The sequence below is a fragment of the Variovorax sp. YR634 genome (assembly GCF_900106655.1).
In the GTDB taxonomy this organism is placed as follows: Bacteria; Pseudomonadota; Gammaproteobacteria; order Burkholderiales; family Burkholderiaceae_C; genus Variovorax.
The window spans coordinates 1-49623 of record NZ_FNOL01000035.1 but is presented as its reverse complement, the minus strand read 5'-3'; the positions used below and the strand labels follow the sequence as shown (position 1 = coordinate 49623).

Here is a 49623-nt window from a genome sequence, read left to right as displayed (position 1 = left end):
TAGCTGTCGCCGAGGTTGCCGGTGAGCAGGCCGCCGATCCAGTGCCAGTAGCGTGTCCACGCCGGCAAGTCGAGGCCCAGCTTGGTGGCCAGCGCCGCGACGGCTTCGGGTGAGGCGTCGGGGCCCATGAGCATCTGCGCGGCGTTGCCGGGCAGGATCTCGAGGACGAGGAAAACGATGACCGAGGCGCCGATCAACGTGCCGATCAGCGTGGCGAGGCGCTTGAATAGAAACAGACTCATGGGGCGGGGCGCAGCATAACTGACTCCTGCAACAAGTGTGCCGTGAATGTGGCCTTTGTCATTCACAGGCGGCCCGCTTGGCCGAGCCCGCGATAATCGGGGGATGGCCCTCATGATCACCGACGAATGCATCAACTGCGATGTCTGCGAGCCCGAGTGCCCGAACGATGCGATTTACATGGGCGCGGAGTTCTACGAGATCGATCCGCACAAATGCACCGAGTGCGTCGGCCATTTCGACGAGCCGCAGTGCGTGCAGATCTGCCCGGTGGCCTGCATTCCCCTGAATCCAGAGCACGTGGAAAGCCGCGAGACGCTGATGCAGAAGTACCAGCGCCTCACGGCGATCAAGGTGACGGCTGCTTCGACCGGCGCTTAGTCGGCCGACTTCCGCTTCTTTTTCTTGCGCTCAGGCGCGTCGCCGGTTGCCTTCGCGTTCTGACCGCCGCTGAAGCTCATGCTGGATTTCCGCGGCTCGCTGGCCGCCTTGCGTGCGCGGTCTCGCTCCCTTTGCTCGGACATGGCGAGCCGTCTTTCCGCAAGGGCTGCGCTCCTGGCCTCCCGCGCAGCCCGCTGGTCGCGGTCGTAGGCTGCTTTCTCCAGCGACAGCCGGCTGCGTTCGAGGCGATCGGCCTGAGTCTGGGTGCTGCGTGTGCCGGCGTCGGCGGCCCGGCGGTCCTCGTCACTGCGGTGGTCGTTCACCTTCACCGTCTTGCCGCCTTCACAGGGCTGGTCGGAATAGGTGCTTCCGCAACGCCAGGTTTGAGCGGCGTTCTGGGCTGAGGCTCCCATGGATGCGGTGCAAATTGCTATTGAAAAGATAGCAATTGCCGTCGTTCCGCTTCTTTTTCTTCTTTTCTTCTCTTCGCTCATTTTTTATTTCTCTCCCTCCTGCACTGCGATGGCCGGCTAAGTGGCGGCAGGCGTGCCCCCGTCGCCGGGCTCCCGCCGCGGCGGTTTGGGCCGGGGCGGTTTGCTCGTGTGAATGACCAGGGTCGCCTTCTCCATCTCGCCCGCCACAAGCGCGGGGATCGCGTGCAGGGTGCGAGTGATGGCGTCCTCTATGGCTTCACGTTGTTCTTTCAGCGGCTTCTTGAGCACCCAGTTGACGACCTCCGACTTCACGCCGGGGTGTCCGATGCCCAGGCGCAGCCGCCAGTAGTCGCCGGTGCCCAACTGCGCGTGGATGTCGCGCAGTCCGTTGTGGCCGGCATGGCTGCCGCCGAACTTGAGCTTGACCTGGCCCGGGACCACGTCGAGCTCGTCGTGCGCCACGAGGATTTCCTCGGGCGCGATCTTGAAGAAACGGGCGAGGGCGGCCACCGACTTGCCAGACAGGTTCATGAAGGTCTGCGGCTCCAGCAGCCAGATGCTCTGGCCGCCAATGTTGGCGCGTGCCGCAAGGCCGTGGTAGCTGCGCTCGGGCACAAGATTGAGTTTCCACTCGCGCGCAAGGGCATCGATCCACCAGAAGCCGGCGTTGTGCCGCGTGGCTTCGTACTCGGGGCCCGGGTTTCCGAGGCCGACAAACAGCTTGATCATGGTCGTGGATTATCCCGTCGCCGGAAAAGCAGAAGGCCCGCACGGGGCGGGCCTTCTGCAGCAACGAATGCGAAAAAGCGAATTACTTCTTGGCAGGCGTCTTGGCAGCGGGGGTCTTGGCTGCAGGAGCGGCCTTGCCACCCTTGCCGGCCGGCGCTGCTGCGGCGGCTGCATCGGCAGCGCCTTCAGCGGGGGCGTCGACTTCTTCAGCCGCCGGCGACACGGCCGAAGCCAGCACCGGGTTGACCTTGCCGTGGCTGACCCACTTCACGCCCTTGGGCAGCTTGATGTCCTTCAGCGTGACGGTGCCGTTCTTCTTCAGGCCCGACAGGTCGACTTCGATGAACTCCGGCAGGTCGGTCGGCAGGCAGTTCAGTTCGAGTTCGGTCGTCACGTGATTGACCAGGTTCAGGTCGATCTTGACGGCTTCGGATTCTTCTTCACCCTTGAAGTGCAGCGGCACCTTCAGGGTCATGCGGGTCTTGGCATCGACGCGCTGGAAGTCGATGTGTTGCACCAGCTGGCGGAACGGGTGGTATTGCACGTCGCGCAGCAGAACCTTGCTGACGTTGCCGCCCAGTTCCATTTCGAGCACGCTCGAATGGAAGGCTTCCTTCTTCAGGGCGTGCCACAGCGCGTTGTGATCGATTTCGATCAGTTGCGGCTGGGTGTCACCACCGTAGACGATGCCAGGGGTCTTGCCCGAGATGCGGAGACGGCGGCTCGCACCCGTGCCCTGCTTTGCGCGCTCAAAAGCGACGAATTTCATAACTAGCTCCTGTGAGAGTCCACCGCGACCAGTGCGACTCCGGTTCAAAAAGGCTTCAGAAAAGAAGCCCGCTCTTTGGCTCGGGTCAGAACAGGTTGTCCTGGTCCGAGAACAAACTCATCACCGACTCGCCCTTGGCAATGCGCTGGATCGTTTCGGCGATCAGCGGTGCCACGGAGAGCTGGCGGATCTTTCCGCAGGCATTGGCGCCGTCGGAAAGGGGAATGGTGTTGGTCACGACCACTTCGTCCAGGGCCGAGCCCTGCGTGATGCGCTCGATGGCCGGGCCCGAGAAGATCGGGTGCGTGCAGTAGGCGTAGACGCTCTTGGCGCCGCGCTCTTTCAGCACTTCGGCTGCTTTGACCAGCGTGCCGGCCGTGTCGATCATGTCGTCCATGATCACGCAGTTGCGGCCGTCGATCTCGCCGATCACGTTCATGACTTCGCTGACGTTGGCCTTCGGACGGCGCTTGTCGATGATGGCGAGGTCGCAGTTCAGCTGCTTGGCCAGCGCACGGGCACGAACCACGCCGCCGACGTCGGGCGAGACCACGATCAGGTCTTCGTAGTTCTTGGCGCGCAGGTCGCCGAGCAGCACCGGCGAGGCGTAGATGTTGTCGACGGGAATGTCGAAGAAGCCCTGGATCTGGTCGGCGTGCAGGTCCATCGTGAGCACGCGCTCGACACCGACGGTTTCCAGCAGGTTGGCCACGACCTTGGCCGAGATCGGCACGCGGCTCGAACGCGGGCGGCGGTCCTGGCGGGCATAGCCGAAATAGGGAATCACGGCGCTGATGCGTTCGGCCGAAGCGCGCTTGAGCGCGTCGACCATGATCAGCAGTTCCATCAGGTTTTCGTTGGTCGGTGCGCAGGTCGACTGCACCACAAACACATCGCGCGCCCGGACGTTCTGGTTGATCTCGACGGTGACTTCACCATCGGAGAAGCGACCGACGCGAGCGGCGCCCAGCGAGGTGCCGAGGTTGTGCGCGATTTCTGCAGCAAGGCCCGGATTGGCGTTGCCGGTGAAAACCATGAAATCAGGGTGATTAGCCTGCATGAGCGCGTCCCGGCAGTGCAAATTGGCTTAGGAAGCCGCCAAAAGGTTTGTGATGCGTGGCGGCCGGTGAGCCGCCGATTATTGCAGCGGGTGGGCTGCAAAAGAAGACTGCGGCCGTTGGGCCGCAGTCGTTGAAGATTTGGCAGGGGAGAAAGGATTCGAACCTTTGCATGCTGGAATCAAAATCCAGTGCCTTAACCAGCTTGGCGACTCCCCTACACGGGTCGATGGTTTTCACCATCAACCGATATATGTCGCATCGAACCGAATGAACGGTCCGATTATCTTCAGGTTGCCCATCCCAAGAGCGGATGGACTTCCAGGTTGCTGCATTGACGAACCTGCCAGCCTTCGGGGGCTTCGAGCAGTTCCGCTTCCTGCGGCGCTTGCGGCATCTTCGCGAACACCGAACTTCCGGAGCCGGTCATCCGGGCCTTCAACCCTTGGGCACCGAGCCATTCGATGGCGTCGGTGACGGCGGGGCAAAGTCGCTGGGCAACCGGCTGCAGGTCGTTGTGGCCGAAGTCGAAAACCGGGTTTCCCAGGTTCGTCGCTTCCAGCGATTCGCTATCTGCAGCAAAGCCCGAGATTATAGCAACAGGTGTGGCGCGTTGAAGATCGGAAGCCGAAAAAATTAATCGGGTATCGAGTCCCTCGGGTGGTTTGACCACCGCGAAACGCGCCGACGGCAGTGTAACCGGTGTGATTTCCTCGCCGATGCCCTCGACCCACGCATTGCGGCCGCCGAGGAAGAAGGGCACGTCCGCGCCCAGCTTCAGGCCGATGTGCGCCAGCCGCGACAGAGGCAGATTCAGTCCCCACAGGCGGTTCAGCGCGAGCAGGCAGGTGGCGGCATCCGAAGAGCCGCCGCCCATGCCCGCCTGTGCCGGCACGTGCTTGGCCACGCTGATATGCGCGCCCTGGCCGGGCGCGGCGAAAGCCTGCAGGGCGCGTGCCGCGCGCAGGATCAGGTCGTCCGCGGGCAGCTCGGTCGTCAGGTCTTCGCGGCTCAGCTGCCCATCGCGCCGCAGTTCGACATGCAGCATGTCGCACCAGTCGATCAGCATGAAGACCGACTGCAGCAGGTGGTAGCCGTCGTCGCGCTGGCCGGTGATGTGGAGGAAGAGATTGAGCTTGGCCGGCGCGGGAAGGTCGTAGATCGCCTTCATGACCGTTCGAACACGATGCGCAGGTCGGCCCGGGGGCTCGGCGATTCGCGCACGGCCTGCAGCCGTCCGTTGCCGAGCTGCGCAAGATCGGGCTTCCAGCCGGGAACGGGGTCGTTGCGGCCCGCGAGCCAGCCGAACAAGGCGCCGACCGGAATTGCAGCGCCGGTAGCGGCCTCGATCAGTTCATCGACGGAGTCGAAGCGACGTGTCTTGCTGCCGTCTTTCAGCAGGGCCTCGCCCGGTGCCCAGTGCAGTTGCGCCAGCGTGCTGCCGATAGGTGTCGTGAGTGTGAGGTCGCCCGAGTCGGCGGAGCCGCGCAGCTCGAACAGCGCAGCGAAGGTCTGCACCGGTTCGCTCTCGATGCGCAGCGACATCCGGCCGCTCCAGCTGTCCGAAGTCTTCGGTGCGGAAGAGCCGCCAGACAGCTGCGCGCAGCCTGCCATCAGGAGAAAGGCGGCTCCACCTGCCGCCAAAAGGGTACGGCGGCCGTGGCCGGCCTGCGTTGGCACGAATGCCCCAGCGTGAGCCATGCTACGGCTTCACTCGCAGGCGCTTCAGCGTTTCCTGCAGCGTCTCGTTTTCGGCGTCGCTCAGCAGGGCCTCCTTCCAGATCGTGACCGCACGGTCTTTCTGGCCGGTGCTCCACAGGACTTCGCCGAAATGCGCGCCGATCTCGGGGTCGGGCCGCGTCTTGTAGGCCGCTTCGAGGATGCGGATCGCCTCGGCCGTATTGCCGAGCCGGAACTCGACCCAGCCCAGGCTGTCGGCAATGAACGGATCTTCCGGCGCCAGCTGCACAGCCTTCTGGATCAGCGTGCGCGCCTCGTCGAGCCGGATCTTGCGATCGGCGAACGAATAGCCCAGCGCGTTGTATGCGTTCTGGCTCTCGGGCTTGAGCTGGATGAGCCGGCGCAGCAGGCGCTCCATGTCGTCGAGGCGGTTGAGCTTCTCGGCGACCATGGCCTGGTCATAGACGAGGTCGCCGTCGTCCGGCGCCGCCGCCGAGGCCTGGGCGAGCATGTCGTAGGCCGCCTGGTATTGCTTCGCGTCGCGCAGCAGTTGCACTTCGGCAAGGAATTTCTGCTTCTTGTCGTCTGGCGTGCGCTCGGGCAGGCCGCGGATGATTTCGCGCGCCTGGGGCAGCTTGCCCTGGCGGGCCAGCAGCGCTGCGCGACGGGTTTGCGCGGCCACCAGTTCGTCCGGGCCGTCGACGCGCGCGAGCCAGCGCTCGGCCGCCGTGAAGTCCTTGCGCCGTTCCGCCAGTTGCGACAGCGCGAAGTACGCCTGCGATACACCGCGCTTGCGGTCGGCGGCGTCATTGGCATCGCCATCGGCGTCCTTGTTGGCGCTGCGGCTGCCCGACAGTTCGATGAAGCGTTTGATCGAAGTCTCGGCTGCGGCGTCCTGTTTGGCCTGCATCTGGAGGCTGCCGAGCAGCAGCCATGGCTCGGCCAGCTCGGGCCGCGAGGTGGTCACTGCCTGGAGTTGCGTGGTGGCATCGTTGAAGCGCCGGTCCTCGACGAGCGCGCGGGCGTAGGCAATGCGCAGGTCGGGCGTGGCCTTCGGGTTGTTGTTCAGGTAGCGCGTGACGATTGGCTCGGCGAGCGGCTGGCCGGGGTCGATCATTTCGAGCGCCAATGCAGCGGGGGCATCGGAGCTTGGGTCGATCTCCTGGCCCTTGCGCGCGGCTTCCAGTGCGCCGGAAGCATCGCCTGCATTCAGGCGCAGCCGGCCGACGGTGGCCCAGGCCAGTCCGCCGGTGGTCGGGTTCTTCAGCTCGTCGACCAGGGCCTGCTCGACCACCGAGGCGGCCAGCTTCTTGTCGGCGGCGCGCGAGTAATTGCGCACGATCACGGCCATCAGCAGCGGACGTTCGATCTGCGACGTGGCCGCCACTTCGGCGCGCAGCGGCTCGACGGTTTCGCTGATGCGGTTCAGCGCAATGAGGATCTGCAGTTCGATGCGGCGTGCGTCGCGCGAAGTCGGCAGGGCTTCCTGCCATGCGCGTGCGGCGGCGAGAGCCGCGTCGCCGGAGCGCGATTGCAGGGCGATCTCGACCGCGCGCTGGAACAGCTTGCCGTCGCGCAGCCGGCGGGCGGCATCGAGCACCAGCGCGTAGCCGGAGCCGGGATCTCCGGAGCGGGCGGTCATCTCGCCCATCAGGATCTCGTAGAACAGGTCGGCCGTCAGCGCGGAGGGCTGCGGCGCGGGTTCGCTGGCGGCCTTGGCTGTGATGGGCTTGGGCCTTGTCGAGGGCTTCGGCTGTGCCGATTGTTCGATGGTCAGCGCGGGGCCGTTGGGGGTTGCAGGGGCGGAAGATTGTGCGTGAACCGCACAAGCCAGCAAGGCGAGAGACGCGGCCGCCGCAAGGCGGTGTCGGCGGGGCGAAAGATTCATCCGACCATAATAATCCAGGCTTTTGAACGAACCTTGCGTGGGGCTTAGTCAACGCCGCATTTGCCGGAGATTTACTTTTCATGCCTGAGCTTCCCGAAGTCGAAGTCACCCGTCGCGGCTTTGCCGACCGCATCGCGGGCGCACGCATCGACGCGGTGCGCATCGGCAAGCCCCTGCGCTGGGCCCTGATGGTGCTGCCCGAGGCGCTGGTCGGGCGGCAGGTGCGCGAGGTGCGGCGGCGCGGCAAGTACCTGCTGATCGATCTCGATCGCGGCATCCTGCTGCTGCATCTGGGCATGTCGGGCAGCCTGCGTTTCGACGCGGCATTGCCGTCGCCCGGGTCGCACGACCATTTCGACCTGGTCACCGATCGGGGCACGCTGCGGCTCAACGATCCGCGCCGCTTCGGCGCCGTGGTCTACGTGGAAGACGAGGCAGCCCCATGGGCCATCAAGCTGCTTGGTGGCCTTGGCATGGAGCCGCTGGGCGATGCCTTCGACCTCGACGCCTTCCACGCCGGCCTGAAGAAGCGCAAGAGCGCCGTCAAGCAGGTGCTGCTGGCGGGCGACGTGGTGGTGGGCGTGGGCAACATCTATGCGTCGGAGGCGTTGTTCCAGGCGGGCATCCGGCCGACGCTGTCGGCGGCGCGCATCAGCCGTCCGAGGGCGGCCAAGCTTCACGCAGCCGTACGCGAAATCCTGGCCCGGGCGGTGGAGAAGGGCGGCAGCACGCTACGAGATTTCTCCAATGTGGACGGACAGAATGGCTATTTCCAGCTCGAAGCGACCGTTTATGGCCGTGCCGGCGAGCCCTGTCGGGTTTGTGCAACGCCGATCCGGCAGCTGCGCCAGGGGCAGCGCTCCACCTACTATTGCCCCAATTGCCAGAAGTAGGCGCCTGGTCCGGATGTCGGATTCAGACGTGGATCTCAGGAGAAACAATTTGGAGACGTTGGTTGTTCGCCTCCCGATGCTATATTTGTAAATTGTTTCTTACATATTTCCCTTGAGCCGCTCCTTCAACCAACAACTCGATCAGCACGGTGCGTGGCGGAGCAATTTCGCCCACCGGCTGCAGTGGCTGTCCCGCTGGCTGACCGAGAACGAGCTGCTCGACCAGGCAGTGGCGGAGCGCCTGCGCGGGCTCGAAACGCAGATCCGTACCAGCAAGGTCATGGTCGCCTTCGTGGCCGAGTTCTCGCGCGGCAAGTCGGAGCTGATCAACGCGATCTTCTTTGCCGGCTACGGGCGGCGCATCATGCCCGCGAGCGCCGGCCGCACCACGATGTGCCCGACCGAGCTGGGCTACGACGCCGCGCTCGCGCCCAAGTTGCGCCTGCTGCCCATCGAGACCCGGCTGGAGCCGCATTCGCTGGCCCATTGGCGCGAAAAGCCAACGCGCTGGACCGAGATAGCTATCGACGTCGGCAACGCCGAGCATCTGGCGCAGGCCATGAGCAAGGTGGCCGAGGTGCGCTGGGTCGCCAAGGATGAAGCGCGCACGCTGGGCTTCTGGAACGACGACACCCCCGACGACAACCCGGTGCAGGACGCCGAAGGCCGCGTCGAAATTCCGCGCTGGCGCCATGCGGTGCTGAACATGCCGCACCCGCTGCTGGAGCAGGGGCTGGTGATTCTCGACACCCCGGGCCTGAACGCAATTGGCGCCGAGCCCGAACTCACGGTGAGCCTGATTCCGCAGGCGCACGCCGTGGTCTTCATCCTGGGCGCCGAAACCGGCGTGACGCGCTCCGATCTCTCGATCTGGCGCGAGCACCTGATCACCGAGGACGAAGGCAACGACACGCGCTTCGTGGTGCTCAACAAGATCGACACGATGTGGGACACGCTGAGCACGCCCTCGCACATCGAGCAGCAGATCGAACGCCAGCGCGAAGGCGCGGCCCGTTTGCTCGAAGTGCCGCTGGCGCAGGTGCTGCCGGTGTCCGCGCAAAAGGGGCTGCAGGCCAAGATCCAGCACGACGGCCAGTTGCTGCAGGCCAGCCGCCTGCCGGCGCTTGAATCGTTGCTGGCCGAAGGCGTGCTCGGCAAGCGCGAAACCATGCTGCGGCTCGCGGTCGATGCGGGCATGACCGCGCTGCGCGCCGAGGCCGAGCGCATCCTGAAAGTGCGCCAGCGCGACCTGGCCGAGCAGGCGCTCGAACTGCAGGGGCTGCGCGGCAAGAACGTATCGGTGATCCGCCACATGCGTGCGCGCATCGATCAGGAACATGCCGAGTTCGAAGGCAGCAACACGCGCATCCTGGCGCTGCGCTCGGTGCAGGGCAAGCTGCTGCGCGAGGTGTATGCCGTGCTCGGCCGTACTGCGCTCAAGGCCGACATGGTGCGGCTGTCGGCCGCGCTCAAGCGCCCGGGCGTCAAGTTCAATGTCCGCAAGGTGTACGGCGAGACTTTCGATTCGCTGCGCAACAACCTGCGCGAGGTGCAGGCGACCACGGCCGAGATCCAGTCGATGCTGCATGCCACCTTCCGCCAGCTGAATGCCGAGCAGGGCTTCACCCTGCAGGCGCCGGCCGAGCCCGACCTGACGGGCTTCGAGCAGGAGCTGGGACAGATCGAACGCAGCCACATCCACTACCTGGGCGTGGGCAACCTGCTGAAGCTCGCGCAGGCCGATTTCTGCGACAAGCTGGTTCGCGCGCTGGCCAGCCGGCTGCGGCTCGTCAACGAAGCAGCCATGACCGAGGTCGAGCGCTGGAGCAAGGGCGCGAGCGCGCAGATCGACGCGCAGCTCAAGGAGCGCCGCCGCAACTTCAGCAAGCGCATCGAGGCGATCGAGCGCATCCAGAGCGCGGCGGGCAATCTCGACGAACGGCTGATCGAACTGGCCGCGCAGGAGAGCAATCTCGCCGAGCTTCATGTGCAGCTGCGCGAGTTCACTTCGCTGATCGCGCAGCACGGAAAGCCGCAGGTCGCGGCGACTGTCGGCGAGCTGCGTGCGGCCTGAAGCTTCCGCCTCCACGGCGGTTGCTGGCTTGCAATTGCCCCCGGATTTCGCAGCGCAGATCGTGAGCTGGCAGCGCAGCCACGGGCGCAGCCAGTTGCCTTGGCAGAACACCCGCGACCCGTACCGCGTGTGGCTGTCGGAGGTGATGCTCCAGCAGACGCAGGTGACGACGGTGCTCGGCTACTTCGCGCGCTTTCTCGAACGCTTTCCCGATGTCAAGGCGCTGGCCGCCGGCACCGAGGACGAGGTCTTCGGGCTCTGGAGCGGGCTGGGCTACTACAGCCGCGCGCGCAACATGCATCGCTGCGCGCAGGAAGTCGTCGCGCGCTTCGGCGGCGAGTTTCCGCGCACCGCCGCCGAACTCGTCACCTTGCCCGGCATCGGCCGCTCGACCTCCGCGGCCATTGCCGCCTTCTGCTTCGGCGAGCGCGTGGCGATCCTCGACGGCAACGTGAAGCGCGTGCTGACGCGCGTGCTTGGCTTTGCGGGCGACATGTCTTCGGCGGCGCAGGAGCGTGCGCTGTGGGACCTGGCAACGCAATTGCTGCCGCCGGCAGAGCAGAAGGAAGCCATCGCGAGCTACACGCAAGGCGTGATGGACCTGGGCGCCACGGTGTGCCTTCCGCGCAAGCCGAGCTGCATGATCTGCCCGGTCCACAAGACCTGCGCGGCCCTGCGGGAAGGCGCGCCGGAGCGCTACCCCGTCAAGACCCGCAAGCTCAAGCGCAGTGCACAGTCGCTCTGGGTGCTGCTGGCGCGCGATGCGCAAGGCCGCGTGTGGCTGGAGAAGCGGCCGTCGAAGGGCATCTGGGCCGGGCTCTATTGCCTGCCCGTGTTCGACAGCCGTGAAGATCTTCTGGCTGCACTGCCGACGGCCGCGCGACGCGGCGTGCAGGACCTGCCGGCCTTCGTGCATGTGTTGACCCACAAGGACCTGCATCTGCATCCGGTGCAGCTTCAGGGCGGCCAGCCGCAAGGCGATGGCGCGCGCTGGGTCGAGGCCGAGGAGTGGGGCCGGTTGGGCCTGCCGGCGCCGATGCGCAAGCTGCTGGAAGGCAGCGAGGCTTAGTCAGCCGATCTTTAGTCGGCGGATCAGTCAGGCCGCGTCGAGTTCGCGGTGCCGCTTGAGCGCACCCCAGCGCGCACCGAACGACCGCGCCAGCTGCTCGACCAGGAACACCGAGCGGTGTTGCCCGCCCGTGCACCCGATGGCCACCGTCACATAGCTGCGATGGTCGCGCGCCAGTGCGTCGAGCCAATGCGTGAGGAACTGTTCGATGTCGTTGTACATGCGCGCTACGTCGTCGTGCTCGCGCAGCCATTCGATCACCGGCTCGTCGCGGCCCGTGAGCGGGCGCAGCGCGGGCACGTAGTGCGGGTTGGGCAGCATGCGCACGTCGAACACGTAGTCCGCGTCAAGCGGCACGCCGCGCTTGAAGGCGAACGATTCGAACACCAGCGTCAGCGCGCTTTGCGGTGCCGAGATCAGCGACTTGATGTAGCTCTGCAGCTGCGCCGGCCGGATCAGGCTGGTGTCGATCACGTCGGCGCCGTCGCGCAGGTCGGCCAGCAACTCGCGTTCGAGCTCGATGGCCTGCATCAGCACGCGGTGCTGTTCGGGCACGTCGGTACGGCCTTCCTGGCGCGAGAGCGGGTGGCGGCGGCGGGTTTCCGAATAGCGGCGCAGCAGGGCATCGGTGGTCGCGTCGAGGAACAGCGAACGCAGCGAGATCTCGCCGTCGCGCCGCAGCGCTTCGAGCTGCTGTGGAACGATTGGTAGCGAGACGCCGCTGCGCACGTCCATGGCAATGGCCACGCGCGGCGTCTGCTGTTCGTGCTGCAAGGCGATGAAGGACGTCAGCAGTTCGGGCGGCAGGTTGTCGACGCAGTAGTAGCCAGCGTCTTCCAGTGCATGCAGGGCCACCGACTTGCCGGAGCCCGACATACCCGTGATGAGCACGAGGTCGAGGTTCATGGCGCGGTCACCGAGGTCTTGTGGCCGAGCATTTCGCGTGCGTGCGCGAGCGAAGTCTGCGAGACCTTCTCGCCGCCCAGCATGCGGGCGATTTCCTTGGCGCGATTGTCGTCGTCGAGGCGCGACACGCCGCTCTCGGTGCGCGGGCCGTCCTTGCCGGCTGCTGCCGTCTGGCGCTTGGCAACAACGAGGTGATGGTCGGCGCAGGCGGCCACCTGGGGCAGGTGGGTCACGGCGAGAACCTGGCGGTCGCGGCCGAGCTGCTTCATGAGGCGGCCGACGGTCTCGGCGACCGCACCGCCGACACCGGCATCGACCTCGTCGAAGATCAGCGTCTGCGCCGCGCCGAGCTGGCTGGTGGTGACGGCGATGGCCAGCGCAATGCGCGATAGTTCGCCGCCCGAAGCCACCTTGCCGATGGCGCGCGGCGTGCTGCCGGTGTGGCCGGCCACGAGAAAGGCCACGTCTTCGAGGCCGGCACGGCTGGGCTGCGCCAGCGGCTGCAGTTCGACCTCGAAGCGCCCGCCCTGCATGCCGAGACCCTGCATCGCATCGGTGACGGCCTGGGCGAGGCGCGGCGCAGCCTGCTTGCGGACCTTGCTGAGCGCCCTGGCTTCTTTCATGTAGGCCTGCTGTGCGTTTTGCTCGGCGCGTTCAAGGCCTTCGAGATCGCTTTGCGCGTCGAGCGCCTGCAGCTCAGCCTGCCAACCGGCCAGCAGCGCCGGCAGTTCGGCGGGCGGGCGCTTGTAGCGGCGCGCGAGCGACATCCACAGGCCCATGCGCTCGTCCAGCTCGGCCAGGGTTTGCGGATCGGTGTCGGCATCGCGCAGGTAGCCGTGCAGCGTGTGGGCAGCGTCGGAGGCCTGGGCCACGCATGAGGCGAGCACTTCGCCCAGCGCGCGGAACTCGGGCTCGATGTGCTCGCAGTTCTGCAGCAGCGTGAGCGCGCGCGTAAGCGCGGGGAGGGCGCCGTTGTCGTCGTCTTCCAGTGCCTGGCTGGCACCCTGGGCCGCGTCGATCAGGGCCTGCGCGTTGGAGATGCGCGAGTGGTTGGTCGACAGCTCTTCCCACTCGTCGACGCCCGGTGCGAGCTTGGCGACTTCGGAGATCTGCCATTGCAGTCGCTCGCGCTCGCGCTGCAGCGAGTCTTGCGCCGAGCGCGCGTGTTCGAGTGCGGAAAGTGCCTGCCGCCAGCTTTGCCACGCGGCGTCGAGCGTATCGGTGCGCACACCTGCGTAGGCGTCGAGCAGGCCGCGCACTGCCTCAGGCCGCGTCAGGCTTTGCCAGGCGTGCTGGCCGTGGATGTCGAGCAGGCGGTCGCCGAGCTCGCGCAACTGCGTGGCCGTGGCTGGGCTGCCGTTGATCCAGCCGCGGCTGCGGCCCTGCAGGTCGACGGTGCGGCGCAGCAGCAGCGCGTCGCCGGCTTCGAAGCCGCCTTCGTCGAGCCAGGTGTCCAGGGCGGGGTCGGCGTCGAATTCGGCACTCACGTCGAGCCGTTCGGCCCCTTCGCGCACCGCGCCAGCGTCGGCGCGGTTGCCCAGCGCCAGTTGCAGCGCGTCGATCAGGATGGATTTGCCCGCGCCGGTTTCGCCGGTCAATACCGTGAAGCCGCCGGACAGGTCGAGTTCGAGTGATCGCACGATCACGAAGTCGCGCAGTGCGATGCGTCGCAGCGCCATTTCAGGAGCCCCCTTCGTTCCAGTGAAGTTTCTTGCGCAAGGTGTCGAAATAGCTCCAGCCGCGCGGGTGCAAAAAGCGCACGCGGAAATCGGAGCGGCGCACCACCACGCGGTCGCCGATTGCGAGCGAGGCCAGCGACTGCATGTCGAAATTGGCGCTGGCATCGCGCCCGCCCACCAGCTCGATCACGATCTCGTCGGCGTCGGGCAGCAGCACGGGGCGGTTCGACAGCGTGTGCGGTGCGATCGGCACCAGCACCCAGCCTGGCACGGCCGGATGCAGCAGCGGCCCACCGGCCGACAGCGCGTAGGCGGTCGAACCCGTGGGCGTGGCGATGATCAGGCCGTCGGCGCGCTGGTTGGCCACGAAATGGCGGCCCACCGATACGCGCAACTCGACCATGCCGGAGGTGGCGCCGCGATTGACGACCACGTCGTTCATGGCGAGCGCGTCAAACACCGAGGCGCCATCGCGCACGACCTGCGCATGCATCAGGCTGCGGTGGTCTTCCTCGTACTCGCCGGCCAGCATCGGGATCAGCGTGGCCTGGTAGTTGTCGAGCGGGATGTCGGTGATGAAGCCGAGCCGGCCGCGGTTGATGCCGATCAGCGGGATGCCATAGCTGGCGAGCTGCCGGCCGATGCCGAGCATGGTGCCGTCGCCGCCGACCACCAGGCCGAGGTCGCAGCGCTGGCCGATTTCCTCGACGCTCAGGGCTTCGTAGCGTGGATGGGCAGGGGCGCCGTCATCGTCTTCCTCGCAGGTCGAGCGCTCGACGAACACCGTGCAGCCTTGCGATTCGAGGAAGGCGCCAATGCCTTCCATGACGCCGTCGCGCGAGTCCGCCTGCGCCCGGGCGCCGGAAGCCTGGTATTTGCCGATCAGGGCGACGTGACGAAAGCGAGAGGTCATATCTCACAAATTACAACACTAAAATCTTGCAATGCTGGACGACCGTGCCAAGTTGCTGCTCAAGACGCTCGTCGAGCGCTACATCGCCGACGGGCAACCCGTCGGCTCGCGCACGCTGTCGCGTTCCTCGGGGCTCGATCTGTCGCCGGCGACCATCCGCAACGTCATGTCCGACCTCGAGGCGCTGGGGCTGATTGCCAGCCCGCACACCTCGGCCGGCCGCATTCCGACGCACCGTGGCTACCGCCTCTTCGTCGACACCATGCTGACCGCGCAGCGCGAACAGATGAGCACGCCGAGCCTCGCGCCCGACCAGCCGCAGAAAGTGATCGCCAATGCAGCGCATCTGCTGTCGAACCTGTCGCAGTTCGTTGGCGTGGTGATGGCGCCGCGGCGCGCTTCGGTGTTCAAGCAGATCGAGTTCCTGAAGCTCTCCGACCGGCGCCTGCTGGTGATCATCGTCTCGCCCGACGGGGACGTGCAGAACAGGGTGATCTTTCCGGAGGCCGACTATTCGCAGTCGCAGCTGGTCGAAGCCTCGAACTACATCAACGCGCACTATGCGGGGCTGACTATCGAGCAGGTGCGTGATCGTCTCCAGTCCGAGGTCGAAAAGCTGCGTGGCGAGATCGCTGCGCTGATGCAGGCCGCGGTGCAGGTCAGTTCCGAAGTGCTGAACGAGGCGCAGGAAGACGACGTCGTGATCTCCGGTGAGCGCAACCTGCTGGCGGTGAGCGATTTTTCCAGCGACATGGGGCAGTTGCGCCGTGCCTTCGAACTCTTCGAGCAGAAGGCCCAGTTGATGCGCCTACTCGACGTGTCGAGCAAGGCCGAAGGCGTGCGCATCTTCATCGGCGGCGAAAGCCAGGTGGTGCCCTTCGAGGAGCTCTCCATCGTCAGCGCCAACTACGAGGTTGACGGACAGGTCGTGGGTACGCTGGGCGTGATCGGGCCGACGCGCATGCCCTACGAACGCATGATCCAGATCGTCGACATCACATCGCGCCTGGTGAGCAATGCGCTGAGCCATCGCAAGTAGGCGCCGCAGCGCGAATAGAATCGTGCCGCGTGGGCCGTTAGCTCAGTTGGTTAGAGCAGCGGACTCATAATCCGTTGGTCGATGGTTCAAGCCCATCACGGCCTACCACCGCTTCTTGTTTTGCCCGTTTTCGGAACGAGCCTCAGAACAGGCTATAATCGAAGGCTCAGCGGCTGTAGCTCAGTTGGATAGAGTACTTGGCTACGAACCAAGGGGTCGTGGGTTCAATTCCTGCCAGCCGCACCATCTCCAGAAATGCCCGGAAGATTCATCTTCCGGGCATTTTTCTTTTGTGCCTTCGCGTGGATTCGGCCGGGCAAATGCAAAAAGGGTCGAAGAAAGCGGGCTATAATTGCAAGCTGTGCGGCTGTAGCTCAGTTGGATAGAGTACTTGGCTACGAACCAAGGGGTCGTGGGTTCAATTCCTGCCAGCCGCACCATTACAAGAAAAGCTCGCAACGAAAGTTGCGGGCTTTTTTCATTTGGAGGATTCTGCTTTGAGCAAGGCATTCACCAAGGAAACAGACTCTGACGGGGATGACGACGGCGCTGATGGCGCTTTGCCTCCGTTGCCCGCAGGCAGCAAGAACTACATCACCCCCGAAGGCTACGCGCGCCTGCGCGACGAACTGTTGCAGCTGATGGACGAGGAGCGGCCGAAGATCGTCGAAACCGTGCATTGGGCGGCCAAGAACGGTGACCGCTCCGAGAATGGCGACTACCTCTACGGCAAGAAGCGCCTGCGCGAGATTGATCGCCGCATCCGTTTTCTCACCAAGCGCCTCGAAATCGCGGAGGTCACCGATCCTTCGGTGCACCACGGTCGCGATCAGATCTTCTTCGGTGCCACCGTTCGCTATGCCGACGAGATGGGTGACGAGCGCAGCGTCACGATCCTCGGCATCGACGAAGCGGAGAGTGCGAAGTCGCAGGTCAGCTGGATTTCGCCGATTGCGCGGGCGCTGCTCAAGTCGCGCGAGGGCGACGTGGTGAAGCTCGTCACGCCGGGCGGGGCGCACGAGGTCGAGATTCTGTCCGTGAGCTATCCGGCGCCGCGCCCAGCCGCGGCGTAACGGCGCCTCAGGGGGCGGGAACCGTCCTCGACGCGGTCAGCACCGACGCGGTACGTCGGGCGGCGCGCAACACGGCATCCAGATGCGCGCGGTCGCGCACGGCGATCACGAAGCGCAGGTCGGTCGAATCCTGCGGGGTCTCGTCGGCCATTTCCACATGTGTGATGTCTGCTTCCGCATCGGCCAGCGTGGCTGCGACCCGCGCCAGCACGCCCTTGTCGTTGCGCACGGTGATGACCACGCCGGTCTCGAAGGCTCGTGTGGGTTCATCTGCCCATTCGACGGCGAAGAAGCGCTCGCTGTCTTTATGGCGCAGCCGCTGGCCGACACCGCAGTCTTCCGTGTGTACCACCAGACCTTCGCCATGGCCGAGGTAGCCGACGATCTGGTCGCCCGGAATCGGCCTGCAGCACAGCGCAAAGCGCACCGACGAGTTTTCGCTTCCATCCAGCGTGACCGCCCCCTGCGACACGGTCTCGTGCGAGATGAAGCGCTCGCGGCTCAGCAGTAGTGCGTCAGGTCGTTCGCCCAGCTCGGAGAGCATTGCCACCAGCCGCTTCGCGACGATGCTGGCAATGCGCTTGCCCAGGCCAATGTCGGTCAGCAGTTCGGAGCGGGTGCGGTTGCCGGTGAAGCGCAGCAGCTTTTCCCACAGCGCCTGGTGTTCCTCGTCTTCCTCGGGCAGCTTGCTCAGGCCTTCGGCGCGCAGCGCCTGCGCGAGCAGCTTTTCGCCCAGGCCTTCGGACTCAGCGTGCGCCAGGGTCTTCAGATAGTGGCGGATCTTGGAGCGCGCCCGGCCGGTTCGCACGAAGCCCAGCCAGGCCGGGTTGGGTGTCGACACCGGCGCTGTGATCACCTCGACCACGTCGCCGTTCTTGAGCTCGGTGCGCAGCGGCACCTGGTCGCCATTGATGCGCGCGGCCGAGGTGTGGTCGCCGATGTTGCTGTGGATGGCGTAGGCAAAGTCGACCACCGTGGCGCCTCGGGGCAGCGCCATGATCTGGCTCTTGGGCGTGAACACATACACCGCATCCGGAAACAGGTCGACCTTGACGTGGTCCCAGAACTCGGCGGCGTCGCGTGTTTCGTCCTGAATGTCGAGCAGCGACTGCAGCCACTTGGTGCCCAGCCGGTCGTTGCTGGCCGCGTTTGGTTCAGCGGCCTTGTACAGCCAGTGTGCAGCCACGCCTGACTCGGCCACCACGTGCATCGCCTCGGTCCGAAGCTGGAACTCGACGCTCACGCCGGCCGGGCCGACGAGCGTGGTGTGCAGCGACTGGTAGCCGTTGAGCTTGGCGATCGCGATGTGGTCCTTGAACTTGCCCGGCAGGGGCTTGTACATCTGGTGCAGGATGCCCAGGCCGGTGTAGCAGGCGATCACGTTCGGCACGATCAGGCGGAAGCCGTAGATGTCGGTCACCTGGGCGAAGCTCAGGTGCTTTTCTTCCATCTTGCGATAGATCGAATAGAGCGTTTTCTCGCGCCCCGCGATGCGCAGCGTCATGTTCGCTGCGGCAAAGGCGGTTTCGACCTCGCGCTGCACCTTCTGGATCAGGTCGCGGCGTCGGCCCCGCGCCTTGGCCACGGCCTTCGACAGCGTGGCATAGCGCCACGGTTTCAGATGCCGGAACGACAGCTCCTGCAGCTCGCGGTAGGTCTGGTTCAGCCCGAGGCGATGCGCGATGGGCGCGTAGATCTCCAGCGTTTCGCGCGAGATGCGACCCCACTTCTCGCGCGGCGCATCGGCCAGCGTGCGCATGTTGTGCGTGCGGTCCGCCAGCTTGACCAGGATCACGCGCACGTCGCGCGCCATGGCCAGCAGCATCTTGCGGAACGACTCGGCCTGGTTTTCTTCGCGGGTGTTGAACTGCAGCTTGTCGAGCTTGGTCAGCCCGTCGACCAGTTCGGCCACCGGGGCGCCAAAGCGCTCGATGAGTTCGGGCTTGGTGACGCCGCAGTCTTCGATGGCGTCGTGGAGCAGGGCCGCCATCAGCGCCTGAGCATCGAGCTTCCACTCGGCGCATTGCGCCGCCACGGCGATGGGGTGGGTGATGTACGGCTCGCCGCTGTTGCGCAGCTGTCCGAGGTGGGCCTCGTCGGCGAAGCGGTAGGCTCGGCGGACCAGCTCGGTGTCTTCGGGGCTCAGGTAGTCAAGGCGCGCGGTCAGTGCGGCAAAGCTTGCGGCGGCCGCGTTCAGCGCAGCCGGACTCGGCTTCGGCGTGCCCTTGGGGGCATGGGACTGAGATTTGGCTACCGCGCTCATGGCTACCACTTTAGCGTGACCGCTGTATGGACGCGTTCAGGCATAAAAAAAGCACCGCTTTGCGGTGCCTTTTCGTTGCAGGGCTGCGTCAGATCAGCCCGGCACCTTCTTGAGCATTTCGAGGCCGATCTTGCCTTCGGCGATTTCGCGCAGGGCGGTCACGGCGGGCTTGTTCTTGCTCTCGATCTTGGGGGCATGGCCCTGGCTCAGCATGCGCGCACGGTACGTGGCGGCCAGGACGAGCTGGAAACGGTTCGGAATATTGACGAGACAGTCTTCGACGGTGATGCGGGCCATGATGAGAATCTTTCTGTCTGTGAGCGGATGAACTCGGATGTCAGGGGATGTTCAGTGCGGCGAATGTGTCGGCACGTGCACGGCGCTGTGCGGAATACCGGAGCCGCTGAGCGTGGACGATCGCCTTGAGATCGAAAAGCGCGCGCTCAAATAACTCGTTGATTATAACGAAGTCGAATTCCCCCGCCCTGGCCATCTCTTCGGCGGCGTTCTTCAGGCGCAATTCGATGACCGAGGCGCTGTCTTCGCCGCGCCGTTCGAGGCGGGAGCGCAGTTCTTCCCAGCTGGGCGGCAGGATGAAGATCATGACCGCGTTGGCAAAGGTCTTGCGGATCTGCAGCGCGCCCTGGAAGTCGATTTCGAGGATGACGTCGGCCCCCTGGGCGATCCGCTCCTCGATGGCCCTCTTGGAGGTGCCGTACCGGTGCCCGTGCACATGGGCCCATTCCACGAAGCCGTCCGCCGCGATCAGGGCGTCGAACTCCGTCGGCGAGGCAAAAAAGTACTCGCGGCCGTGCTTTTCCTGCCCGCGCGGCGACCGGGTCGTGTGCGAAACCGAGGGCTGCACGGCCGAATCGAGCTCCATGAGCGCCTTGACCAGGCTCGATTTGCCGGCCCCGCTGGGCGCGGCCACCACGAAGATATTGCCGGGGTAATCCATTCTTTCGCTCGTCGTCATTCGATGTTCTGCACCTGCTCGCGCATCTGCTCGATCAGGACCTTCATGTCCACGCCGATGCGCGTGAGCTCCAGCGCCGCCGACTTCGAGCCCAGGGTGTTGGCCTCGCGGTGCAGCTCCTGGATCAGGAAGTCGAGGCGCTTACCGATTTCTCCGCCCTTCTTGAGCAGCCGCTCGATCTCGTCGAGGTGCGAGTTCAGCCGGGTGAGCTCTTCGGCCACGTCGATGCGGATCGCAAAGGCGGTGGCTTCGGTCAGCGCGCGGTCCTGGGCGGCTTCGGGCAGCGTGCCGCCCGTACCGGCGGTCAGGCCCATGGCCTCCTGCCAGCGCTCCAGGAAGCGGGTGCGCTGCTGTTCGACCAGTTGCGGCACGAGCGGGCCCGCCTGCAGCACCAGGGTGCGCAACTGGCCCAGATGGGCTTCGAGCATCTTGGCCAGCCGCGCGCCTTCGCGCTGGCGGGCCGACATCAGGCCTTCGAGCGCTTTTCCGGCGACATCGAGCAGGTCGGGGCCCCAGTCGCCGCGGGCGGCGCTGTCGCCGCCGGCCAGGCGCAGCACGTCGGCCACGCTCAGGTCGCGGGCGCTGGGCAACCAGGCCTTGATGCTGTCCTGCACCCCGTTGAGCCGCTGGAGCAGCTTGACGGAGGGCTCGACCACACCGGCCTGGGCCGTGTTCTCGATGGCGGCCCGTACTTCGACCTTGCCGCGCTTGAGCTTGCCCGTGAGCAGCTCGCGCAGCGCGGTTTCATGCTGGCGCAGTTCCTCCGGCAACTTGAAGGTGAGATCGAGGAAGCGGCTGTTGACCGAGCGGATTTCTACCCCGAGCCGACCCGCGGCGGCAGGCCGTGCCTCGGCTTCGGAGTGGCTGCCTGCGGACCCGTTCTGGCCGCTGGCGTAGCCGGTCATGCTGTAAACTGGCATTGCGCCTCACTGTGGTTTTGCTTGCATGCACCGAGGCGTCGGCACGGCGTTCGCTTGCCGCACCATCGCCTTCGGGCGAAACTCCCGGATTATGTCAAAGGTCAAGCCTACGCCCCTGTTGCCCGATACGGTCATTGGTGGTTACCGCGTTGTACGCCGGCTTTCCGCAGGTGGGTTCGGTGTCGTCTATCTCGCCATCGACCCCAGCGGACAGCAGGTGGCCATCAAGGAATATCTGCCGTCTTCGCTTGCCACGCGGGGGCCGGGCGAGCTCGCGCCGCAGGTGCCGCCGGAGAAGCTGTCACTCTACCGGCTGGGGCTCAAGAGCTTCTTCGAAGAGGGCCGCTCGCTCGCGCAGATCTCGCACGCCTCGGTGGTCAGCGTGCTCAATTTCTTCCGCGAGAACGAAACCGTCTACATGGTCATGAACTACCTGGAGGGCGCGACCCTGCAGGATTTCGTGGTCACGGCGCGCGACCTGAAGAAGCAGAAGGTGTTTCGCGAGTCGACCATCCGTTCGCTGTTCGACGAGATCCTGCGCGGCCTGCGCATCGTCCACCAGTACAAGATGCTGCACCTGGACATCAAGCCGGCCAACATTTTCGTCACCGACGACGACCGCGCCGTGCTGATCGACTTCGGCGCCGCGCGCGAAGTGCTCAGCAAGGAAGGCATCTTCATCCGCCCGATGTACACCCCTGGCTTCGCAGCCCCCGAGATGTACCGGCGCGACTCGTCGATGGGCCCGTGGACCGACATCTACGCCATCGGCGCCTGCATCTACGCCTGCATGCAGGGCTATCCGCCCAATGACGCGCCCAGGCGCATCGAGAAAGACCGGCTCAGCCTGTCGCTGTCGCGCCTGCGGGGCGTGTACTCCGACAACCTGATCGAGGTGGTCGAGTGGTGCATGTCGCTCGACCCGCTGTCGCGCCCGCAATCGGTCTTCGCGCTGCAGAAGGAGCTCAGCCGCGAAGGCGAGCGCCGCTACACCAAGCTCACGGTGGGCGAGAAAGTGCGCCTGTCAATCGACAACATCCGCTCCTTCGACAAGAAGAGTCTGCCCAAGGCTGCTGCGCCCACCACGCGCCCTGCATGACATCATGAAATTCTCCGTCTTCCAGGTCAGCCGCAAGGGCGGACGTCTCAAGAACGAAGACCGCATGGGCTATTGCTACACGCGGGAATCGAGCCTGTTCGTGCTGGCCGACGGCATGGGCGGCCACCCGGAAGGCGAGGTTGCGGCGCAGCTGGCGCTGCAGACCATTGCCGCGCTCTACCAGCGCGAAGCGCGCCCGGTCGTGAAGGACGCGAAGGCCTTCCTGGCCGAGTCGGCCATGGCCGCGCATCAGCAGATCATGCGTTACGCGAGCCACAAGGCCATGCTCGACACGCCGCGCACCACCGTCGTCGCGGCCGTGCTCCAGGGCACGACCGCCACCTGGATGCACTGCGGCGATTCGCGCCTGTACGTCGTGCGCGACGGCCGCCTGCTGGTGCGCACGCGCGACCACTCGCATGCCGAACGCCCCAAGCCGCACGGTTCCGACATGCCCGTCAACCGCAATCTGCTGCTGACCTGCCTCGGCTCGCCGACCACGCCGCTGTTCGACGTCTCGGCGCCGCTGCAGCTGCAGCGCGGCGACCGCATCATGCTGTGCTCCGACGGCGTCTGGGGCGTGCTCGATGACGAATTGATCGTGCACACCCTCTCGTCCGACAAGCCCGTGTCCGACGCCGCCCCCGATCTCGCCGAGATGGCCTTGCGCAAGGGCGGTGCCCACAGCGACAACGTCACGCTGATCGCGCTCGAATGGGAAATGCCCGACAGCACGGGCGACGATCGCAGCGGCGTATCCACCGAAACCATCGAAGACGGCGTGTTCGCCTCGACCATCCAGGCCGGCATGCCGTCGGACAACGAAATCGACGACCTCGACGAAGACGCCATCGAGCGCTCCATCGCCGAAATCAACGAAGCCATTCGCCGTTCCGCCGCACGCAAGACCTGAGCGCGCGCGGCTTTTCTTTTTCTTTCCGGTTCTCAAACAAATGACTGCTTTCACACGGAGCGGCGGCCGCGCCGCCGACCAGCTGCGCCCCGTACGCATCACCCGCGGCTTCACCATCCACGCCGAAGGCTCGGTGCTGATCGAGTTCGGCCAGACCCGCGTGCTGTGCACCGCTTCGGTCGAAGAGAAGGTGCCGCCGCACAAGAAGGGCAGCGGCGAAGGCTGGGTCACCGCCGAATACGGCATGCTGCCGCGCGCCACGCACACCCGCAGCAGCCGCGAGGCAGCCAAGGGCAAGCAGACCGGCCGCACGCAGGAAATCCAGCGCCTCATCGGCCGCTCGATGCGCGCCGTGTTCGACCTTGCCGTCCTCGGCGAACGCACCATCCATCTTGACTGCGACGTGCTGCAGGCAGACGGCGGCACGCGCACCGCGGCCATCACCGGCGCCTTTGTCGCCGCGCAGGACGCCGTCAACAAGCTGCTGGCCGCCGGCACCCTCAAGGCCTCGCCCATCAAGGGTCACGTGGCCGCCATCTCGGTGGGCATCGTCGAAGGCACGCCGCTGCTGGACCTCGAATACACCGAAGACTCCGCCTGCGACACCGACATGAATGTCGTCATGACCGGCGCCGGCCATTTCGTCGAAGTGCAGGGCACGGCCGAGGGCGTGGCCTTCACGCGCGACGAAATGAACATCCTGCTCGGCCTGGCCGAGAAGGGCATCGGCGAGCTCGTGACCCTGCAGCAGCAGGCGCTGCTGCCATCGAACTGACCAACAGCTACTGGCGCTCGCCGAGCGGACGCCACAGCCACTTTTGACTTTTTATGAAACTGGTTCTGGCTTCCAACAACGCAGGCAAGCTCGCTGAACTCCAGCAACTGTTTGCCGAACTGGCCGTCACCCTGGTGCCTCAGTCGGCGCTGGGCGTGAGCGAGGCTGAAGAACCCTTCCGCACCTTCGTCGAGAACGCGCTGACCAAGGCGCGCCATGCCAGCGCCGCCACCGGCCTGCCGGCCATGGCCGACGACGCGGGCCTGTGCGTCGATGCCTTCGGTGGCCTGCCGGGCGTCGACACCGCCTTCTACGCCACGCAGTTCGGCTACACCAAGGGAGACGCCAACAACGTGAAGGCGCTGCTCGAACAGCTCGACGGCGTGGCCAACCGCCGCGCCGCGCTCGTGAGCACGCTGGTCGCGCTGCGCAGCCACGACGACCCCGAGCCGCTCATCGCCGTCGGCCGCGTGGTGGGCGAGATCGCGCCCGCGCCCGTTGGCGACAACGGCTTCGGCTTCGACCCCGTCATGTACCTGCCGGCCTTCGGCAAGACCTTTGCCCAGCTGCCGCCAGAAGTGAAGAACGCCAACAGCCACCGCGGCCGCGCGGCGCAGGCCATGCTGGCGTTGATGCGCGAGCGCTGGCTGTAATGGCCACCACCTTCCCGATCCTGCCGGCGCAGCCCACGGGCGCGCCGCAGGCCAACGACGTGCTGCACTGGATGCGGCCCGGTCCGCTGCAGCTCAGCGCGCTGCCGCCGCTGTCGCTCTACATCCACCTGCCGTGGTGCCTGCGCAAGTGCCCGTACTGCGACTTCAACTCGCACGAATGGCGCGCCACGAGCGAGGCCGAGATCGACGGCATTCCCGAAGCGGCGTACATCGACGCGCTGGTAGCCGATCTCGACGCCGCACTGCCGCTCATCTGGGGCCGCACGGTCCACACCATCTTCATCGGCGGCGGCACGCCCAGCCTGTTTTCGCCGCAAGCCATCGACCGCCTGCTGGGCGACGTGCGCGCACGCCTCAAGCTCGCGCCCGACTGCGAGATCACGCTGGAAGCCAACCCCGGCACCTTCGAGCGCAACCGCTTCCGCGCGTACCGCTCGGCCGGCGTCACGCGCCTTTCGGTGGGCGTGCAGAGCTTCAACGACGAGCACCTGAAGGCGCTGGGCCGCGTGCACGACCGTGCGCAGGCCATCGCTGCCCTGGAAGAGGCCGCGAGCACCTTCGACACCTTCAACCTCGACCTGATGTACGCGCTGCCGGGCCAGACCCTGGAAGGCCTCGACGCCGACCTCTCGCAGGCACTGGCCCTCGCACCGCCGCACATCTCGGTGTACCACCTGACCATCGAGCCCAACACCTGGTTCGCCAAGTTCCCACCCACGCTGCCCGAAGACGACATTGCCTACGCCATGCTCGACCGCATCACCGAGCGCACCAGCGCCAACGGCATGTCGCGCTACGAGGTGTCGGCCTATGCGCGCGAGGGGCACCAGTGCGCGCACAACCTCAACTACTGGCAGTTCGGCGACTATCTCGGTATTGGGGCCGGCGCGCACAGCAAGTTGAGCTTTGCGCACCGTATCGTGCGGCAGGTGCGCTTTCGCGAGCCGCGTCTGTACATGGAGAACGCGCGCGCGGGGGCCGCGGTGTCGCAGAGCGACGAAGTGGCGCTGGCCGATCTGCCGTTCGAGTTCATGCTCAATGCGCTGAGGCTGAAGACGGGCTTCACGCTGCCGCAATTCAGCGAACGCACGGGGCTGGCGATGACGTCGATCCAGCGCGGCCTCGAAGAAGCAGAGCGCAAGGGGCTCGTGGCACGCGACCTGTTCCGCGTGTGGCCGACCGAGCGCGGGCTGGATTTTCTGAGCGATCTGCAGGCGATGTTCCTGCCCGACGAAGAGTAGGGCGGCGCCGTCGGCATAAAATCGGCAGTTCCGGAGAGTTGGGTGAGTGGTTTAAACCAGCAGTCTTGAAAACTGCCGACGAGAAATCGTCCGTGAGTTCGAATCTCACACTCTCCGCCAGCCATCGATGCCTCTCATCGACGCTCGGCCAGTTCGATATCCTTACCCATCCATGTACCCATTCGCCGGCAATGCGACTGGGTGACTCGCCGTGAGTGGCTCTAACTGACCGGCTGCTGCCGCCGGCGCCCGCTGGCCCACATGCCGCGGACCAAAGACCCTTCACGCCGAAATTAAGGACTTATCGATAAGCGATGCTAGGCTTCGCTCTACTAACCATGGAGCAAACTTGAAGACTCTCGCGTTTTTTAATCACAAGGGCGGCGTTGGCAAAACGACGCTTACGCTGAACGTGGCGGATGCGCTGGTGGACCTCGGCTATCGCGTCCTGATGATTGACGCCGATCCTCAGTGCAATCTCACATCCTTCTTCTTGGAGGAAAAGCAGCTCGATGAGCTTCTGGGCGGTTCAGCCGAAGTCGAGGGCAACACATTGTGGTCGGCTATCAAGCCGGTGGTGGACGGCAAAGGGCCGATCAAGGAGATTTCTGCGTACGAGATGCGCGAAGGTCTGTTGTTGTGCCCTGGCGATGTTCTGTTGGCCGACTACGAGGAGGAACTGCCTGCTGCTTGGACCGGGTCATTCGCTCGCAAGGGACGAGACTACGACGTGATGTGCGCGTTGTCGCGTGCCGCGAGAGATATGGCGGCGCGCTATAGCGCAGATATCTTGATCTACGACGTAGGCCCGAACGTCGGCCCGCTCAACAGAACGATTCTGCTCGATGCCGATTTTTTCACGACGCCAGTCGGTGCAGATCTCTTTTCTTTGCGCGCGCTATCCACTGTGGGTAGATCTCTCACCCGTTGGATCACTGACTGGCAGACAGTGAGGGGGCTGGCGACGGAGGAGGACCAGAAGACGCTGTTGCATGGCAAGCCGGTGTTTTTGGGTTACATCACTTCGGCGTACAAGGTTTCCTCTGGCCGGGTATCAACCCGCCCGCATGAGTACTGGGAGGGAAAGATCGCGCCGAGAGTCAAGGACCGCGTCGTAGAGGCGCTACGTGCGGTCGATCCGAAGCTGGCGCCGTTCAGCACGAGCAAACTCGCCGCGATCAAGGACTTTCATAGTTTGGCCCCGCAGGCACAGGAGTTTGGCGTAGGCATCGGCAAGCTTCGTGGGATGGTGAACTCCGGCTACAACGAGCAAATCGCAGAAGCCGCACATGAGTTCCAGAGCTTGGCCGCTGAAATCGTCAAGCGCGTTGGCTTGAAGCTGGTTAAGCCATAAGCGACTGCGCCCTCCCTTAGCGTAGCTGCCTCGCGTTCGCAGTGCGCCCAGTGCTCGGTGGGTGCCGGGATCTGTCGGGCGAATGCGTGGCTACGCGAGGTGTTCGATCAAGGTTGTGGGAGGCACCCCGATCGCTTTGCACACCGCCACGAACTCGATCACATCCAGCTGGCGCTCCCCATTCTCGTATTTGGAGACGAACGATTGTGGACGCTTCACTCGCTCGGCAACCTGCACTTGGGTAAGCCCCGCATCGGCGCGTGCCTGAGCAAGAAGCCGGCGTAGCTTCTTGTATGGTGGGGATTGCAGGCCGCGCGACACGCGAGCGAACGTACATCCCGTTTTAGAATATCCCAATTCAGGATTAATTACTCAAGGTTTTTCCGCAATCAGACTGGAGTGGGAATGGCGTTTCGTGCAATTGCAGGGTGCCTCGGCACTGTCGTAGTCCTAGCGCTTAGCGCGTGCTCGCCCGAGGGAGCCCAGCAGGGGGGCGCGCTCGGCCCTTCACCAGCGAGCGACCGCGTCGGCTGTTCGTCCCCCGACGCGAAGGAACTCATCGAGCAGCTTGTGTGGGAGGGCGTCGGGAAGGCGGTCACCACTGAGCTGTTCGCCGACCGCGTGCTGGACGTGACCGCGGCGGGCAAGGCCCACTTCAAGATCGGCCTTCAGGGCATCGCCACCGTCCCCGGCCAGAACGGCGCCCACCCGACCTGCGAGGCGACCGTCGCCGCCACGGACGCGCATGACCTCAACGCCGACAGCAGCTGGCTCCAGCGCGCAGCGCGGATCGACCCGAGCGTGACGGTGCGAGGGAAGGACCTGCTGGGCAGCGTGCAGTACACCGTGCAGCCCTCAGACGACGGCCAGAGCATTCGCGTGTCGGCCCACGGTATCGAGCCCTACGCACTGGCCCTTGCCGGTCTCAGCTTGGCGTTCAGCAACGCGGAGCTATATGCCCGACGTGAGGCCGAGAAAGCGGCGAAGGCCGGCGGCGTGCCGGTGCCTGCCGCCACTCCCGCGTCGCCCGACCCTGGCGCGCCGGCAGGTACCACGGCTCCCGAGCAACAGGGCAGTGCAGAGGATCGGTATGTGGCGGCGGATAAGGCACTGAACGTCGCCTACGCCACGGTGCGGGCCCGGCTAGATAATGCCGGCAAGACGGCCCTGCTCGACGAGCAGCGTGCGTGGATCAAGACCCGCGACTCCACTTGCAGCGAGGCCAGGATTGCGGCCGCGAGCGGCGGTGACGTGACCGGTGGTTCCGCTATGGCCCTGGAAGTCGCTGGCTGCAAGGCGAAGCTGACCGAGGCCCGCGCGAAGCAACTCGCGACCAAGGGCTAACCGGAGCCGCCCCATGTTGTACGACATCTATCACTCCGACGAGGACGACCGGTGGCGCTACCTGCTGGGCCGCGCCGGTCGGCGCACGCTGGTGACCGTCGGCCTGAACCCCTCGACCGCCACCCAGGAGCGCAGCGATCCGACGGTGGCGCGCGTGGACGAGGTCGCGCGGCGGAACGGCTTCGACGGATTCGCGATGACGAATCTCTACCCGGTCAGGGCGACGGACTACCGGACCCTGCCGGCCAAGGTGAACAGGAGCGCCTTCGAGCGCAACCTCGCCGCCATCGAGGAACTGGTGGCCGCGCAGGCAGAGCCCGTGATCTGGGCCGCGTGGGGCGCGCCAGTCGTGCATCACGCCTACTTCCTGCGAGCGCGCGACGAGCTGTACCGGCGCTTGGCCCGATTCGAGCCGCGGTGGCTGCGATTCGGCGAGCTGACGGCGACGGGGCACCCGCGGCACGCGAGCCGCTTGGACTACGGCTGGACCTTCGCCCCCTACGACATCGTCGATTGATTCGAGGATATGTGTCGCTGTTGCGAGTGAAAACCGACACTGTCACTTCACGCGCGTCATCCAGGATCGAATGACATCGCTCGGCCAACCAAGGCGCAGCCCGTCGGCCAACTAGCCTAGTGTGTTTATGGGATGGGCGCTGCCCCAAGTAGCAGTCAAAGTCGCCGCGGCCTCAATCCGAGGTTGGAGTGTTGAGGAGCACAACATGAGCGATGTCCGAATCACCTGCATAACAAAGTCCGCCACGAATGGCGGCTATGAGCACATCACGCACGTAGGTAGTCCGCAGTTCACGAGGAATTGGACCGTAGCGGAAGTGATCGCCAGCATTGACGCAGCGACCAACACGTTCTTTGTCCAAGCCAGCAACGGCAAGCGCGCGGATGTCGGCGTGGTCCGCGAAGCCGGTAAGCGGCCGTACATTCGCACTCATGCGGACGGGTACTACAACGATAATTTGCTTGCACTGTCCGCTTGCGCTTAGCAGCGCGATAGTCCCCACCATAAAGGCGCGAACCGGGGGACGCTTATCCCGCAGAACCGGGCTTGGCCTGCGAGACGGCAGCTAGCACTTCAGGTCGAAGTAGCGCTTGCGCGTTTGGTACAGGTCCACGTCGGCCTTGGCCTTCGACGCGCCGGTTTCGCGCTGCGTCGCTGCCTCCAGTTCGGGCAGTCGGGCATCCAGTTGTCGGCACTCCCCTTGATCCCGTGCTGGCAGCTTGATTCTCTGGCGCATCACGTCCATCTGATCGCGTGACTTTCCAGTCAGGGGATGGAGCGCGTCGTCGAAGGCGTGGTTGAGTTCCGTGCGCTGCACGTCGTTGCCCTTCCGCGACTTGCCCGACATCTGATCGACGCCTTGGTTCGGCGTCGCGTCGATCACCTTTGCGCCGACGCACGGCGAGTCCGAGTAGCTGACCTTGCCTGCGGTCTCGCATCGGTACACAGGCGGTGCGGCCGACGCGGAGAGGGCGGCCAGCAGCAGGGAGAGAGTGAGTAGGGCGCGCATGGAAGGGGGCTTGTGCTTTGCCCGATTCTTACCTAGAGTGGCATCGCTCGGGCACCTTCGCCCGACCGCGCCAGCGCTACGCTGCGCACCGCCGGAAGGTCGAGCCGCCGGCGCCCGCTCTGAGTCCAAGGCCATCGGGGATCCAACTTTCACCTTGGAGTCCCGCGTGCCCAGCACTCTCATCTCTTCTCGTACTTCAGCCTTCATCCGTCAGGGTGGCCTGTGCTGCTACTGCGACGAGCCCATGTGGCTCGCCGACCCTGCCACCTTCGCCGCACGGTATGGCCTCACACGGCGACAGGCAGAGGCTCACCGCTGCACCGCGGAGCACCTGCACGCTCGCTGCGATGGTGGACGCGACGACCGCGAGAACATCGCGGCGGCCTGTGCTCTGTGTAATCACCGCCGACATGCGCGGCGCGCTATCGCGCCTGACCCTGACGCATATCGGCGTCTCGTGCTGGCGAGGCTGCGCAGAGGAAGGTGGCGCCCGTGGCGGGTCGCTGAGTCTGCAGGCGTCGATAGACATCCCGCGCATCCTGCTTTTAGAAGTGCTAGACGGATGGTGTAATTAATCGGTGAGCGCCCCGATGCTGCACCGGGGCGCTGATGGCGGACTATCCTCGTACCGTGCCGCGGCCTTCGGCTGTCACCGCTCCCGTTTCAGCGCCGTTGTCTCCCTTGCGTTTTGCCCGGCGACGGCCACCAAGGCCCTTGGGGCGACTTCCCGGCGAGGTGGTGGCGGGAAGCTCCAGTTCTTGTGCGGCGGCGGGCAGGCCGTAGTGTGCTCGGCTCGCTTGGGCAACCGCCTCCGCGCCATGCATTTCGATCAGCAGCCACCAGCTGAAGGCATTGCGACAGTACGCGTCTAAATTTTTCTGCTCGGTGCAGTAGAAGCCAGACGCAAGAGCGCAGATGTTGTCGACGAGCGCGCTTTCAAGCCGGCCAACGCACGATACCAAGTCGGGGTCGCACGTTCCCAGCTTCCAAGCCAGGTCAAACTCCATGCGGTGCTTGAACGCCTCGTCGCCTATGAGTATGCGTGCTTGCTGCCGGATCAAGTCTTCGTATGCCGCGTGCTGCGGGGATTCCGGCGGGTGATCGTCGCGCGCGGCGTATAGCTGGCGGATCACCTCCAGATGCGACGCGACGTAGCGGGAGAACCTCGCGTGTAGGCTGCGGCGGGCCTCGTTGTGGGTCGGGTGTATCGATTTCTCGATCGCTTCTGCAATATTCAGCATTGGTGTTTCCTGTTGGCAATATCCGACTAAGGCTGGTCGGCGCCGAGCGACAACGGGCCGCTCAGTGCTACTGGTGGCGCCGGTTTTCTTTGGTAGCTCTGGATTCGGCATTTGGAGAGGGCTGGCACTCCCTGTGGAGGGGCGCAGCATGAGTAGGTTGTCTGCCATTTGCGGGGGACCGGCGGCGATTCGATCTCCTCTGTAGCCTGGACGGGCGTTCTCGCGATCTTTGGTCGCTGTGGACTGCTCGGACACCAAGCATCAGCATTGCGAGGGGCACAGGGGTGGGGGCTACTCTTCAACCTAGGAAATGACAAACTGTCGCATCGCATCGCGATGGGTGACTTCGCCGGACGAAGTTCAGCAATAAGCAAATCGGTGCCAGCTTGCGGTGTCCGTGAGACGTTGGGAGGACTTCCTTGCGCATCGTGCGCAGCGAAGTGAGCAGTTCGTCGGAGCGCCTAGCCTGACCGATGGCAGGCGCCCCAGCATCGCGCCGGGGCGCCCAATGACTGGACTATTCGCGCGCCACATTGACGCCGTTGGCGCTCAGTGCCTCGATGCCTGCGCCGTTGCTCATCTCCACATACTGCCAGCGGAAGTAGAGACTCTCGACAAAGTCGTCATAGGCAGTCTGTCGGTGCAGCGGGTGGGCCTCGGCCATGCGTTTGAGCGCCGCCATCATGCCGTTCTCCATGCGCACAATCTCTGCCGTCTTGAGGTCGCGTTCGTTGATGGCTTCGATTTCGTCCTCAGTGAACCCCCGGCGATAGCGCTCCAGCGCGGCGGGACTGACATAGAGGGTCATCAGCTGTTGGAGCAGGTGGTCATACACCTGCGCCGCGCGGGTACCATCATCTTTTTCTGCGCGGGCGTTGAGGATGCCGACCATGACGTCGAGGTCGACGTTGCTGTCGCGCTTGAAGCGCTTCCAGCGAGCTTTCTCTTCTGCCGAGTGGTCTACTACTTTCACTTTCTTGGGCTTTGCCATTTGGCTGCTCCTTCATAAGGTTGGATGTCCGCTGCTTCTCGCGATCCAGCGGTGAGCGGCAACACGCCGCTCACTACTCCCAGTGCCGGCAGTTTTCCTTGGTGGCTCGGATTGGTGGCCTCGAATGCACGGAGGGCGCCCTGTGAAGGGCTCAACAAAGGGGTGTCGATTTCATGTGGGGACTTCAAAACAGCCCCTTGGTTGAGGCTTAGAACGAGCAGCAGAAGAGATTCGTACGTGTTGGGCAGGATGGCGCCTTGAGAGAGCTTGTAAGAAGCCCCTGGGCGCACCTACTCACCTCTTCCCCTGATCACCTGGCCTCATCGTCCGCGCCCGACGTCGCCGGGTCTGTATCGACCGCGTCAGGCTCCTGCAGTTCGTCGTCCCAAATCTTGTCCGTCACCACGTACACTCGGCGGCGCTTCTCCGTGCCGACATGACGCTGCAGCGCATACCGGACCTGCGGGCCTTCGACCGCCGACTGGAGGCAGCCTGCGGCGCTGAGCACACGGCAGACCAGCCCGACGTCATAGCCCGCAAATATCTCCTTCTTGAACACGTCTACATCGATCAGGTACTCGCGACCTTTGTCGAAAGATTTGATCCAGCCTGCTCGGTTGGAGACAGTCCTTTGATGAGACGGGAAGGGTGGCGCGACCGATTTGGCATCGACTGCCGTGAATCGCGCCTCTTCGTGGCGAGAGATGAACGCGCGCAGGGTGTTGACGATGGCCGCCGGCTCCGCGTTGCCTGCGGTGCCACGCGCCGAGAGCCATTCGCCGAAACAGCGCTTCAATGCCGTTTGGAACTCGCCCGGCGGCAGGCCGGTAAGTTCCCACTCCGTCGCGAACTCTCCGGCCGTTGCCGCCAGCCCGAAGCGCTCGCATACGCGATGGGCTTGACCGCCGAACTCGCCGGCGTCGGCGAACTCGGCCTTGCACTCTTCCACGAACTTGCGGATTCGGTCGCCCACGACCATTTGCAGCAACTCTGCGCTGTCTACTGCGCGGCGGATGAACGCAAGGCCTACCGAGCCGTGGAACTTGCGGGTCGCGGCACGCAACGCCTCCGACAGCGCCGCGCCATCCGCATGTCCATTGAGCTGGTCGAACAGACCATGGCCCTTGCCCGCGTCGGCCTGCAGTTCGACCAGGCGCACCTCTTGGCCAGCGCGGACCTGCTTGCCCACGGTGGCCATGTGCTGGCTCAGGCCGATCTCGCCGGTGGACAGAAACAGCAGCCGCCAGTTCTGTCGGCGCGCCGCGCCGCCCGTACGGCTCGCACGCTGTTTCCCCTGTCCATTGGCCAGCATGTAGGCGATCTCCCCGGCCTCGCGGGGCTCGACCTGCCCGAGTTCATCGAGCACGAGCAGCAAGCTGTTGTACATCGCTGCGATGGCCTCGATGCCGTTGCCGGTCGCGCGCCAGCGTTGCATCTGCCGGTGGCTGCCGAATACGCTAACGGAGGTCAGGCCGGCGGTGGTCTTGCCGCTGCTGCTCGCGCCGAGTAGGTGGATGCCCCCGCCATCGAGTTCGCTGAAGTGCAGCAGGACTGCGGCGAACGCGGTTGCCACCGCGAGCAGCAACCTGGAGTTGCCCGCGCAGAGCGCTGCGACGTGCGTGCGCCAGTCGCCGACGGTGCCCGATTCGGCATACACGGTCAGCGCGCCGGCAGTGGCAAAGCGCACCTCTTCGCAACCTTGAATATCACCGATGGTTCGATCGGGCAGGACGAAGACCTGCGAGCCCCGCAGGCTGTGCCAACCGGTGGTGCTGGCCAGGGTGATGCGCAGCGCAGGGGCGGACGACGCCAGGTACTCGATGAGCTTCTGGCGAGCGTCGAAGCCCGAGGTGATCCTCAGTCCTCGGTCGGCTAAGGCGCGGCACACCTCTAGCCCGTCCCCCTGCAAGGCCGACAGGGGTGCGATGTACTCGTGCTCCTTGCCATCAGGGTCGTGCCAAGTCAGCACCTGACCCCACCCATCGCTTTCCGGCGCCCGCGCATATGCGACCACCTTGATGGGGGCGCTGATACGCCGGCGCGGGCTATCGGGGTCGCCCGGATTCTCAAGCCAGTAGAGGCCCGTGTCGGTGATGAGGTAGGGGGAAGCTAACGCCGAATCCTCTGCAGGCACCGACGGGGTGGCATCGCTAGCACCATGCAAATCCTCGCTATTCATTGCGATCTCCAGCACAGGGGCCTGCGTTGATCGGCAGCAGCAGGCGGGCCACTTGCCGGCGGGGTTCCGCGCTTGCGGGCTTCATTCGCGACCCTTCTTCTCGCATTCCTCGAGATAGTCGAGGACCGACTGCGCCGAGAATAGGGTCATACGCTTGGAGATGCGCACGACCTTCAGCTTGTCCGCCGCGACGAGGCGCCAGAGGGAACTCTTCGAGATCGGCAGGCTCTGCAGCACTTGGCTCTCGCGCAGGTATGCGGGCAGCGGCAGCGGGATGTGAGGAGACTGCTTCGAGTCCGTGGGTAGGGTGGTATTTCTTGCGGTCATTCATGGAATCCTGTGGTTCGGCTTCATCAAGGCGCAGAGAACTGCGCCGCTTGCCGGTGCGTCATGTGGCGGGCGATAACGCGCCACGATTCCGTCCGGTAAGGCAGAGGCCCCAGCCGAAAAGTCGAGGAAGGCGGGTTCGGCGGCCCGAAGGCGCCGAGCACAGGCCCACGGGCGGTCCTGCGGCATGAAAGATTTCTTCTGAGGGCGGCCGAACTGATGCGATGAACGTGGGTTAGCAGTCGCTTCGGAGCGTCTGCAAGCCCTCAGGGGCGCAGGGGAGGGAGGGGCGCAGGGGCGCGGGGTCAGGCCGGCATGGAAACGCGCGCCCCTTCGCCCCTCTGCCCCTTTTCACCTTTGGGGTGCCAGCGCCGTCGAGGATTCGCTGGCGCTACTCAGCCGGCGCCTTTCAGGTTGGGTAGAGAGATGGGGAGGCCCGGCCGACTGGGCGACCGCGCTTGCCGGGGATCGATAGTTGGCGGCGGGCCCGTCCGCCGATCAGATTTCGATGGCGCGTGGTTGACGAATTTCGGATTTCGCACATAATCCGTTGACGATCAATCAAGAGTGCACAAACATGCTCGTTCTGAAATCATCTGATGGCAGTCTCCCCCCGGCCCTCAAGGAGGAGTATTTGAACGTGGTCTCCTCGTGGTTCCTCGAAGAATGGCGGGCCACGGAAGACGACATGGTGCGCGACACGGACACTCCGTACACCCGAGGCACCACCCGCTTCGGGCGCCAGAAGCAACGCATCACCTTGGAGTACCTGTCTGGGCTTCACCCTTGGCTAAAGGTTGAGAACAACGGGCTGGACATCGTATTTTCGATTTGCGGTATCCCCTGCCGCTTCAGCAACGACGATGCAGACTCGCCCAAGAAGCGCGCCGTTCTTGAAGTTCATCAGTTTCAGATTCCTTTGCTTGAGGAGGCAGAGCCAGGCGAAGCAGCACGTTTCGTGTTCGTGATTGATCAAGGTGCCGATGAGATGAGTGAGCCGCGCGTTGTGCTGCTGGGCTTCTCGCAGTCTGGGCAAGAGGTATGCCGTTGGACTTCTGGCGGAATCTTTCGGAAGATCGGCGAGGCAAAGCCATCTATGCCTGCTTCTGTCGAGATCAAGAAGCCGCTCATCACGCCTAAGCGGCGCCCAGCCGCTGACGACGGTGCAGAAGCGTCGGCAGGGCCATGAATCAGATCCTCTGTTTCAACATCCGCCTTGCCCGCCTGTTCAACGGTTTGTCGCTGACCGAACTGGGGGAAAAGTTAGGAAAGTCGAAGCAGTACCTTAGCCGCGTCGAGACGGGTGCTGAGCCTGTATCTGCAACGCTTGAGCAATCCTTGGTCGATCATTTGGGAATATTGCCGGAATTTCTACGGCATGTAGACCCGATGCCGCTCACGGAGGAACAGTGTCATTTCCGAAAGCAACTCACCACAAAGGTTGCGTTGCGGCAGTACGCGCGTGCGCGTGGTGAGATGCTGAAGCGCCTGGTCTGCGTGCTGGATGAATATCTCGATTTGCCCGACTACCGCATCGAAGAGGCCGACCCTTCATCTGAAGAAACGATTGAACGCGGTGCAGAAAGGTGCCGTGCCGAATGGGGCTTGGGTTGGGGACCTATTAGCAACGTTACCCGGGTGGCCGAGAACGCCGGCGCTGTGGTCATGCGCGTTAACGGCCTAGCTCATGAAGTTGATGCAGTCTCGTTTGCCACTCGCCGACCGGTGATCGCGCTCAATGGCTCCGGCAGGTCGGCTTGCCGCGCCCGTTTTGGTGTCGCTCATGAGCTTGGCCATTTCGCGCTGCATATTGGCGTGCTCACGGGGGACCGCTTGACCGAAAACCAAGCTAATCGATTCGCCAGCGCTTTCTTGTTGCCGCGGGCTTCATTCTTGGCCGAAAGCCATAAAGCCCTTAGGCGTTCACGCCTTAACTGGGACGGGCTGAGCGAACTCAAACTTCGGTGGGGCGTGTCCAAGGCCGCGCTGCTCTACCGCGGGCGGCAGCTTGGCGTATTCACGGACGATCAAGTTCGTGCGGGCTACATCACGCTTCGGCGGCACGGCGAAGCTATCGAAGAACATGAGGACGCCGGCATGATTGTCGAAAGTCCGGAGGTGGTTGCCGACGGGCTTCAAATGATGACCGACGAGCTTGGTGTACCGCTCGCCGCTGTTGCTCGAAAGATGTATGTCCAATCGCGACTGCTGAGCGATCTTCTTGGCCAACCGCAAGGAGTGCGAAGCGCGGAGGTCGTCAATCTGTTCTCCGCGCCGTGAGAAAGCATTCATCAAGTCGGTTGGCTTGGCTGTTGTAGCGCGCACCAGTTGATTGCTTAGCTTCTTGGTGCGGTGCGATCGATGGCCGTGCGGTTGGGCACTTGGCATCTACTGGATCGATTGCGCGATATCGAATTTGGGGAGACATCCATGTTTGAGGTTGGAACGGTAATTGACGACCGGTTCGTTGTACAGAGTCTGTGCAGTGACGCCGGAGGGATGGGGACTTTGCTTTTCGTCGCCTATGTTGGTATGGCGACGCCTGTCATGGTATTGAAGTACTGCAAGTTACCAGAGGCTGAAGCTCGCTCCAGATTTAGAAGGGAGGTTCGAGTGATGCAGCAGTTCGAGGGCAATAGCTATGTCATGCCGATCCTTGCCGCTAATCTTGATCACGACCCGCCCTATTTCGTCATGCCATTCTATGAGAACGGCGACTTGTCGGCTCGTGCACAAATCATTCGAGACGACCTGCCTGCGATAGAGGTGTACTTCAATCACATGATCGACTGCATCTCGCAGCTGCATACCCGATCTATTTTTCATCGCGACATCAAGCCGCAGAATTTTCTTCACAGCGGAAATAAGATGGTCGTGTCTGACCTCGGTTTGTGTACTGAGCACGGGTCAAGCACTGCCTTCACGCGCCAGTCGATGTACTGGGGAACTGAGGGATACCTGCCGCCCGAATTCTTGCAGGGAGGATTCAAAGACGCAGATGCCGCGGGCGATATTTTTATGCTTGGAAAGACCTTCTACTCCGTGTTGAGTGGCCGCAATCCGATCTATCTAATGGCAGATGGTATCCCTGGACCGCTATTTCCCGTAATAGAGCGATGCTGCGCGATGGCAAAGGCAAGTCGCTATCAATCGCTGGCTTCCTTGAAGCAGAGCCTCAAAGCCGCGTTCGATGCTGTGCTCGGACGCGCAATCGGCCCTACCAGTGCAGACGGTTTGCAAAGGGCAATTACTGATCGATTGAAGGCATCTGGAAACTACGAACCGGGAGAGGTCGGGTCGTTCATCGAAGCACTAGCGATGCTTACCGCGCAGGATAAGTACCAAGTGTGCATGGCGTCGCCCAAAGAGCTTTTCTTGGTGATGGCCCTGGAAATCGATGCAGGCCTGCGCGCGCAGTTTGTGCAGATTTATCAGCAGATGGCCCTTGAGGCAACGTATGCATGGAGCTTCGCAGAGGAGATCGCGAGCAACATGAAAGTGCTGTTTGATGCGCACAATGTCAACGCTCAAACCAAAGCAGAAGCGTTGAGATCGTCGATCATTGCCGCTGTTCGTCAGAACCGTTTTGCGGCCATGGAAACTTGCACGAAAATGATTTCCTCCGTTGAGGATCCGGAGCTGGCGCAGCGAGTCCATGACATTTTGATCGAGCATGACTGCCACTTCTTGCAGCATATTGAACCATCCAGCTGTCGCTCTCCAATCATTCGTCACGCGATTGAAGGACTCAAAGCTAACGAAGACGCTCGGCTCGCCGCATTGCCCGGCGCCTCGCCGCTTAGCTTTTAAGGAAAGAAGTCGTCCTGCTCAGGCAGAACGCGAGGCATCGCCGTTCCATCAATAAAAATCCGACGCGCGTGCATGGCGAGTTCTTCGTCAAGTTTCTCTTCATACCACCGTCGGGCTTTTTGTGAATCCTCGGGGTGGCGGATTTTGCCCATCAGTGAATACAACTGACCGGCTCGCCCCGCGGTCAGTGCCGCGCGGCGTTGGCGGTAAAGCGTGAGGTAATGGCTGTTGTAAGCTGGATTGGGCTGGTGGGTGCGGATGATGATGTTCATTGTCTTCATGGTGCATGCGTACGCTGCGGCCGGTCTTGGGTGAGGAAGAGATACGCCACCTCGATACCCTCAATTCTGTAGAGGATGACCGCGTGTCGCTAGACGCACAAAACACAAAGCCGAGAAGAGGACAGCCGACAGGGGCACTGGCGCTTCGGAAGGTGTTGCGGGGCTGCGAACGCCTATTGACAAATGTGAGCCTGTATCCATGGCGGCTGAGTTCTATGTTGTGACAGGCGCCCGCTTCCGTGAAGCAGTTTGTGCGCTTTTGAATTGACCTCGTCTTATCGGTTGTCGCGTTGCGCGTACGTCGCCCAGTCCCTCATCAGCTGCACCCGCTTCTCCAGCAGGTCGCCTCGCCGGTAGGCGGCCTCGACCTTATTACCTACGGCGTGGGCTAGCGCCATCTCTGCGACCTCGTTCGGGTAGAGCGTCTGCTCTGCGCACCAGTCTCTGAAGGTTGAGCGGAATCCGTGGGGCACCGCGTCCACCTCCATCCTGCGTAGCACCGCCGTCAGCGTCATGTCGCTGAGCATCCCGCCCTTGGGCGCCGGGAATGCGAAGTCGCTGTGACCGATCTTGAGTTGGGCCCGCAGTAGCTCCACCGCTCGTTCTGATAGCGGCACCCTGTGTTCCTTCTTCGCCTTCATCCGCTCGGCTGGTACCACCCACAGCGCGCCGTCCAGGTCGAACTCGCCCCAAGTCGCTCCACGCACCTCGCCCGAGCGCGCCGCCGTCAGGATCGTGAATTCCAGCGCGCGGGCGCCGACGCCCTCCGCCTGCCGCAGCCGAGTCATGAACTCGCCGATCTGCCGGTAGGGCAGAGCGCGGTGGTGATCCGTCTTCGCGATCTTCCCCGGTGCCGGCAACAGCTTGTCGAGGTGTCCCTTCCAGCGAGCCGGGTTCGGCCCCGTGCGGTAGCCCCGCGCCGTCGCCCAGTCCAGCACCGACTCGACCCGTCCACGCAGCCGTGACGCCGTCTCCGTCTTTTCCTTCCAGATCGGTTCCAGTACCTTGAGCACCTGCGGCAGCTCCACGTCGCGCACCAGCAGCGTGCCGATCTCTGGCTTCGCGTAGGTGTTCAGGGTGTTCTCCCACTGCTGCCGGTGCTTCGCATTCTTCCACGAGGCTTCGTGCGCCTCTATGTAGAGGGTCGCGGCCTTGGAGAAGGTGATGGCCGCGGCGCGCGACGCTATGAGCGCGCTGCGCAGCTTCCTGCCTTCCTCGATGGGGTCCAGCCCCAGCCGCATCTGTGCCCTGGCCTCGCGGGCGAGTTCTCGCGCCTGTGCCAGCGGCACGTCAGGGTAGCCGCCCAGCCCCATGTCCCGCCGGATGCCCCCGACCCGGGCCCGAAGGACCCAGCTGCGCGAGCCGCCGGCGTTCACGTTCATGCCGAGGCCGGCCACGCCGCCCACGAAGTTCATCCCGCGTCGGGTGATCCGAGACACCTCCAGCGCACCCATCTCCTTGACCTTACCCATCTATATCCCCATCAATGAAAATTGCCTTAGATCCAGCGAGTTTCACGAGGTTTCCAAGATAAATCTAGAGGCAGTCACGCGCGTGACTTGGCGTGAGACTGTATGAAATCTTCCGCCATATCAGGACTGTCTTCCGAGCGCAACAGATGCCTTGGGATTTGGATGAGCCCAGGCTGGGGAGTGATGGTTTTGGTGTTTGACAGATGATCCCAAATTGGGAACAATCAGGCTAGTCCCGAACCGGGATCAACCAGGAGCCGCCAATGTCAAAAAGGAAATTGCTACATGAGAGTCATTGGGCTGGGGGTTCTGAGTGCGTTCTGTGATGAGCACGCTGACTGCCGGAAATGGATTTCGAATTGGATTCGAGATGTCAAGCAGAGCACGTGGAGGACAACTCATGACATTAAGTTGCGATATGCGGCGGCGAGTTTTCTTGCCGAGAACGTCGTGATCTTCAACGTGCGAGGCAATGTCTATCGTCTGGAAACACAGGTCGCGTTTGGCGTCGGCGTTGTCGCTATCAAATGGATTGGTACTCACGCTGAGTACGACAAGCGGAAGATCTAGGAAATGAAGTACAGAGTCCTAAGGACTGAGGATGAGCATCAACAAGCACTTCAAGAAGCCGAAGCGCTGGTTGTGATCGATCCCGCGCCAGGTACCAACGACGCAGAACGTCTGGAACTACTCACGCTGCTCATCGAAGACTATGAAAAGCGCGCTTTCACCTTTGAGGAAATCGACCCGCTCGACGTCATCGAATTTCGGATGGCTGAACAAGGGCTTCGCCAGAAGGACCTAGTCTCTATGCTCGGCAGTCGCAGCAGAGTCTCTGAGGTCCTCGCGGGAAAGCGCCCGCTAACAGTTCAGATGATCCGGGCCCTTTCTATCGGATTGGGAGTGCCCGCGGATGCGCTCATCGGTTCGGAGCCTCGTAAGCCATCGAAAATGAGTTCCGAAGCGGCGACGGAAATCGACTGGAAGCAGTTTCCGTACGGCGAAATGGAACGACGCGGTTGGTTCAATGGCGCACGAGTGTCGGGATCCACGACAGAGGAGCGCTTGCAATCGTTTCTCACGCAAGTTCTTCCCAAGGAGCCAGCGGAGGTGCTTTTCCGTCGCCGATTTCAGGGGGTCGAGATCGACGATAAGTCGTACTACTCGACCTTGGCTTGGACGGCACGTGTCCTCATGCGCGCCCGCGAGGTGAGCGAGTCGTTGCCCCCCTTTGAGTCGGCGAAGATTACCCCGGACACGCTACGAGACCTCGCGCGCCTAAGCTGGCTCGCCAACGGCCCCACTCTAGCGGTCGAATTTCTCGCAAAACTCGGCATTGTTGTTGTCGTTGAGAAGCGACTGAAGAATGCCGTCATTGATGGAGCTGCGATGCTGTCCGAGGCTCGCCGGCCGGTCATCGGGTTAACTCTCCGCGTTGACCGCATCGATTACTTTTGGTTTACTCTATTGCACGAGGTCGTGCACGTTTGGCGTCACCTGAACGATTCGAGGGAGGCCTTCATTGATCGGGTTGAGCGTATTGCAAGTGCAGAACGCACGACCGACGCCAAGGAGAACGAAGCCAATCGGATTGCGAAAGACGCTCTGATTAAGCGTGCCGTTTGGGAGCGTAGCCCGGCAAGGCTAGCTCCCTCTCGCGAGAGCATTCAAGAACTTGCCGACCAGTTGCATATTCATCCTGCGATTGTTGCTGGCCGGGTGCAGTTTGAAAGTGGGCAATACAACCAGTTCCGTGAGTTCTTGGGCCAAGGTGAAGTGCAGAAGCAGTTTCAAGAGGTTTTTCCTGAGGAAGGAAGAGAAGAATGAAGTCTCCGCTGTATGTTCCTATCGTCAAGGGAAAGGTCAACGATGTTGTGGCCGTGGGCAAGCTTTCGCGCCGCGTGCGAGAGAGGGTCAAACCTCTCGTCGAGGCTATGCCGATCAACCCGAAGAACCCCGCCATTGACGAGCATGTTCATAAGCTCTGCCAGTACATCCGAAAGCATGCACCGCTCGGAGATCTCTTCGTCGACTTCTACGGCCTGATGCCCGATGCCCAAGTACCCGATGGCACCAATGCGACGCTGTTCGGCTACCAGTTGCTCAAAGGTTTGGGGCGCTATGTCACCCCGGTCTACGGATTGGAACGAAATGATGATCTGTGGGAGCCGCTTCGCACCGTCGTTGCCGGCTTCGGCCAGGGCTTCGCATTTCGGCTTCGCCGCGACGATCTGGCCGACGATTTGATCGATGAAACGTGGACGACAATCTCTGAGCGATCCGCGCAGCTCGGCCTGGTTGAGAATGACATTGACATCATTCTCGACTTTGGCAGCCTCTCGGGGCTTGACTTGGCTGAAGTCAAAGAGGTGGTGATTTCATTCCTATTTGGCAACCCGCGGGCTCGAAATTATCGGAGTATCGTGGTTGCTTCGTCTTCAGCTCTACGCACCGTCAGCGATGTCGGCGTAGACGACATGGCTGAAGTAGTGCGAGAAGAACTCCACTTGTGGTCCGACCTATGGAACGACCTGCCAGACGAGGTGCGTCCGGTATACGGGGACTATGGAATTGTTCACCCCGACTTCAGCGACATCGGGCCGAACAAGTACATGAACGCCAAGATTCGATATACCGCTGGTGACAAGCTTCTGTACTTCCGCGGCCACGGACTCCTGCATCCAGCGAAGGATTATGGACAGTACCGAGGGCTTGCACGCAAGGTGAGAGCTGATCCTCGGTATCGCACCCAGACCTTCAGTTTCGGCGATGAGTACCTCAATGCCTGCGCCAACGGTTTGGGCAGTCCCGGATCTCCGAGCACTTGGGTGAAAGCGGATATGAACCACCACATCACATATGTGGCTCAACAGATAGACAGATTGATTGCTGCTTTTGGCATGAAGTCGAGCAGCACGAGCTTATCGAGCTTGCTGGCAGAGGTTTAGGAAGCTTTTGGTGCGGCGAAGAGGTGCGTCAGCTCCACGGTGATCAAACTTTGATTTGACCTCGCATCAGCACTGCTTGCGGTGAGTACATGCAGGAGTCTGCGATGGCAGCTATGAAGCGGTGGCGTGGTTGTTAGCGCCGTGCACTATTCTGGAGACCCTCCTCAGGAGGGCTTTAAACGCGCAGGAGACGCTATGGGCTGGTTTTTGGGTATCGTGAAGCAGAAATTTCAAGAGCAATTACCTCCTGTCGTTGACGATACTGCGAGTGGAATAAAACGCGTGTACGAGCTGGCTCTCAAGCAGAGAGAGTTTGAAATAGCGCAACTTACACAGAGAAATAACTTCTTCATGATCTTCCAGGGCGTCCTTATAGGCGGCCTAGTTCAATCGCAGGGAACGGCTGCTCCCTTGATTAATTTTCTTTTATGTATCACGGGAATGGCCATTTCGATATTTCAGATCGGAATGGCTGGAGGGGCGAAATACTGGCAAACGCGATGGGAGGTTGCGGTGAAGAACATCGAGCTCTACCTTCTTGAGTCTATGAAGGACAATCCTCATCAAGTTATTCAGCTGTTTACTGTGGATGGTAAGCACCTGGGGCCTGAGGAAAAGAGAAGAATCGCCGAAATTAATAAGAGCCCTGCGCGCATAAATGACCAACTCGCCAGCAAAGATGGGTATATCGACAAAATCGTCGGCGATGACATTGATCGTTCCGAGTACATGTGGTTTAACCGTGGAATGATTTCATGGGCTGTCAAAAAAAAATGGTCAGTAAGCAAAATCCCACTGTGGGTCGGTTTCTTTCTTTTCGTTTTTTGGCTCCTTCTTTGGATGAATACATTCTCTATAGTTGGTGAAACTCTTCTCTCCCGGCTGTTCATATGGTTTCCCTCTGGAATCTTTGAGCTGAAGAGCTTCAAGTAGCACCAAAAATCACGGCGGCTGCTTGTTGTGCAAATGCATGTTTAATCTAGACGCACTGTTGCCAAGTGAGCTTGAGGCAATCGATTTGCCATACATCGAGCTCTACAACGGCTTGGTAGATGCAGAAGTTGCTCGTCGGACTTGGAAGCCTGAGTCGGAGAAGAAGGTTGCGAAGATTAAAGAGGCTCAAGGCTGGCGCTTGCGTCCAGACCTTGGTGCTCTGTGCATGGACGGTGATGCATCGGCTCCTGTGGTCTACCTGCAGGCCAACCCGAGCTACGGTGACGACGCCACCCGCGAGACGCACTACCGTCCGCACCCCGATTGGCCCTTGTCCGTTGCCGGCTCGCACATTCATCCGGCGACGCAGACTTACTACCGAAACACTGTCTTCCTGCACCTGCAACAGGAAGGTATTTCGATCGGCGACATCAGCCGCAAGATGCTCAAAGTGGAACTGTGTCCTTGGGCGAGCAAGAAGTGGCCCGGCGAGGGCAAGCTCGATGCAGCGCTGAGTAGTTTCCCAAGCCGTGAGCCGATCACGCGCTTCGTCGAGCATTTAGTTGATCGTGGTGCGCTGTTCATCATGGCACGTGCATGGGGCCCTTGGTTCAAGGCCGTACCGTCCCTAGCGCCGCTCGTTGGCACGCGCGTCTTTAAGAGTCGTACTCCCGCTTCAGCCTTGATCTGCAGGAGCTTCTACCCTGCGGGGTGGGATCAACTCGTAGCCGCACTGCGTTCCTGAGGCCAGCTCATGAGCGGACCCGGAAAACTCGTTGTCCAGGATGCTGCCGGCGCCCAGAGGGTGCTCGCCGAGCTGGTGATGGCGTGGGCGAACGACGCCGAAACTGGTGAGCCGTGCTTCATCCTCGAACTTGATGCCCAGCACACAGGCGCGAAATGTGGCTGCGTATGCCCGAGCTGTGGCCTGCCGCTGACTGCAGTGAACGCAGCCAAGGCGGAATTCCGGAGGCGCCCACACTTTCGCCACCCAGAGGGCGCTGAGCGTAGCGAGTGCATGGTGCTGGCCGCGCGCGTTGCAGTGCTACGGCAACTCCAAGAGGACGGCTGGCTTGAATTGCCTCGCCGTCGCAGATCAGCGACCGCGATTGGCCTGAGCGGTGAACCCTACGAAGCATGGGTCGAAGTGCCAGCCGAAAAGCTGCACATTCTTCAGGTCGACTACCGCGGCCGCGCCGTTGCCGTCATCACGTTCGACGATGGGCGCCAGCTACGTGTCGAGCTCACCGGGACGCCGGGAGAGATCAATGGTCCGCTCGGGGCGGATGGTCTTCCGGTTCCGACGATTTATCTGGGAGTGAACGATCCGTTACTGGCGTCGATGGAGCCTAGCGAGATTCGGAGGCGGATGCGACTGTTGCCGGATGACCTGTGCTGGCGCGGCCACTGGGACGACATAGAACTGCAGGCGCGCGCCGAGGCTGAGGCAAAGGAGAAGGCGCACTTCTACTTCGATGAGATCCCGGAAGGACTCGACTTGCCGGAGGAGATGGACCCGGCGCTACGCCGCGAGACGGTGCTGCACCACGAGGTCAAGCGAATCTTGGCCGAGCAGCGGTGGCTGTACGTCCCGGGTCTGGACGTCGTGGTCGAAGCGTTGACACATGATGGCCAGGCACTCCGAGAACGATGGTCTTGCGAAGCCGAAAAGTTGGAGTTGGATCACGTTGAGCTTGAGCAGCGTTTCGGGCGCATCGTTCCAGACATTACCTGCAAGTCGTGGTCAACTGCTGGTGGACGGGTCATGTGGCCGCTGCTTATCGAGGTTACCGTCACCAACCAGATCAACGAAGAACGTCTCCGGGGCATCCGCGAGCACGGTGAAGCGGCCCTCGAAATCGACCTGAGTTTGGCAGGTGGCAGGGTGACCCGCGACGAACTGACTCGGCTCGTGGTCGAGGAGTTGTCCTTGAAGCGCTGGCTTTTCCACCCCGGATCGGAGGAGAAGCGTCTGGAGCTTCGGGCTGCTGTGGCGCAAGAGAAGTCGGTCCTTGATGAACAGGCGCGCTGGCTGGCGGAGCGTCGGGAGCTTGTACTGGCCACTCCGATCGCGGAGATTGCGCGGGAATATCTGGCGGCCGTCGTCTCCATGCTAGACGCGGGGGCTGAGGCAGACGCTGAAGGCCGGCAGTCAGCGGTTGTGATCATCGCAGAGCAAGCGGCGCGAGAGCGCGTCGCCGACGCAGCCGACAAGCTCGCGCTGCACGGCTACCCGGAAGCGGCCGATCAAAACCTCATCGGCTATCACGGGATTCTTTCCCGGATTCTGTCTTGCCAGCTTGCTCGACCGGTTGGGTATCGGATGCCCAATGTGATGGGCGTGCTTAACGCGATCCGACAGAGCCGTGGTGTCCAACGGTCGTTGTTCACGCTCTTCTTCATTGCGGTTCGTGTCTATCGTCCCCCGCTTGAACCCGACCAGCAGATTTGGTTTGAGGGATGGGCAACTGACGTGCGCAACAGCATCCGCGCAGGTGACGCTACCTACCTTCGCGACCCTGCGTACGACGCTTTCCTGTCGGTGCTTTTCCCAGAGATGGCGGAAGCCTTGGCCAAGCCAGGAGGGAGGCTCTTGCCTAACGCCGATCCCTTGGAGCAGCCAGGGGGCCGCACTTCCGAAACGCCGGAAGTGCCGCGTCGTCGGCGTGCTACCTTCGTCGATCAGCAACCTCGGACTGGTGGCGCATCGTGGCCATTGCTGGACACGGCCCGTGGCGACTTTTGGTTGAGAGGAAGAGATCTTGAAGCTTGGAAGAAGGCGAATCCTCTTTGGGCGGCAGCATGGCCTGAATGCCCGCCGAGAGCAGATGAAGCGCGCCGCGATAAATGAGCGATTCGCGTTGAGATAGATGATGCGGCGTAAGTTCGCCCTATGCGCAAACGAATTGCCGATGGGGAAAGGTTCGGCTTCCCGGATGGCACACTCGAGGCCCGTTACTCGCTCAGAGGTTTTGCTATGGCCGCTCCTGAACAACCGACAGATGCAGCTGGACTTGCAAAGCGTTGGTACGAACGTACCTCCGTGGTTGCGGTAGGGCACTACAAAGCAGCCGCATACCTGACCGGCTGGAATGGGAAATTCACGGGCTGCTCCGCGATTCTGTCGGGGATAGTCGGCACTGCAGCCTTTGCCACATTACAGGCCCAGCCGGCAACGTGGCTTCAGATAGGAGCCGGCATCCTGAGTGTGGCTGCCGCCGTTCTCGCCACGTTTGCGGGCACGATGGGCTATCAAGAGAAAGCGGAAAAGCATCGTCTGGCCGCCGCGAAGTACAACGCCATCGGCCGTAGACTGGAGCAGATTCGCGCTGCGCCCGAGATCGATACGGTAGAGCTCGCAGCGGTTCGAGTCCGCCTCGATGAACTTTCACTTGAAATGCCGCATATCCCCAAGCACATCCACAACCAAATGGGGAGTTTTGAGGACATTGACCAATGGGGCGATAAGCAGCGCTAGAAAAGCCCTGCCTGGTGGTTCCGCCTCTCGGTCCCAGCTGTGATGGACCGATGGCGATGCGGAAGATGCGATAGTGACGCTCTGTCCAGCTCGCTCCCGCTGAGGTCGGCCATTGCAAGAAGCTAGGATGACGAAACCCCTTGGTCCCAAATTCTTATGAAGCTCACGCCGAACAGCCTCGCAGATGCACTGATAGCCGGAGGCCATGCAGCTGCTCTTGAGAATTTCTTTCTTGCGCAAGACTGGGACGTGCCAATTTTCCCTGAGGCTTTAGTACAGGTAGAGACGGCGAGAGTCCTGCGCGAACAGTTGAACTTCAGCAGCGTTGAATTGGAAGCGAGCACTGAGCGCATCGTTGGCGCCGCGAGCGGCCGTTCGCCGAGTGACTCACTATTCCCCGACATTGAGCGGGAAGGGAAGATTGATATCGTTTGCTGGAATTCCTTCGTGCCTCAGGTGTTCGTTGAGGTGAAAGATCAGGTCGGCAGTTCAGGCGATGGCATCGTTGCAGACATGCTGCGGATGCAAGCAGTGCTGAAGATTGCTCACAAATGGGGCTCGAATGCTCTCGGGGGCCAATTGCCGAGGTATGGCGCTGTGCTCTATTTCGTCGGCAAGAACGCCAAGCAGTACAAAAAGCAACGGCATCTTGCCTCCCAGTTCATTCGCTTCGCGGACCGCACGGTCGCCACGACAGTTGCCAACCTCAAAAAAGTTGTTGATGCCACGGAGTTTGACCTTCTTGTGAAGAAGGCCCGTGTGGGCGACTCGGCGAAAGATGGATCGCCAGATCCCGAACTGGTAAACACCGAGTTTGAGGAGACCATCTCCGGCTCGGAGCGATTTACATACTGCATCGCATGCGTGCTGCACCGAAAGATAGCGGAAGCCACTCATAGTTCGCCGGTGGTCGACACCTCAGAAGCGAACTCACAATGAGCAAGAAGAAGCCAAAAAAAGTGCCAGTGAGAAGCAGAGGTGAGAACCTCATTGACTTTGAGCGCCGCAAATACTCTCGGGAATGGGGCCTCTCCTCCGCGCACCTCGCGAAGTCAGGTTGCTATAGCTGGATGGCAGACAAGCTCGGCGTGTCAGGCGCTCTCTTGGAGATTGGATGCGGCAATGGGCTGTCGACGATTGAGCTGGTCCGAAGAGGAAATTGTGTCGTCGCTATCGAGGAAAACACCGCATGCATCCGACGCGCGAAGCTGGCGATCGAGGAGGCGGGTTTTCGCGTGGCGACGGCTTCTAGGGGCGTCTTCGGAGATTTGCGGGACAAAAAGCACAAGATTACGTACAGGGAGGTCGAGGCACCAGCCCTGGATAAGTTTGATGCGCTGCTGATTGAAGGCAACTTGCTTGATGATCCGAGCCTGCACGCCTATTTGCTCAGCCTACCGCCGTTCGATGGCGTGGTCTGCTGGCTGATCGGCACCCATGGCGGCATGGGCTTAAATGTGTCGGTAGATACGGAGCTAGTTCAGACGTCCGCGGACTACCGACTGCTTGTCCAGAACGAGGCCTATGAATACTCGGACGACTGGCTCAAGCTTGGCGGAGTACTTCACATCGTCGATCGCGTTCATTCGATCTCTCCGGCGTTGATCGAGGACACTTTGGAAAACCACAAGGAGCAAGCCGGCATAACTTCACTCACGGTGAGCGATATCGATCACCGGCCCTACGATGAGCCGCGGGACAATGACGCTGTACAAATGGTTGCGACTTTATCGGATGACCACAATCAGACGGAGATCGGCGAGTTGTCACTGATTTCGATTCGATCCGTGAAACTGGGCGCCTCGTCTGCGGCGTGAAGTGGGGCGCGCCCCATCCGACGACCCATCGAAAATTCTGCGACTTAGCGAGATGGTCTGGTGCCCGCTGAAATAATCGGTCGGTTGCCGGCGTCGAGGAGTTGGTTGCCGGTGGTCCTGTGTGAGTCGCTCTGCTGGCTTCGTAAGCGTCCGGCCAACGCATCTTGAATCCGCCGGGAGGCCCGACCAGCATGGTGTCCACCAGACTCACAGGTGGACACCATTCAAGACTCCAA

Annotated in this window: 50 protein-coding genes, 5 tRNA genes and 1 pseudogene; 32 read left to right on the top strand and 24 right to left on the bottom strand. The window is 62.8% G+C overall.

The features are described 5' to 3' along the window. Positions 1-242 (bottom strand): annotated as a pseudogene (locus BLV60_RS32580) (ABC transporter permease); the annotation flags it as partial. A gap of 103 nt (positions 243-345) precedes the next feature. Here BLV60_RS32580 and BLV60_RS32575 point away from each other — a divergent pair. Then, positions 346-621, top strand: a complete 276-nt coding sequence (locus BLV60_RS32575) for a YfhL family 4Fe-4S dicluster ferredoxin (RefSeq protein ID WP_093059717.1) — start codon at positions 346-348, stop codon at positions 619-621. Here BLV60_RS32575 and BLV60_RS32570 read toward each other — a convergent pair. The 8 genes from BLV60_RS32570 to BLV60_RS32535 all read right to left on the bottom strand — a co-directional run bounded on the left by BLV60_RS32570 (position 618) and on the right by BLV60_RS32535 (position 7179). Then, on the bottom strand, positions 618-1115 hold the full coding sequence (locus tag BLV60_RS32570) for a hypothetical protein (protein WP_176929054.1): 498 nt from the start codon (positions 1113-1115) through the stop codon (positions 618-620). The two genes, BLV60_RS32575 and BLV60_RS32570, sit on opposite strands and share 4 nt — an antisense overlap. 36 nt (positions 1116-1151) lie before the next feature. Further along, positions 1152-1784: an aminoacyl-tRNA hydrolase gene (pth, locus tag BLV60_RS32565; protein ID WP_093059713.1), complete on the bottom strand. Its 633-nt coding sequence runs from the start codon at positions 1782-1784 to the stop codon at positions 1152-1154. An 82-nt stretch (positions 1785-1866) separates the two neighbouring features. Further along, positions 1867-2553, bottom strand: a complete 687-nt coding sequence (locus tag BLV60_RS32560; protein ID WP_093059712.1) for a 50S ribosomal protein L25/general stress protein Ctc — start codon at positions 2551-2553, stop codon at positions 1867-1869. An 85-nt stretch (positions 2554-2638) separates the two neighbouring features. Further along, positions 2639-3613 carry a ribose-phosphate pyrophosphokinase gene (locus BLV60_RS32555; RefSeq protein WP_081269883.1) on the bottom strand — a complete coding sequence of 325 codons (975 nt, stop codon included), beginning with the start codon at positions 3611-3613 and terminating at the stop codon, positions 2639-2641. 140 nt (positions 3614-3753) lie between these two features. After that, positions 3754-3830: transfer RNA gene (locus BLV60_RS32550), tRNA-Gln, on the bottom strand. 70 nt (positions 3831-3900) lie between these two features. Next, the gene (gene ispE / locus BLV60_RS32545) at positions 3901-4782 is read right to left on the bottom strand and encodes a 4-(cytidine 5'-diphospho)-2-C-methyl-D-erythritol kinase (RefSeq protein WP_093059710.1); all 882 of its coding nucleotides are present in this window, start codon (positions 4780-4782) and stop codon (positions 3901-3903) included. Then, positions 4779-5156, bottom strand: a complete 378-nt coding sequence (locus BLV60_RS32540) for a lipoprotein insertase outer membrane protein LolB (protein ID WP_256329674.1) — start codon at positions 5154-5156, stop codon at positions 4779-4781. Before BLV60_RS32540 ends, ispE begins: the two co-directional genes overlap by 4 nt. A 157-nt stretch (positions 5157-5313) precedes the next feature. Then, positions 5314-7179, bottom strand: coding sequence for a tetratricopeptide repeat protein (locus BLV60_RS32535; RefSeq protein ID WP_093059708.1), 1866 nt, complete (start codon positions 7177-7179; stop codon positions 5314-5316). Between the two features lie 80 nt (positions 7180-7259). Between BLV60_RS32535 and mutM the strand changes: the two genes are divergently transcribed. The 3 genes from mutM to mutY all read left to right on the top strand — a co-directional run bounded on the left by mutM (position 7260) and on the right by mutY (position 11215). Beyond that, on the top strand, positions 7260-8072 hold the full coding sequence (mutM, locus tag BLV60_RS32530) for a bifunctional DNA-formamidopyrimidine glycosylase/DNA-(apurinic or apyrimidinic site) lyase (protein ID WP_093059706.1): 813 nt from the start codon (positions 7260-7262) through the stop codon (positions 8070-8072). Positions 8073-8184: 112 nt separating this feature from the next. Next, a complete protein-coding gene (locus tag BLV60_RS32525) occupies positions 8185-10146 on the top strand; it encodes a dynamin family protein (RefSeq protein ID WP_093059704.1) in 1962 nt (653 codons plus the stop codon). A gap of 34 nt (positions 10147-10180) precedes the next feature. Next, positions 10181-11215, top strand: a complete 1035-nt coding sequence (gene mutY, locus BLV60_RS32520; RefSeq protein ID WP_093059702.1) for an A/G-specific adenine glycosylase — start codon at positions 10181-10183, stop codon at positions 11213-11215. Positions 11216-11242: 27 nt separating this feature from the next. Here mutY and rapZ read toward each other — a convergent pair whose 3' ends face one another. Genes rapZ through BLV60_RS32505 form a run of 3 tightly spaced genes read right to left on the bottom strand, consistent with a single transcriptional unit; the run spans position 11243 to position 14713 of the window. Then, a complete protein-coding gene (rapZ, locus tag BLV60_RS32515) occupies positions 11243-12121 on the bottom strand; it encodes an RNase adapter RapZ (protein ID WP_093059700.1) in 879 nt (292 codons plus the stop codon). After that, positions 12118-13800 carry a DNA repair protein RecN gene (gene recN / locus BLV60_RS32510; protein ID WP_093059698.1) on the bottom strand — a complete coding sequence of 561 codons (1683 nt, stop codon included), beginning with the start codon at positions 13798-13800 and terminating at the stop codon, positions 12118-12120. Before recN ends, rapZ begins: the two co-directional genes overlap by 4 nt. A gap of 1 nt (position 13801) precedes the next feature. Then, complete coding sequence (locus tag BLV60_RS32505; RefSeq protein WP_093059696.1) at positions 13802-14713, bottom strand: NAD kinase; 912 nt, start codon at positions 14711-14713, stop codon at positions 13802-13804. Between the two features lie 31 nt (positions 14714-14744). On the opposite strand from BLV60_RS32505, the gene hrcA reads away from it, so the two are divergent. The 5 genes from hrcA to greB all read left to right on the top strand — a co-directional run bounded on the left by hrcA (position 14745) and on the right by greB (position 16825). Next, positions 14745-15752, top strand: coding sequence for a heat-inducible transcriptional repressor HrcA (gene hrcA, locus BLV60_RS32500; RefSeq protein WP_093059694.1), 1008 nt, complete (start codon positions 14745-14747; stop codon positions 15750-15752). Between the two features lie 31 nt (positions 15753-15783). Next, positions 15784-15860: transfer RNA gene (locus BLV60_RS32495), tRNA-Ile, on the top strand. Positions 15861-15921: 61 nt separating this feature from the next. Further along, a tRNA-Arg gene (locus tag BLV60_RS32490) sits at positions 15922-15998 on the top strand. A gap of 117 nt (positions 15999-16115) precedes the next feature. After that, a tRNA-Arg gene (locus BLV60_RS32485) sits at positions 16116-16192 on the top strand. A 57-nt stretch (positions 16193-16249) separates the two neighbouring features. Next, positions 16250-16825: a transcription elongation factor GreB gene (gene greB, locus BLV60_RS32480; RefSeq protein WP_093059692.1), complete on the top strand. Its 576-nt coding sequence runs from the start codon at positions 16250-16252 to the stop codon at positions 16823-16825. A gap of 7 nt (positions 16826-16832) precedes the next feature. On the opposite strand, the gene BLV60_RS32475 is transcribed toward greB, so the two are convergent. The 4 genes from BLV60_RS32475 to BLV60_RS32460 all read right to left on the bottom strand — a co-directional run bounded on the left by BLV60_RS32475 (position 16833) and on the right by BLV60_RS32460 (position 20984). Further along, positions 16833-19088, bottom strand: a complete 2256-nt coding sequence (locus BLV60_RS32475; RefSeq protein ID WP_093059691.1) for a RelA/SpoT family protein — start codon at positions 19086-19088, stop codon at positions 16833-16835. Positions 19089-19181: 93 nt separating this feature from the next. Then, the gene (gene rpoZ / locus BLV60_RS32470) at positions 19182-19385 is read right to left on the bottom strand and encodes a DNA-directed RNA polymerase subunit omega (protein ID WP_007835875.1); all 204 of its coding nucleotides are present in this window, start codon (positions 19383-19385) and stop codon (positions 19182-19184) included. 40 nt (positions 19386-19425) lie between these two features. After that, positions 19426-20046: a guanylate kinase gene (gene gmk, locus BLV60_RS32465; RefSeq protein ID WP_093059689.1), complete on the bottom strand. Its 621-nt coding sequence runs from the start codon at positions 20044-20046 to the stop codon at positions 19426-19428. Between the two features lie 14 nt (positions 20047-20060). Further along, positions 20061-20984: a YicC/YloC family endoribonuclease gene (locus tag BLV60_RS32460; protein ID WP_093059687.1), complete on the bottom strand. Its 924-nt coding sequence runs from the start codon at positions 20982-20984 to the stop codon at positions 20061-20063. Between the two features lie 91 nt (positions 20985-21075). Between BLV60_RS32460 and BLV60_RS32455 the strand changes: the two genes are divergently transcribed. From BLV60_RS32455 to BLV60_RS32425, 7 genes are all read left to right on the top strand, one after another. Then, positions 21076-22083, top strand: coding sequence for a serine/threonine protein kinase (locus tag BLV60_RS32455; protein WP_042673779.1), 1008 nt, complete (start codon positions 21076-21078; stop codon positions 22081-22083). A gap of 4 nt (positions 22084-22087) precedes the next feature. Next, a complete protein-coding gene (locus BLV60_RS32450; protein ID WP_093059685.1) occupies positions 22088-22996 on the top strand; it encodes a PP2C family protein-serine/threonine phosphatase in 909 nt (302 codons plus the stop codon). Between the two features lie 40 nt (positions 22997-23036). After that, positions 23037-23771: a ribonuclease PH gene (gene rph / locus BLV60_RS32445; RefSeq protein WP_093059683.1), complete on the top strand. Its 735-nt coding sequence runs from the start codon at positions 23037-23039 to the stop codon at positions 23769-23771. A gap of 53 nt (positions 23772-23824) precedes the next feature. Then, on the top strand, positions 23825-24424 hold the full coding sequence (locus BLV60_RS32440) for a non-canonical purine NTP pyrophosphatase (protein ID WP_093059681.1): 600 nt from the start codon (positions 23825-23827) through the stop codon (positions 24422-24424). Next, complete coding sequence (hemW, locus tag BLV60_RS32435; protein ID WP_093059679.1) at positions 24424-25686, top strand: radical SAM family heme chaperone HemW; 1263 nt, start codon at positions 24424-24426, stop codon at positions 25684-25686. Before BLV60_RS32440 ends, hemW begins: the two co-directional genes overlap by 1 nt. A gap of 32 nt (positions 25687-25718) precedes the next feature. Further along, positions 25719-25806, top strand: a tRNA-Ser gene (locus BLV60_RS32430). A gap of 229 nt (positions 25807-26035) precedes the next feature. Then, entirely contained in the window at positions 26036-27040 is a 1005-nt protein-coding gene (locus BLV60_RS32425; protein ID WP_176929052.1) for a ParA family protein, read from the top strand. Between the two features lie 90 nt (positions 27041-27130). On the opposite strand, the gene BLV60_RS32420 is transcribed toward BLV60_RS32425, so the two are convergent. Further along, the gene (locus tag BLV60_RS32420) at positions 27131-27361 is read right to left on the bottom strand and encodes a helix-turn-helix domain-containing protein (RefSeq protein ID WP_093059675.1); all 231 of its coding nucleotides are present in this window, start codon (positions 27359-27361) and stop codon (positions 27131-27133) included. A gap of 84 nt (positions 27362-27445) precedes the next feature. Here BLV60_RS32420 and BLV60_RS32415 point away from each other — a divergent pair, with 84 nt between their 5' ends. From BLV60_RS32415 to BLV60_RS32405, 3 genes are all read left to right on the top strand, one after another. After that, positions 27446-28384 (top strand): lysozyme inhibitor LprI family protein, encoded by a 939-nt coding sequence (locus BLV60_RS32415; RefSeq protein WP_093059673.1) that lies wholly within the window; start codon positions 27446-27448, stop codon positions 28382-28384. Between the two features lie 13 nt (positions 28385-28397). Next, positions 28398-28901 carry a DUF1643 domain-containing protein gene (locus BLV60_RS32410; RefSeq protein ID WP_093059671.1) on the top strand — a complete coding sequence of 168 codons (504 nt, stop codon included), beginning with the start codon at positions 28398-28400 and terminating at the stop codon, positions 28899-28901. A 205-nt stretch (positions 28902-29106) separates the two neighbouring features. Then, on the top strand, positions 29107-29385 hold the full coding sequence (locus tag BLV60_RS32405) for a DUF3892 domain-containing protein (protein WP_093059669.1): 279 nt from the start codon (positions 29107-29109) through the stop codon (positions 29383-29385). A gap of 81 nt (positions 29386-29466) precedes the next feature. On the opposite strand, the gene BLV60_RS32400 is transcribed toward BLV60_RS32405, so the two are convergent. After that, the gene (locus tag BLV60_RS32400) at positions 29467-29910 is read right to left on the bottom strand and encodes a DUF4124 domain-containing protein (RefSeq protein WP_093059667.1); all 444 of its coding nucleotides are present in this window, start codon (positions 29908-29910) and stop codon (positions 29467-29469) included. Here BLV60_RS32400 and BLV60_RS34895 point away from each other — a divergent pair. Then, the gene (locus BLV60_RS34895) at positions 29909-30481 is read left to right on the top strand and encodes an HNH endonuclease (protein ID WP_371127427.1); all 573 of its coding nucleotides are present in this window, start codon (positions 29909-29911) and stop codon (positions 30479-30481) included. The genes BLV60_RS32400 and BLV60_RS34895 overlap by 2 nt on opposite strands. A 46-nt stretch (positions 30482-30527) precedes the next feature. Here the strand turns inward: BLV60_RS34895 and BLV60_RS32390 are convergent, their stop codons facing one another. The 4 genes from BLV60_RS32390 to BLV60_RS32375 all read right to left on the bottom strand — a co-directional run bounded on the left by BLV60_RS32390 (position 30528) and on the right by BLV60_RS32375 (position 34648). Then, positions 30528-31151 (bottom strand): hypothetical protein, encoded by a 624-nt coding sequence (locus BLV60_RS32390; protein ID WP_093059665.1) that lies wholly within the window; start codon positions 31149-31151, stop codon positions 30528-30530. A 517-nt stretch (positions 31152-31668) separates the two neighbouring features. Beyond that, positions 31669-32142 carry a hypothetical protein gene (locus tag BLV60_RS32385; protein WP_093059663.1) on the bottom strand — a complete coding sequence of 158 codons (474 nt, stop codon included), beginning with the start codon at positions 32140-32142 and terminating at the stop codon, positions 31669-31671. Positions 32143-32452: 310 nt separating this feature from the next. Further along, a complete protein-coding gene (locus tag BLV60_RS32380) occupies positions 32453-34321 on the bottom strand; it encodes a DUF927 domain-containing protein (protein WP_143042673.1) in 1869 nt (622 codons plus the stop codon). Positions 34322-34402: 81 nt separating this feature from the next. Beyond that, positions 34403-34648, bottom strand: a complete 246-nt coding sequence (locus tag BLV60_RS32375) for a helix-turn-helix transcriptional regulator (protein ID WP_093059659.1) — start codon at positions 34646-34648, stop codon at positions 34403-34405. Between the two features lie 577 nt (positions 34649-35225). Between BLV60_RS32375 and BLV60_RS32370 the strand changes: the two genes are divergently transcribed. The 3 genes from BLV60_RS32370 to BLV60_RS32360 all read left to right on the top strand — a co-directional run bounded on the left by BLV60_RS32370 (position 35226) and on the right by BLV60_RS32360 (position 38458). Further along, complete coding sequence (locus tag BLV60_RS32370; RefSeq protein WP_093059657.1) at positions 35226-35837, top strand: hypothetical protein; 612 nt, start codon at positions 35226-35228, stop codon at positions 35835-35837. After that, the gene (locus BLV60_RS32365) at positions 35834-36928 is read left to right on the top strand and encodes a helix-turn-helix domain-containing protein (RefSeq protein WP_093059655.1); all 1095 of its coding nucleotides are present in this window, start codon (positions 35834-35836) and stop codon (positions 36926-36928) included. Before BLV60_RS32370 ends, BLV60_RS32365 begins: the two co-directional genes overlap by 4 nt. Before the next feature lie 81 nt (positions 36929-37009). Next, complete coding sequence (locus BLV60_RS32360; RefSeq protein WP_093059653.1) at positions 37010-38458, top strand: protein kinase domain-containing protein; 1449 nt, start codon at positions 37010-37012, stop codon at positions 38456-38458. Here the strand turns inward: BLV60_RS32360 and BLV60_RS32355 are convergent. Together BLV60_RS32355 and BLV60_RS32350 are read right to left on the bottom strand one after the other, a co-directional pair. Beyond that, positions 38455-38730, bottom strand: a complete 276-nt coding sequence (locus BLV60_RS32355) for a hypothetical protein (RefSeq protein ID WP_143042672.1) — start codon at positions 38728-38730, stop codon at positions 38455-38457. The genes BLV60_RS32360 and BLV60_RS32355 overlap by 4 nt on opposite strands. 284 nt (positions 38731-39014) lie before the next feature. Continuing rightward, positions 39015-40211 (bottom strand): tyrosine-type recombinase/integrase, encoded by a 1197-nt coding sequence (locus tag BLV60_RS32350; RefSeq protein WP_093059649.1) that lies wholly within the window; start codon positions 40209-40211, stop codon positions 39015-39017. Between the two features lie 285 nt (positions 40212-40496). On the opposite strand from BLV60_RS32350, the gene BLV60_RS32345 reads away from it, so the two are divergent. From BLV60_RS32345 to BLV60_RS32305, 9 genes are all read left to right on the top strand, one after another. Then, complete coding sequence (locus BLV60_RS32345) at positions 40497-40781, top strand: type II toxin-antitoxin system HigB family toxin (RefSeq protein ID WP_093059647.1); 285 nt, start codon at positions 40497-40499, stop codon at positions 40779-40781. Between the two features lie 3 nt (positions 40782-40784). Continuing rightward, positions 40785-42038, top strand: a complete 1254-nt coding sequence (locus BLV60_RS32340) for a helix-turn-helix domain-containing protein (RefSeq protein WP_093059645.1) — start codon at positions 40785-40787, stop codon at positions 42036-42038. Continuing rightward, complete coding sequence (locus BLV60_RS32335; protein WP_093059642.1) at positions 42035-43159, top strand: beta family protein; 1125 nt, start codon at positions 42035-42037, stop codon at positions 43157-43159. Before BLV60_RS32340 ends, BLV60_RS32335 begins: the two co-directional genes overlap by 4 nt. Before the next feature lie 126 nt (positions 43160-43285). Beyond that, entirely contained in the window at positions 43286-44092 is an 807-nt protein-coding gene (locus BLV60_RS32330) for a RipA family octameric membrane protein (RefSeq protein ID WP_143042671.1), read from the top strand. Between the two features lie 37 nt (positions 44093-44129). Continuing rightward, positions 44130-44837: a hypothetical protein gene (locus BLV60_RS32325; RefSeq protein ID WP_093059638.1), complete on the top strand. Its 708-nt coding sequence runs from the start codon at positions 44130-44132 to the stop codon at positions 44835-44837. A gap of 9 nt (positions 44838-44846) precedes the next feature. Then, the gene (locus BLV60_RS32320) at positions 44847-46943 is read left to right on the top strand and encodes a hypothetical protein (protein ID WP_093059636.1); all 2097 of its coding nucleotides are present in this window, start codon (positions 44847-44849) and stop codon (positions 46941-46943) included. A 42-nt stretch (positions 46944-46985) separates the two neighbouring features. Next, on the top strand, positions 46986-47570 hold the full coding sequence (locus BLV60_RS32315) for an SLATT domain-containing protein (protein ID WP_143042670.1): 585 nt from the start codon (positions 46986-46988) through the stop codon (positions 47568-47570). 156 nt (positions 47571-47726) lie between these two features. Further along, positions 47727-48509 carry a hypothetical protein gene (locus BLV60_RS32310; protein WP_093059632.1) on the top strand — a complete coding sequence of 261 codons (783 nt, stop codon included), beginning with the start codon at positions 47727-47729 and terminating at the stop codon, positions 48507-48509. Beyond that, positions 48506-49387, top strand: coding sequence for a class I SAM-dependent methyltransferase (locus BLV60_RS32305; protein ID WP_093059630.1), 882 nt, complete (start codon positions 48506-48508; stop codon positions 49385-49387). The genes BLV60_RS32310 and BLV60_RS32305 overlap by 4 nt, the downstream gene beginning before the upstream one ends. The last annotated feature ends 236 nt before the right edge of the window (positions 49388-49623 follow it).

Bases quoted from the DNA above. Each gene is read 5' to 3' on its own strand.
- BLV60_RS32370 (WP_093059657.1), top strand. From the start codon at position 35,226: ATGCTCGTTCTGAAATCATCTGATGGCAGTCTCCCCCCGGCCCTCAAG.
- BLV60_RS32410 (WP_093059671.1), top strand. From the start codon at position 28,398: ATGTTGTACGACATCTATCACTCCGACGAGGACGACCGGTGGCGCTAC.
- mutM (WP_093059706.1), top strand. From the start codon at position 7,260: ATGCCTGAGCTTCCCGAAGTCGAAGTCACCCGTCGCGGCTTTGCCGAC.
- gmk (WP_093059689.1), bottom strand. From the start codon at position 20,046: ATGGATTACCCCGGCAATATCTTCGTGGTGGCCGCGCCCAGCGGGGCC.
- BLV60_RS32455 (WP_042673779.1), top strand. From the start codon at position 21,076: ATGTCAAAGGTCAAGCCTACGCCCCTGTTGCCCGATACGGTCATTGGT.
- BLV60_RS32305 (WP_093059630.1), top strand. From the start codon at position 48,506: ATGAGCAAGAAGAAGCCAAAAAAAGTGCCAGTGAGAAGCAGAGGTGAG.
- BLV60_RS32570 (WP_176929054.1), bottom strand. From the start codon at position 1,115: ATGAGCGAAGAGAAGAAAAGAAGAAAAAGAAGCGGAACGACGGCAATT.
- BLV60_RS32325 (WP_093059638.1), top strand. From the start codon at position 44,130: ATGTTTAATCTAGACGCACTGTTGCCAAGTGAGCTTGAGGCAATCGAT.
- BLV60_RS32320 (WP_093059636.1), top strand. From the start codon at position 44,847: ATGAGCGGACCCGGAAAACTCGTTGTCCAGGATGCTGCCGGCGCCCAG.
- BLV60_RS32475 (WP_093059691.1), bottom strand. From the start codon at position 19,088: ATGAGCGCGGTAGCCAAATCTCAGTCCCATGCCCCCAAGGGCACGCCG.
- BLV60_RS32575 (WP_093059717.1), top strand. From the start codon at position 346: ATGGCCCTCATGATCACCGACGAATGCATCAACTGCGATGTCTGCGAG.
- BLV60_RS32560 (WP_093059712.1), bottom strand. From the start codon at position 2,553: ATGAAATTCGTCGCTTTTGAGCGCGCAAAGCAGGGCACGGGTGCGAGC.
- BLV60_RS32400 (WP_093059667.1), bottom strand. From the start codon at position 29,910: ATGCGCGCCCTACTCACTCTCTCCCTGCTGCTGGCCGCCCTCTCCGCG.
- BLV60_RS32380 (WP_143042673.1), bottom strand. From the start codon at position 34,321: ATGAATAGCGAGGATTTGCATGGTGCTAGCGATGCCACCCCGTCGGTG.
- BLV60_RS32310 (WP_093059632.1), top strand. From the start codon at position 47,727: ATGAAGCTCACGCCGAACAGCCTCGCAGATGCACTGATAGCCGGAGGC.
- BLV60_RS32365 (WP_093059655.1), top strand. From the start codon at position 35,834: ATGAATCAGATCCTCTGTTTCAACATCCGCCTTGCCCGCCTGTTCAAC.
- rapZ (WP_093059700.1), bottom strand. From the start codon at position 12,121: ATGAACCTCGACCTCGTGCTCATCACGGGTATGTCGGGCTCCGGCAAG.
- BLV60_RS32315 (WP_143042670.1), top strand. From the start codon at position 46,986: ATGCGCAAACGAATTGCCGATGGGGAAAGGTTCGGCTTCCCGGATGGC.
- BLV60_RS32335 (WP_093059642.1), top strand. From the start codon at position 42,035: ATGAAGTCTCCGCTGTATGTTCCTATCGTCAAGGGAAAGGTCAACGAT.
- BLV60_RS32385 (WP_093059663.1), bottom strand. From the start codon at position 32,142: ATGGCAAAGCCCAAGAAAGTGAAAGTAGTAGACCACTCGGCAGAAGAG.
- recN (WP_093059698.1), bottom strand. From the start codon at position 13,800: ATGGCGCTGCGACGCATCGCACTGCGCGACTTCGTGATCGTGCGATCA.
- BLV60_RS34895 (WP_371127427.1), top strand. From the start codon at position 29,909: ATGGAAGGGGGCTTGTGCTTTGCCCGATTCTTACCTAGAGTGGCATCG.
- rpoZ (WP_007835875.1), bottom strand. From the start codon at position 19,385: ATGGCCCGCATCACCGTCGAAGACTGTCTCGTCAATATTCCGAACCGT.
- BLV60_RS32535 (WP_093059708.1), bottom strand. From the start codon at position 7,179: ATGAATCTTTCGCCCCGCCGACACCGCCTTGCGGCGGCCGCGTCTCTC.
- pth (WP_093059713.1), bottom strand. From the start codon at position 1,784: ATGATCAAGCTGTTTGTCGGCCTCGGAAACCCGGGCCCCGAGTACGAA.
- hemW (WP_093059679.1), top strand. From the start codon at position 24,424: ATGGCCACCACCTTCCCGATCCTGCCGGCGCAGCCCACGGGCGCGCCG.
- BLV60_RS32505 (WP_093059696.1), bottom strand. From the start codon at position 14,713: ATGACCTCTCGCTTTCGTCACGTCGCCCTGATCGGCAAATACCAGGCT.
- BLV60_RS32415 (WP_093059673.1), top strand. From the start codon at position 27,446: ATGGCGTTTCGTGCAATTGCAGGGTGCCTCGGCACTGTCGTAGTCCTA.
- BLV60_RS32555 (WP_081269883.1), bottom strand. From the start codon at position 3,613: ATGCAGGCTAATCACCCTGATTTCATGGTTTTCACCGGCAACGCCAAT.
- BLV60_RS32405 (WP_093059669.1), top strand. From the start codon at position 29,107: ATGAGCGATGTCCGAATCACCTGCATAACAAAGTCCGCCACGAATGGC.
- BLV60_RS32345 (WP_093059647.1), top strand. From the start codon at position 40,497: ATGAGAGTCATTGGGCTGGGGGTTCTGAGTGCGTTCTGTGATGAGCAC.
- BLV60_RS32350 (WP_093059649.1), bottom strand. From the start codon at position 40,211: ATGGGTAAGGTCAAGGAGATGGGTGCGCTGGAGGTGTCTCGGATCACC.
- BLV60_RS32355 (WP_143042672.1), bottom strand. From the start codon at position 38,730: ATGAACATCATCATCCGCACCCACCAGCCCAATCCAGCTTACAACAGC.
- BLV60_RS32450 (WP_093059685.1), top strand. From the start codon at position 22,088: ATGAAATTCTCCGTCTTCCAGGTCAGCCGCAAGGGCGGACGTCTCAAG.
- hrcA (WP_093059694.1), top strand. From the start codon at position 14,745: ATGCTGGACGACCGTGCCAAGTTGCTGCTCAAGACGCTCGTCGAGCGC.
- BLV60_RS32390 (WP_093059665.1), bottom strand. From the start codon at position 31,151: ATGCTGAATATTGCAGAAGCGATCGAGAAATCGATACACCCGACCCAC.
- BLV60_RS32340 (WP_093059645.1), top strand. From the start codon at position 40,785: ATGAAGTACAGAGTCCTAAGGACTGAGGATGAGCATCAACAAGCACTT.
- BLV60_RS32440 (WP_093059681.1), top strand. From the start codon at position 23,825: ATGAAACTGGTTCTGGCTTCCAACAACGCAGGCAAGCTCGCTGAACTC.
- ispE (WP_093059710.1), bottom strand. From the start codon at position 4,782: ATGAAGGCGATCTACGACCTTCCCGCGCCGGCCAAGCTCAATCTCTTC.
- BLV60_RS32375 (WP_093059659.1), bottom strand. From the start codon at position 34,648: ATGACCGCAAGAAATACCACCCTACCCACGGACTCGAAGCAGTCTCCT.
- BLV60_RS32540 (WP_256329674.1), bottom strand. From the start codon at position 5,156: ATGTCGCTGCGCATCGAGAGCGAACCGGTGCAGACCTTCGCTGCGCTG.
- BLV60_RS32460 (WP_093059687.1), bottom strand. From the start codon at position 20,984: ATGCCAGTTTACAGCATGACCGGCTACGCCAGCGGCCAGAACGGGTCC.
- rph (WP_093059683.1), top strand. From the start codon at position 23,037: ATGACTGCTTTCACACGGAGCGGCGGCCGCGCCGCCGACCAGCTGCGC.
- BLV60_RS32360 (WP_093059653.1), top strand. From the start codon at position 37,010: ATGGCCGTGCGGTTGGGCACTTGGCATCTACTGGATCGATTGCGCGAT.